Source organism: Chlorogloea sp. CCALA 695 (genome assembly GCF_003003885.1).
Lineage (GTDB): Bacteria > Cyanobacteriota > Cyanobacteriia > Cyanobacteriales > Chroococcidiopsidaceae > Aliterella.
Genome location: NZ_PVWN01000009.1, coordinates 1 through 57,671 on the forward strand (window position 1 = coordinate 1; position 57,671 = coordinate 57,671).

Below are 57,671 nucleotides of genomic sequence, written 5' to 3' on the forward strand. Positions count from 1 at the left end.
GGAGGACGGTTGCGTCCCCCAAGCCCCCTCCAAAAGGTCTCTCAATCGAGCCTTTGAGTCTTTGGCAATTCGCGGATTGTGGGTGTATATTACGATTTCTTGGGGTTAACTAAACGATTTGCAGCTTTACTTCTTTCTCTCTCTATTTGTTTGACTAAAGTAGCTGGGAGTTGGGCTTTTTTGGCGATCGCTTTATCAAAGTTTTCTAGTGATGCTCTTAGCATTGATTGGTCATTTTCTTTTTTGCTGTATTCTGCCTGAATTTGCGCTTTTAAGTAAAATAATTCGGGGTTGTTGGCTGTCCCTTCTATTGCCCGATTTACCGCTTTTAAAGCTTCGTTATACTGCTCTAAGTCCCGGTAGCCAATAGCTAAACCGCGATCAGCTAAATATTTGGGTGCGGCAAATTTTTCTAATCGCTCAATTGCTTGTTCGGGGTTTGAAAAAGGCAAGTTGACTGCTAATAGTAAATCCATGTAACCGCGCATCAAATTAGTTTCTGGATCGTTAGCCCCAACTGATTGCGCTTTATCTAAGTGTTCGTATACTAATCGCAATTTGGATAAAGCTTCGGGAGTGCCTCTAACTGTACCATCACGAGCCAAAACAGAAGCACCTTGTAAAAAATAACCTACCGCCGCGTACAAGTTTCCCCGCAAAGGATCGGTATTTATTAGTTGTTTAGCCGTTTCTAAGGTTTTGTTGCCGTATAAACTAAAAGATGTCAAGTCTTTATCTACGCTGTAAGCTAAAGATGCTTGCATGGCATGGGCTAAAGGTTCGTTTGCTTCGGTAACTTGAGCTTGTTTGAGATAACCTTGGGCTGCTTTGTAATTACCATCTTGAAATATAGCTTTAAAAGCTGCTTCGGTTTGATCGCCTATGGGATGGGGGTTTGTCGTCCGAAAAGGATCGGCGGCTTTACTGGGGCTAGTTGCTATTAGTGTTAATAAGATAGTAGTAGCGATCGCTTTTAGCGCTGCGCTTTGCGCAATCGCGCCCCAAAATCGATAGTTTCTCATAGTTTAAAAATTACACCTAAATTGCTAAGGATTTATAGATAGCAAGACCTTTGACGATAAATATAGTTGGAGGTTGCCCGAAAGTTGCCGTTGTTATCCACAATTGATTAGTAGCTAGTTTGTTATCCCATGCTTTATCTCAAAAATTTGACCTATCACCCCCCAGCTAGTTCTATAGCTATTCTAAAAGGTATTAACTTGGAACTTGCCCCAAAACAGTTAGGGCTAATTGTCGGGGCTAGTGGTTCGGGGAAAAGTACCTTACTAGAAATTTTAGCGGGGCTAGTTGAAACAACTTCCGGTAATATTTCTTGGCGCGAACAAGAACTAATATCCGAGCAATTACAACAGTTGGCTGGTTTGGTTTTTCAATTTCCCGAACGCCATTTTTGCGGTAGCACAATTTTAGAAGAACTGCGCTTAGGTCATCCAGAATTAGGCTCAGAACGAGTCAAGCAGGCTTTACTTGAAGTTGGTCTAGAGCAATTATCTATTCATACCTCGCCCCAGGCTTTGAGTGGCGGTCAACAGCGCCGTTTGGCTTTGGCTGTACAATTAATCCGCCAGCCCCCGTTATTGCTGTTAGATGAGCCGACAGCAGGCTTAGATTGGTCAATGCGTCGGCAATTGGTCGCTCTGCTGGAAAAGCTAAAACAAGATTGGACGTTATTAATTGTCACTCACGATCCTGGAGATTTACTTGCCATTAGCGATCGCACTTGGAACTTAAATCGCGGTGAATTATCTACTCATTCACCCGTTGCCGAAAATCAAAATGTCTAATTTATTACCAGAAATGACCGATTTATGGCTCAAAACTATCAATTGGCAACCAAACGATTTACAAAAATCCCAGTTTCAACAGGTTTACGAACAAGTAATTAAAGGCAATAGTCAATTTAATTTGACGCGCATTACTGAACCAATAGAGTTTTGGGAAAAGCATTTGTGGGACTCATTACAACCCATTGTCCCGTTGCTGTCGCTAGCAAAGCCCCAAATAATCGATATTGGTACAGGTGCAGGGTTTCCCGGCTTGCCAATGGCGATCGCCTTGCCCGATTCTACCGTTACTTTGGTTGATTCTACGCGCAAAAAAATTGCTTTTCTCGATACACTGCTGGCAGAACTAAGTATTCCCAATGCTTTAACATTAACTTCACGAGCGGAAACTTTGGCTAAACTTCCCCAATACAGCAACGCTTATGATGTGGCGACTGTTCGCGCTGTAGGTTCGGCGGCTATTTGTGCAGAATATGCTTTACCTTTAATCAAACCTGGGGGAATAGCGGTACTTTATCGCGGAAATTGGACAGAAGTAGAGCAAGAAGCTTTGATAAGTGCGATTTCTCCAATGAATGGCAAAATTGATTCTATCGATAGTTTCACAACTCCCCTTAGTCATAGCGTCCGTCACTGCATTTATTTAAAAAAGCTGATAACTTCTACCCCAAACCAAGCTCGCGTTTGAGCAAATCAATAGATTTTGTCCCCACAAAGTTTTCGCAACAAATTAACTGGGGAGGACGAATAATGTCTTCTCTAACAGCTTGAACGGCGGATTTGAGCGTAGCAAAACTAGGGCGATCGCAAATAATCGCCTGAGCGCTTTTGACAATGGCATTTAGCTTGTAAGCGTCTCCTATTTGGGCAGTAAGTACCAGTAGTTCGCTTCCGCGTAAACTATGAATAATTACTTCAGCCGATCTTAGCAAGCCCGAACTAATGCTAACAACGCCTATACAGCTATCTTTAGTTAGTTTTTTGAGGAGTTTGATTTCTTGTTCGTAGTTGTAAATATCAATGGGAATAATGCGGACAGATTTAAGCGCTGCTATTTCTTCGGTTTGACCGATAAAATACCTAGTAGTCACAACCGTTCCCGCAATTTGCTCCATGTTCTTTAGGTCTTCTAAAGATACTAGCTGTACGGGGATACCTAAAGATTGTTCTAATTCCTCAACAATTAATTTTCCTGCGCCAATGTCATCTTCTGGCACTGTAACTATAACTTGAGCAATTGAGCGCAATCGCCAATCGATTTCGGCAGAAAACAGCTCTCGTGCTTGGTTGAGAGAGCAACCTTGCTGTAGCAATTGATCTAAAGATTGTTGGACGATTTTATCAGCTTGGGGATATTGCTCAAGTAAAGGAATTAAAGCCGGGTTACGCCGAATAGTTTGAGCGCGGACATAAATACCTGAACCTGCAACACTTTCGACTAATCCATCTTCTTCAAGATGGCGATACACCTTGCTGATAGTATTGCGGTGCAAGCCCGTTTGCGTTGCTAAAGCTCTTGTGCTTGGTAAGCGATGACCAGGGGAAAATTGCCTTGAGGCGATCGCATAGCGAATTTGATTCAACAATTGAGTTGAAGAAGGAATTTCGCTATCGGGCTGAATGTGGAATTGAACCATGTTTTGATAAACGTACGAACTAATTGCGCGATCGGTGTAAATTGGTGTGGGACAAAAAATTATCGCTACTTTGGTTAATGTTCCTCACCGAAACTTGGGGATTTCTGCTAATGTTGCTTATCTTATCGCGCGCTCGCTCTTCTCCTGAAAGTTCATTATCTATTTCGGGGGCGGAACATAGTTTTTACGCACCGCGCAGGCTAGTTATAATAAGGTGGCTGCGATAGATGCTTGACAACAGGTCAAAGAGTTGTTTCAACTGCATTTGTCTAACTAATTTTTGCGTTTAAATATAAGACTGGCAAATAAATATCATTTTTGCCCCACTGCCCCACGAGCTAATGTTATGAACTCTAAATCAAAATCTACTCCCGCCACCGAATCAGCCTTTTCAATGGATGATTTTGCCAAAGCCCTCGAACAACAAGATTTTCAGTTTCAAAATGGGCAAACTGTTAAGGGCAAAGTGTTTCAGTATGAAAATAATGGCGCTTACGTAGATATTGGCGGCAAATCGGCGGCTTTTATTCCTAGCGAAGAAGTTTCTTTGCGTCCGGTAACAGATTTGAGCGAAATGTTGCCATTGCAAGAAGAATTAGAGTTTGTAATTATCAAAGAGCAAGACGCAGACGGTCAAGTTACCGTTTCTCGCCGCCAATTAGAAGTTCAGCAAATTTGGAACCGTCTTGCAGAGATGCAAGAAAATAGCCAAACTATGCAAGTGCGAGTAACAGGGGTAAATAAGGGCGGCGTAACGGTAGATGTGCAGGGAGTCCGGGGCTTTATTCCGCGCTCGCACCTTTTGGAACGAGAGAATTTAGACCAATTAAAAGGTCAGACTTTGAGTGCTAGTTTTTTAGAAGTCGATCTGAGCAACAATAAACTGGTACTTTCTAATCGTTTGGCAACTCGTTCAGCTAGTTTTAGCCAATTAGAGATTGGTCAATTGGTAGAAGGAAAAATTACTGGAATCAAGCCTTTTGGTATGTTTGTCGATTTAGAAGGTGTAAGCGGTTTACTGCACATCAAACAAATTAGCCAAAAATTCATTGAGTCTTTATCACCATTGTTTCAACCAGGACAAATACTTAAGGCTGTAATTATTGATTTAGATGAAGCCAAAGGACGAATTTCTTTATCTACCAGAGTGTTAGAAAAGTACCCTGGTGAGATGGTTGAAAACATGGCTGAAGTAATGGCAAATGCGGAAGAACGTGCAAGTAAAGCTAATAAGACTGTAGAAGAATAGTTTGTTTGAGATCCATACAATAGGCGATCGTTATGTTTATGCTAAACAATTGGAATTTCACAAATGAAAGCAAGAGTTTTTACCTGTAATAGAGAAGCATGGCCCTATCACGATGTTCAAGAGGATATAGACAAAGCGAAAAATCAACTTTCTGAAGGTATAGTTTTTAGAGACTCTTGGAGTTGCGGAACAATAAAACAAATTAAGGTTGGCGATCAAGCCTATTTCTACAGGGTAGGCAACAATCCTCGTGGATTCTTTGCTTATGGGCGTGTTGTAGCTGCCGAAATTAAACATCAGTCAAGGCTAAATACATCTGGTCTTCAAGATTTAAGTGAGGCTTATACTGATGTCTACGATGACTTAAGGATCACTTTTGAGTGGTATTCAGTTGTTGATTACGACAAAACATTAACACCTAGAGCGCTCAAAAATACGGGGAAATTTGAAGAATGTAATTTTCTTTATAAACAGTCTGGAGGAAGCTTTAGCGAAAAATATATTGAACTATTAAATAGTTACTGGGAACAGCACACATTAAAGATGGTAAAGCAAGGTCACGGCGCTTATACTGACCCTCCTAATCTTTAATTTAAACTTTGATTGTGTAATAAATACTAAAGTTAACCAGTCATTCAAGAGATGCTATGAGAAATTATTTATTGGATTCTTACCTTAGTTGTCTCCTCTACGCTTACTTGTGTAGAAATATTATATTTTCTAATGAAACTTCTCATGCCTATCAAAGTTGGGTGGGTACTGAAAATGACATTTACGACGAAGTTTTTGCTGACGTTCTATTAGAGTAGTGAAAATATCAGAATAATTTGCAATTAGAAATTATCACTTAGCAGCAGCTAAACGAGATAGGGTTATATAGATGCGATTACGAATATAAATGACAGCTTCTCCTAAAGTCGATCGGTGGTTAAAACTGGGCTTACCCTTCCCTATAGTTGTGTTTAATGGCTGGCTTTTGCTGCAAGTTATTCAATACTTTCAACCACTGGTGACTATTTTTGTCTTGGCGGCGGTGCTGGCGTTTGTACTAAACTATCCCGTGCAGTTTCTTCAGCAACGGGAAATTAAGCGTACTTATGCCGTTGTATTAGTTTTTCTAGTTAGTGTAGCCCTTTTGGTTGCTCTGAGTATTACTTTAATCCCAATTCTTTTAGAGCAATTTAACGAAAGCTTGCTACTATTACCGAAATGGATTGAGTCGGGGACTCAAGAATTAAAAAGTCTCAACAATTGGGCAGCAGCGCGGAATTTACCAATCAATTTTAATCAACTAGCAACTCAACTAACCGATCGCTTGCCAGAGGAACTGCAATCAGTGGCAGAAAACTTTGTAAGTTTGGCAATAGGTGCGGTTGATAGCGTTTCTGAGGTGGTGCTAACTATAGTTTTGGCTTTTTACCTATTATTAGACGGAGCAAGGATTTGGGCTTACTTATTTAAGTGGTTGCCGCCGCAAGTTGCGATCGCTATCCAACAATCTCTCCAGCAAAACTTTCAAAACTACTTTGTCGCCCAAATAGCTTTAGCGTGTTTAGTTGGGGTAGCAATGACTTCAACGTTTTTAGTCTTAAAAGTTCCCTTTGGGTTAGTTTTTGGATTAGCGATCGCCGTACTAACTTTAATTCCCTTTGGTGATGTGTTGGGTTTTAGCTTAGTTAGTCTGCTTGTAGCTTCTCATGACTTTTGGTTAGGCGTAAAAACTATAGTGGTAGCGGTAATCGTCGATCAAACTATCGATCAAGCGATCGCGCCTCGGCTACTGGGAAGTTTTACAGGTTTAAGTCCAGTGGGAATTGTCGCGGCTTTGGCGGTAGGAACAAAAGTAGCGGGATTACTAGGATTACTAATTGCTGTCCCTATAGCTAGTTGTTTAAAAGACGTTTTAGATAACTGGCAATCTTTCACGGATAATAGCCCTACAAACCAGTTAGCTGCTTCCCCAACTGAACACTAAGGTAGTCTGTAGAGACGTTGCATTGCAACGTCTCTTGCATTTGTTTTACAATTATTCTCCGGTAATTGATAGATTATCAACCCAAACTCTAGGACAAACGCCGCCAGGAGTTAGTTCTGCTTCCTTTTCAATATAAATAATTGATTGAAACAGTTCTAAAATGTCTCCAGCTACCGTTGCCGATTCAATACTCGTTAGCTTACCGTTATTTACAATCCAGCCATCAAAAGGCAAAGAGAAAGAGCCTTGTAGGGCTTTTACTCCCGCATGAAGGGCTTGCAAGTTGTCGATAAATATGACATTATCGGCGCTATCTAAGCTATATTCTTGCCCTTGGGTCGCGGCGGAAAAAACGTGGTAAAAGTGAGGACTAACCGATACTTTTGCGCCGATATTAGCGTGTCCGGTAGGTTGAGCATTTAGGCGTTTTGCTGTACCTGCGCTGTGAATAAAGTTGCTTAACACGCCGTCAGTAATTATTGGCAATCTGCGTGTGGGCGTACCTTCACCATCAAAGGTTTCTGTCGCTACATTATCAGGATGCAAAGCATCATCAGCAAAGGAAAGCAAAGGCGAGGCGATTTGCTTTCCTAAAGATTCGGGAGTTGAAAGGCTTTGCTTGTCGAGAATGTTTTGAGCGTTAAAAAGGTTAGAAAATGCCCCTATTAAGCTCAAAAAAGCATTGGGTGAGAAAACTACTCGATATTTGCCTGTTTTAACTTTCTCGTAGTCTAAATGGCTAATTGTTTTTTCTGTAGCTTCTTTTAAGCAAGCAGAAATGTCAAGTTTAGGCAGACTGCGACTAATGCGAAAAGCTCCCGCACTGCGAGTTTTTTTGCCTTCTTGCTCGGTTTTGGTGTAAAGATAAATGGAGGTATAAGAACGAGCTTCATTACGAACAGCCCCCGCACTATTGAGATAAAATCGATTAATATCTCGTTGGGCAAGAGAATTATAAGGTACTCCAGCAATCGCACTATGAGCCGATAATAGTTTACTTTCAGCCTTAACTAGGGTTTCAATCAGTTCTGATACAGGCACTTGTGTGGCAGTTTCTTGAGTTTGGTCACCAAGAGGCGTAGTTGCTTCGGGGCTAAAATCGGGGATGTTGTCTTTAACTCCAAAAAAGCTGGCTTCGTAAGCAGTTTTTAAAGCTAATTCTAGTCCTTTAGGGTCTACATCGGTCGTGCTGGTCACTCCCATTGTATTGTCAGCATTCCAAACCCTGACCATTACACTAGAACGGTTTGAGGCTTTAACTTGCTTTGGTTCTCCAGTATCTACTTGCACGCTGGTTTCATCCACCGAAGAACCGTAAATATCAAATTTGTCTATACCTAGCTTTTCGGCACTTGTTTGAGCATAATTTGCAATCTCGGCAATTTTTGTCATGGTATATCCTTTGAAATTGTTAGTTTTCCTAGGTAACTAATGATGAATAATCCTGTATTCCTGTGCAGAAAATCTAAAATTAATCAATTTATCTAAGTGGAGTCATGCGGATTCGAACCGCAGACCCCCTCCATGCCATGGAGGTGCTCTACCAACTGAGCTATAACCCCTTGTAGTCCTTTGCTATTATCTCTCAATAATTGTCTAGTTGTCAAGGCTTTTAATAAAAATTCTTAGGCTATTAATTAATATTCATTAAATAATTAAGGCAGTTGTGCATCAGAAAATAAACTACCAGCATTGCGGCTGCCGAAAAGGCAACTAAAGTTCCGGCTAACATCAAAGAAAATTCCCGCTTCTGTACTGCCGCATCCATGAGGTGCAGCGACCAAGCCACCAGCGCCACATCAAAAACTAATATAGAAACGAGCATATATTAAGAAAATTAAACTTATTAATCTAGCTTAACATAAGTACAATAAGTCAGCAGCGATGGGGATTTTGTCAAGCTGCCCGAACAAGACAAGAGCGATCGCGCAGATAATTTTTAATCTGAGCAACGCTAAGATGACCGTAATGGAGTAATGAGGCAAGTAGCGCCGCTTCTGCTTTGCCTTCAGTAAGCGCTTGATAGATATGTTCGCAATTTCCCGCACCACCAGAAGCGATCACAGGAATTTGTACCGAAGATGCGACTTGGCGTGTTAATTCTAAGTCATACCCGGCTTGCGTACCATCAGCATCCATACTTGTAACTAATAGCTCACCAGCGCCACGTTGTTCGAGTTCTTTTGCCCAAAGTAAAGCATCTAACCCTGTGTTTTCTCGTCCGCCGCGCACGTATACATCCCAGCCAGGATTTGCCGGATCTTGTCTGCGTCTAGCATCAATAGCGACAACAATACACTGATTGCCAAAGCGATCGCTGGCGCGGTTAATTAAGTCTGGTTGGCGCACGGCGGCGGAATTGATACTAACTTTATCTGCCCCCGCCCTTAACAAATTTTTAATATGTTCTAATGATTGAATACCACCACCAACAGTTAAGGGGATAAAAACCTGTTCCGCAGTCCTGTAAACGACATCAATAATTGTGTCTCGTCCTTCATGAGTTGCCGTAATATCCAAAAATACCAATTCATCCGCCCCAGCTTCGTTGTAAACTTTCGCAAGTTCCACCGGATCACCAGCATCGATGAGATTGACAAAATTAACTCCTTTAACTACTCGTCCGGCGTTGACATCTAAGCAAGGTAAAATTCTTTTGGCAAGCATAAGATTAAAGACTCTAATTATATTTACTAAGCAAAATTTTTTATTGCACCCTAATCAAGCTAAAAAAGGCTCATAGCTGGCAATATGGCAATTATTTCTTCAAAACAAGATCCAAACGAACCCCATAAAAAGCGCTCTGAATTTGTAAAACGCGATCGCCCTGTATCCCAACCCTTACTTAAACCCGAAGTTACCGCCGACGAAAAAGGCAAGCAAGAAGACACCATTCGCCCTCATCGCTTTGCTGATTATATTGGACAAAAAGAGCTAAAAGAAGTTCTCGACATTGCCATTAAAGCCGCTATTGGGAGAAACGAAACCTTAGATCACTTACTACTATACGGCCCTCCAGGATTGGGAAAAACTACCATGTCGCTGATTTTAGCTTCAGAGATGGGGGTAGACTGCAAAATTACCAGTGCGCCAGCTTTAGAACGTCCGCGAGATATTGTTGGGCTGTTAAATAGTCTAAAACCTGGCGATGTTTTATTTATTGATGAAATTCATCGGTTATCGCGGATGACAGAAGAGATACTTTATCCAGCAATGGAGGACTTTCGCTTAGATATAACTATTGGTAAAGGTTCTAGTGCCAAAACTCGCTCTTTACCATTACCAAAATATACGTTAGTAGGGGCAACCACAAGGATAGGGGCGCTATCTTCACCGTTGCGCGATCGCTTTGGTTTAATTCAACGCCTGCGTTTCTACGCCCATGACGAACTAACTTTGATTGTTTTACGCACCGCCCAACTATTGCAAACGCCCATTACCGACGATGGCGCAGAAGAAATTGCTAGGCGATCACGCGGAACTCCTCGAATTGCCAACAGATTGTTAAAAAGGGTGCGAGACTACGCCCAAGTCAAAAACGCTGGAATAATCAATCAAACTATAGCCGCCGAAGCTTTAGAGCTATTCCAGGTCGATCCCTGCGGCTTAGATTGGACAGATAGACAGATGTTAAGCGTGATGATCGAACAGTTTAATGGTGGCCCAGTAGGTTTAGAGACAATGGCTGCTGCAACAGGGGAAGATACGCAGACAATAGAGGAAGTGTATGAGCCGTATTTAATGCAAATTGGCTACTTAAATCGTACTCCTCGCGGACGAATTGCTTCCGCCGCCGCTTACAAACACTTAGGTTTTACTCCTCCAAATCAACAGTTATCGTTACTATGATGCGTTTAATTTCGATTGTTTTACTTTGTGTATCTCTATTATTTGGCAATTGCGATCGCGCATTGGCGCAAACCAAACCTACCCCAGAACAACTGCAACAGCTAGACACTTTAGCGCAAAAAGCAATTAAGTCTACCAATGCTGGAGATTTTGCCACCGCCGAAACTTATTGGACAGAAATTATCGAGCAATTTCCCGATAATCCCGCCGCCATCAGCAATCGGGGAAACGCGCGCATTAGTCAAAATAAATTAACTGATGCGGTTTCTGATTTTGATAAAGCAATCGAACTTGCACCTACGGCTACAGACCCCTATCTCAATCGCGGTACAGCTTTGGAAGGTTTGGGAAAGTGGGATGAAGCGATCTCCGATTACAACAAAATTTTATCACTCGATCCTAAAGACGCAATGGCGTATAACAATCGCGGTAATGCCCAAGCTGGTTTAGGAAATTGGGATAAAGCGATCGCCGATTACCGTACTGCTGCCGATTTAGCGCCCAATTTTGCCTTTGCAAGAGCCAATTATGCGATCGCTCTGTATCAAGATGGTCAAACCAGTGAAGCTATCCGTAACATGAGAAATATAGTCCGCAAATACCCTAATTTCGCTGATATGCGTGCAGCTTTAACCGCCGCTTATTGGGAACAAGGAAACCAAGGCGAAGCCGAAAGTAACTGGGTTGCGGCGGTTGGACTAGACAAGCGTTACAAAGATTTAGACTGGGTAGTTAAAGTACGCCGTTGGCCCTCAAAAATGGTTGCAGCTTTAGAAAAGTTTCAGAAGTTACAGTAATAATAACTGTGAAATCTCGGCGGGTGTAAGTTCTTGAATGTTATCAAAAACAATTGCCGCACCCGCCGTTATTAGAGTTTTGGTATAGTCGCTACGGCGTTGTTCTATGGTTTGGACGTGAGGTGGGAGAATGCCTACACCAATCCATTGTCTCTGAGGAAAAAGACTCCGCGCTTTTTCTACTGTATACATATCGCCTACAGTGTCGCCAGCATATACTACAGGCAACATTTTATCTAAGTTATGTTTTTGCTCTAATTGCTCTACGGCGGCAAAAAGTCCGGTAGGATCGGGCTTACCAGGGGCATCTTCCATCGCAATTAGTAAGGGAGACTGCAAACCCAAGCGTTTTGACAACACATAGTTCGCAGAGGCGCGAGTTGCACCGCTAAAAAAGCCCCAAGGAATGCCAGCATTAGTTAATTGTTCTAAATAGTCTGGTTGTAGCAATAAGGGTTCATTGCAGATATAACCAGTCCAATTATTATCATCTTCCCCTCGGTAGCGAGATTGAAAAAAAGTGACAATTTCTTGGTAGTCTGTCTCAATCGGGTTTCCTAAAGCGCGAAAATAACGGGAAATTAATTCTTGAGAAGCTTCCCAATCGTTATTCCAAACTCCTGCGGATTTCAGGGTATCGATATCTAATTCTGTAGGACGATAAACCCCACCCGTAAAACGTTCTACCGTGTCCGCCAAAGCCCGACGATAAGAATTTCCGACATCGCGGACAACCCCATCAATATCAAAAATTGCGATCACACTTGTCAAAATATTTACACCTTACGGGGCAGAGAAATTGATATTGAGTTACAATAAGTGATCGCACGGTTTTAAGCAAGTCCAGTACAAACAAGTGGAGGTAAGATTTGACCAAGTTTATATTAAAAGTTCTATGGTTGGATGAAAACGTAGCCCTAGCAGTAGATCAAATTGTTGGAAAAGGCACTAGCCCGTTAACTCGTTACTTTTTTTGGCCGCGCAATGATGCGTGGGAAGAACTAAAAAGCGAAATGGAAGCAAAACACTGGATAGCCGAACAAGATCGAGTCTCCGTACTCAATCAAGCTACCGAAGTAATCAATTACTGGCAAGAAGAAGGTAGAAAGCGACCCATTGCTGAAGCCCAATTAAAATTTCCTGAAATTGCTTTTACAGGTAGCGCCTAATAGCTACTTTTAAGAAATTACTGGTTACCAGAATTGATCCAACCTAAATAACAACAGCCAAAACCGCCCATCCACAACCTTCAAAAGTGTAGTTTGGGCGGTTTTTGAATTAAAAAACTCCTCTATCTATAGCTGGTTAAAGGAGTAAAGAGTTTTAAATAAAGCGTTACCAATTGCGGGTGCAAATATAATTTCGACTGATTTCAAAACAGGTAGAGACGTTGCACTGCAACGTCTCTACAATCAGCAACTATTTAAACCATTCCACCCGCCGCTTGAAACCGGGCGCGGGCGCGTTTGAAGGCTTGATTTGCTTGAATTTGCTCTTGGCGATTAGCATTAGCTAGTTGATTCAACTTAGCTTCAGCTTGAGTATAGGCAGTACGGGCAGTTTCTAAATTAATAGTATCGCCACGTTCCGCACCATTTACTAAAATAGTGACTTCATTATTTTCAACTTCGGCAAAACCGCCCATTAAAGCGATCGCAACCCATTCTTTATTTGAAGACGGACGAACCCGCATTACGGCCGTATCTAAGGCAGTTAATAGCGGCGCGTGTCCGGTCAAAATACCTACTTGACCAGTGGTACTAGGCAGGATTACTTCTTCAGCCGTAGCATCCCAGACGGTCTTATCTGGAGCAACTACACGAACAGTTAATGTCATAGGAAATAGGTGATTGTAAGTGAGACAAAAAAAGGGAGCTAAGGAAGAATATTTCTCCCTTATCTATTGCCTTTAGCCTTTGAGTTTTTCAGCTTTAGTGATCGCTTCGTCGATGCCGCCAACCATGTAAAATGCTTGCTCTGGCAGGTCATCTAGTTGACCGGATAGAATCATCTCAAAGCCTTTAATCGTGTCTTCTAGCTTCACGTACTTGCCCGGAGAACCTGTAAATACTTCAGCGACAAAGAAAGGCTGCGATAAAAAGCGTTCAATGCGGCGCGCTCTACCTACGGTTAGGCGATCGTCTTCAGACAATTCATCTAAGCCCAAAATTGCAATAATGTCTTGCAATTCCTTATAACGCTGTAAAGTTGATTGAACTTTCCGCGCCAAGTTGTAGTGCTTTTCACCAACTACACTAGCTTGCAACATATTAGACGTAGAATCTAGAGGATCTACGGCGGGGTAGATACCTTTAGAAGCCAAACCGCGAGAAAGTGCTGTTGTGCCGTCTAAGTGAGCAAAAGTAGTCGCTGGTGCGGGGTCTGTGAAGTCGTCGGCGGGAACGTATACTGCTTGAATTGAAGTAATCGAACCTTCTTTAGTAGAAGTAATCCGCTCTTGCAAGTCACCCATATCTTTAGCCAAAGTTGGCTGGTATCCTACCGCCGAAGGCATACGACCGAGTAGCGCCGATACTTCTGAACCTGCTTGTACGAACCGGAAGATATTATCAATAAACAGCAATACGTCTTGCTTGTTTACATCGCGGAAGTATTCAGCCATAGTTAAACCAGTCAAACCAACCCGCATTCTTGCTCCGGGTGGCTCATTCATCTGACCGTAAACTAGGGCAATTTTTGACTCGCCGATGTTTTTCTCATTAATAACGCCGGACTCTTTCATCTCGTTGTAGAGGTCATTTCCTTCGCGGGTGCGTTCGCCCACGCCAGCAAATACTGATACACCACCATGATTGATAGCGATGTTGTTGATTAATTCCATCATGATGACGGTTTTACCAACACCCGCACCGCCAAATAGACCAATTTTGCCACCGCGACGATAGGGCGCTAACAAGTCTAATACCTTAATTCCGGTTTCAAATACCGAAGGCTTTGTTTCTAAATCAGTAAACTTTGGTGCTGGACGGTGAATGGGAAAAGTAGCTTCATTATTGACTGGACCCATATTGTCTACAGGTTCGCCCAAGACATTGAAGATTCGTCCTAAAGTAGCTGCACCCACAGGTACAGTAATAGCCGCTCCGGTGTCTGTTACTTCCATACCGCGAACTAAGCCATCGGTGGTACTCATAGAAACCGCCCGGACTTGGGTATCGCCTAGTAACTGCTGTACTTCGCAGGTGACAGAAACCTCTTGCCCAGCTTCGTTTTTGCCTTTAATAGTTAAGGCGTTATAAATCTGTGGCATTTGACCGTTGGGAAACTTTACATCCACAACGGGGCCGATGATTTGGGTAATGTAGCCGATATTTGCTTTTTCTGCTGTAGTGACCATGCTTTCGCCTATATTATTAATTTAGCTGTTTCGGCGTTGAAAAATTAAAATTGCCATTGTTCAGATTATCACCCAAAGGGTAACGATTCTAATAGTTATTATCGCCTTGCATCGATATTTTTTTGCTCAGGATCTAACTAATGCCTCTTACCACAAAACGAACAGCAAGGTATACTCCAAAATAAGATATATAAGCCTTATTTGAAATTTCCAGAGAAACGGGTCTATGACATCTTATGCTACCTCGTCAGCCAAGGCTGAAATGAGCGAACTTAGGCGATTAAAAACTATCATGCCGCCAGAATTGCAAAGCTGGGTGAGCGTTGAAGGCACAACTGAAGTAAATCCTCCGCTAATCCGTTCTGAAGAAGTTGGTAGCGACCAAGTAGAAATTCAAATTGACTTGGTGAAGTGGGATGCTTTGGCAATGGATCAGCGCAATTTGCTATTTTGGCACGAAGTATCCCGCGTTCAAAACGATACTATCCCTAAAGATGGTTGGGAAATGGCAGCGTTAGCCATTGGTTTAGGGGGTGCGGTGGGCGAATTATGGGTACAAGATATATTGCTGCTGATATTGGCGCTTTCCTTGTGCGGAGTCTCCGGCTATCGCTTGTACGTGAAAAATAACGGCGAGAAGCAGCTAAAAGTAATGACTGATGCTGATGAAAAAGCGATCGCACTTGCTACTCGTTTTGGTTATACTCTCCCCAATGCCTACAAAAGCCTTGGTAGTGCTTTAAAAACTCTTGTCGATCAAACTTCTAGTAAAAGCCAACGCACTAAGTATGAGCGACGTTTGCAGGCGTTGAAACGCAGTGCTAATAAAGCTAAAGCCAAAGTCCAATCTGCCCAGGTAGAGGAAATCTAGAATAGTAAGAGGTAGGAGAACTGTTAAGCTAGTCAAATCTGATCCGGTAATTAAAGCTACATTTTCTCCTCCTCGTCGATTAATTATAAATACCTGATGGTTCTCGGCAACTTGGTCTAATAACTGAAAAAATCCTTTTCTAGCATCCGTTGGAGAAGTAATTTTCTAGGAAAACATAGCTAACGTACAGAAATATGTTCGTTTATTTTACTTCTACTGGTTAGAGAGTGTGATCGCGCGAGTCAAAGCTGCTGTAACATTTTATGAGTCTGAGGTACAACCCGGACTTGCTTAATCCACTTCTTCATTAATGCTTGCCAAGTCAACACTTGCTCAGGAGTTGGCGCAAACATCGTACCCACTTCTAAAGGTGTTACTGGTTGCAAATATATAATTATTTCCGGGCTAACTGCTGCAACTAAATTTGCCGCTCTTTCTAATTCCGCCACATCTGTTTGACTAGAAATAATTATCTTGACAAATACCTCTATTTGTGAATTGTAACAAGACTGCAAAAACTGCGCGTGTGCTTGCCAATGACTTTCGCCGCTTACACTAGGTAGCTTTAAATCCATCCCTACCGAATCCAAGTAAGGCAAGATTGTTAGTAATTGTTCGGGGCGATGTCCGCCAGTTTCTAGATAAATTGGTAAATTAGTAAGACTTCGCACTTCTGGAAGAAACTCTTTTAAAAACGGTGCGTGTAACAAGGGTTCGCCCCCAGTCAAACTAATACTATCGTGCAATAGCGGGACATTCTGCCGTTCAACAAACTTTAGCAAAGTAGTTAGTTCTACAGGATTAGAATAAACTTCAAAATCGCGCAGCCCAGGATGTACTTCGATGCGATACTCCGCAGGAGTTACCCAAGTATGGGCGCTATCGCAGTAATTGCAGCGCAAATCGCAAATTGCAAACCGAATAAATATTTGACGAGTACCAACATTGAGTCCTTCCCCTTGAATAGCGGAAAAAACTTCGATAAGTCTGGCAGTTTTGTTACTCATTTAGAATAGAAATAAATCTTACAAAAACTTTTATAGTGTTACCTCTCAACCATAGCTTGGAGTTTAGTACCATTGACCGCGAACAAGTTTTAGCATGGTTAGCCGATAACGTTCCCCCTAAGCGCATCAAGCATATTTTGGGCGTGGAACAAATGGCTGTGGACTTAGCAACTCATTATCAAATAAACTTAGAAAAAGCTGCCATAGCTGGCTTAATGCACGACTTGGCTAAATACTTTAAGCCGCAAAAGCTTTTAGAAATGGCTCAAATAGCCGGAGTAGAAATCGACCCTATAAGCGCTGCTAATCCTCACTTATTACACGCAGATGTTAGCGCGATTGTGGCTAGAGATACCTTTAAAGTAACTGATACAGAGGTGTTGGATGCGATCGCAAATCATACTTTAGGTAGACCAGGCATGAACGAACTTAGTTGTATTGTGTTTTTAGCAGATACCTTAGAACCAGGTCGCGGTAACACTCCAGAATTAGAGCATTTGCGAAAGATTTGTTACCAAAGCTTAGATAAAGCGCTTTTCCAAACCTGCGATTATTCGCTTAAATTTCTACTCGAAACTCATTGCCTAATCCATCCCCGCACCATTGCTACTCGGAACTGGTTTTTGCAAAAAGCCCAAAAAAAGCAACTGGCTACACCGCCAAAAACTGCATAAACGCCTAATTTTTGTTAGGATGCAGGGAAAACTTTTCATTGTTTTAACTTAGAAACCATCAGCCTTTGAGGTTTAATGACAGATCATTCCCAAGCTAATTTACAATCCCAGTCTACACTCGTTGCTACAAACACCCGCCCTGTTGCCCAACATCCCGAAGAAAGTCGAGAATTAGCGATGATATCTGCCGCCGCCGCCGCAGATCGCAAAGCGGCAGATATGGTAGTGTTAGGAGTTGCCGAAGTCTCTTTTTTAGCTGATTATTTTGTTTTAGTTACAGGCTATTCTAAGGCGCAAGTAAGAGCAATCTCCCAATCTATAGAAGACGAAGTAGAAGAACAATTGCACCGCCTCCCCATCCGCACCGAAGGACAAGCAGAAGGAAGTTGGGTATTGAAAGACTACGGCGATGTCATGGTGCATATCATGATGCCCAAAGAAAGAGAATACTACAACCTAGAAGCATTTTGGGGTCATGCGCGCCGAGTTGATTTGCCAGATACTATTGACAATCCTCCTAGGGAGTTAGAAGAATGATTGAGGCTTCGACTTATGTTTGTCCTGTACCTACCGAACAGCAGCCGTTGAATGAATACGAAGAATTGAAAGCAGCAGGTTTTTTTAAAACTTGTACCTTAAATTGGCAGCAATATATTAACAAACTTGTGTGGATTTGGGGAATATCCTGGTTAATAGCTGGCCCTGTGGCTGCTGCTAGTTTTGCTCCCCACAAATACATAATTCAATTTATCCTGTGTGGCAGTGCCGGGGCAAGCGTAGGCGTATTGCTAGTATTGGTGCGGATGTATTTGGGATGGTCGTATATAAAAAGTCGCCTGACTACTGCTACAATTTTTTATGAAGAATCGGGCTGGTACGATGGGCAAACTTGGACGAAACCCGCAGAAGTGCTATCGCGGGACTTATTAATTGCTAACTACCAAATCAAACCAATTTTGCAAAGACTACAGCAAAGTTTTATCAGTTTGGTCTTAGGATTACTTGCGGGGACGGTAGTTTGGAATTTTTTATAAATATTTAGCTGTAATGACGCTGGTAAATGGTACATTTTACCCATGACAAGGGGAAAAAGAACACAAGCTGCGGAACTTGAAGTCAGGTTACTGCGTGAAGGGATTATTGAATCAAAGCATCAAGTCCAAGCGGTTGTCTGCGATGACCGAGGACGGGTTTTGTCGGTGGCAGGAAACTCAGAAACGGCTACCTTTGCACGCTCGGCGCTCAAACCATTTCAGGCTTTAAGCGTCACGGCTACAGGCACTTTAGACCGCTACGAATTGAGCGATCGCGATTTAGCAATTATTTGTAGTTCCCACCAGGGTACAATCGAGCAGGTACGCCAAGTATTTAATATCTTGTGGCGCTCAGATATTGAAGCTTCACTCCTCCAATGTCCGATACCCGAAGGTAAAAGCAGCCGCTTACAATATAATTGCTCTGGCAAACACGCCGGAATGCTGGCAGTATGTCAACAACGGCATTGGCCCTTAAATACTTACTTACAGCACAATCACCCCGTACAACAACTAATTTTTGGTAAAGTTGCCGAGTTGCTAAGAATGCCCGCCGCCGAGTTTATTCATGCTCATGATGATTGTGGTGCGCCAACTTATTTGTTGCAGTTGGGACAAATGGCATCTTTGTACGCGCAATTAGCTTCGGGGCAAAATTTAGATATGGAGCGGATTGTTCGCGCTATGACCCATCACCCCACAATGATAGCGGGAGAAGGAGAATTTGATACTGAACTCATGCGTTTGACTGAGGGAGAACTGGTGAGCAAAGCTGGGGCCGAGGGGGTGCAGTGTATCGGTAGAACTGGCGAAGGGATGGGAATTGCAATTAAGGTCATGGATGGGGCCAAACGGGCTAAGTATGCCGTTGCAATTCATGTATTACAACAAATGGGCTGGATAGATCCTAGCGTGGGAGAAATTTTAACAGAAAGCTTTATGACTCTGGGCAAATTCAAGCGTTTAGAAGTAATTGGCGAATTATCTATTCTTTAGTTGCCAAAATCAAAAATAGTGTTATATTGATAAAGGCGACGCGGGATAGAGCAGCCTGGTAGCTCGTCGGGCTCATAACCCGAAGGTCAGTGGTTCAAATCCACTTCCCGCCATTAAGATAAATAAGCCCTGGAACTATAAATTAGTTGCAGGGCTTATTTAGTAATATCGATCTATGCAAAAAAATAAACTTTATCCCTGGCAAAATATCGGGATTTTGCTCGTAATATGGCTATTGGGCGCAGTGGTAGACTTGGTATGGCTAAAATGCGATCGCTCAATCCCTCCTTGGGATCAGGCAGATTACTTAACCGGAACCTTAAATTATCACCAAGCTTTACAGCAAGCTCAATGGTTCAACCGCCAGTGGTGGGAAAGTTTGTGGCGGCTTTCCAGTCAAATTCCCCCCTTTACTTACATGGCGGCTGCAATTATTCAACAAATTGCTGGTACAGGACAAGACCAAGCTATTTTCGTCAACGTGTTGTTTAACGGTATCCTCATCGGTGCGGTGTATGGGTTGGGGGTTGAATTATTTTCCATCGAAGTTGGTTTGTGGGCAGCGCTGTTGTGTCAATTGTTTCCAGCTTTTTATCAACTGCGGTTAGATTTTTTACTTGAGTTCCCCCTGACGGCGGCGGTAATGTTGAGTTTTTGGTGTTTGACAGTTTGGCGTAGTGAAAAGACGCAAAAAGTAAAAAGTTGGTTATGGGCGATCGCTTTTGGCATTAGTTTGGGTTTGGCGTTCATGGTGAAACAGACCACGGTGTTTTTTATGCCGATCCCGATAATTTGGGTAGGAGTAACAATAATTAAGCGTCGCCTTTGGGGTAAGTTATTGCAGCTAGTAACATCTTTAGGAGTGATGCTATTAGTTTGCGGCGCGTGGTATCGAGCAAATTGGCTATTTGTACTGACTACTGGCAAACGAGCAACTATCGATAGTGCGATCGCTGAAAATGATCCGGCGTTAAATACAATTGGCGCATGGACTTATTACTGGCAAGTTTTGCCTATTCAAGTTTCGTGGTTATTGTTGATTGTGCCAATAGTCGGTTTGCTGCTGTATAAGCGATCGCTATTTACAGAAAAACAAAAAGATAGTTTTGGGTGGTTAGCGGTTTTTTGGATAGGCGCTTATTTTCTTTCTTCGGTAAATATAAATAAAGACAGTCGCTATGCCTTGCCTTATTTGCCCGTAGTAGCGTTATTTTTAGCCTACGGCTTGACTTGCTTTCGCGGGCGCTGGCAAAAGTATATTCACACTGGTACGGTAGGTTTGGCAGTGCTGTTGATGATTTTTAATTTGTTTCCGGTGGGTGGTGTAGCGGAAACTTTGACAAAGGTAGTAAGTCCTTACGGGCAGCATTACGCTGATTTGACAACTTCATTGCCGCATCGTCAGGTAATTGCCGAGATTATTCAACAAGAGCCTTATTTACGATCTACCGTGGGAGTATTACCTTCTACTTCCGAAATCAATCAACATAATTTTAACTATTTTGGTGCTTTAGAGAATTTCCAAGTCTACGCTCGTCAAATAGGTATGCTCAAAAAGCAAGTTAGGCAAGATGCGCGTAGTTTTGATTGGTTCTTAACCAAAACTGGCGCTCAAGGCACGGTTCCTGAAGCTCAAGCTCTGATAGTCAAAGCAGTGGAGGATTCATCATATTTTCAAATCCACAAAACTTGGCTCTTACCCGATGCTACTAATTTGCAGCTTTATCATCGCCGCTTACCCGCAGTCAAAGTAGAACCTATAAAGGCAAAAATGGATAGAGTTGAGTTGCAAGTTAATATACCCAATAGTTCGCCGCCGGGGGTTCCTATACCTGTAACTTATCAGTGGAGCGGTGACTGGAGACAGTTGCAATCGGGGTTAGTATTGCTAAGTTGGCATCAAATAAATCAGACTCAAACAAGCTGGTTGCACGATCACGCCATTGGCATGGGTGCTTTGTATAGTGGTATTGCCAATAACAAGTATTTTCAAGTCACAGAAACTAGCGCCATGCTACCGCCCAAAAATACACCCCCAGGAATTTATACTGTAAATGCAACTTATATAAACCAGAAAACAGGCGAAAATTATCCTTTTTCTCCTCCAGTAACTTTAGAAATCAACCCCAGTAGCACCCCATCGCCAGCACCCGAATTAGATTTAATTACTCAATTACAGGTTTTAGCAGCTACTTTACCCCAAGGTACGACAGCCCTCGAACATCTATTTGCCGAGGTTGGGCGAATCAATCAGTACGATCCCACTCAAGATTACTTACAGCAAACGATATTAGCTATGCAATATCGCTTAAAATTATCGCAGAAAGATCCGCATTGGGCTTATGCTTTAGCTTTAGCAACAGCCTTGAAAAAAGATGTCAATGGAGCAATTGCAGCTTTCGAGCAAGTAACACAGCTAGACTCTCAAAATCCCTACGCTTACGCCTATCTTGCTTTTGTGCGTCTCTACAACTTTCAACCTCATTTGGCGGAAAATGCTGTACTTAAAGCAATTTCTCTTAATCCCAAATTACCAGAACTTCATGCCCTCCATAGCATTGCGGCGCTGATGCAGGGGAAACTGATTTCTGCCTGGGACTATTTTCAACAGTACAAAGCTAATAGTTTAATTAAGGTAACGCATTAAAATACATTCTAATTGAGGAATGCCAAAAGGCTTGCTGAGATAGTCATTTGCCCCCGCTTTTAAACACAAAACGCGATCGCCTACCATTGCCATTGCCGTTACCATCACCACAGCTACTTGTTGCAAATCTGGATATTGACGCAAACGACTAACTAAATCTAACCCTGAAACATTGTCGCGCAGTTGGACATCTAATAAAATTAAATGGGGTTGAAAGTTTCGGACGCGCTCTAAAAATTTAGTGGTTTCTGCGGTGTACTCAATTTCGTAGCCAATAGCTTCTAAATAATCTTGCAACAACATGGCTGTGCATTCGTCGTCTTCAATAATCAAAATCCGTTTAGGTGCTTGGACTAGAGGTTGTTCGCTAAATAGACCGCTTACAAATAAGTTAGAATCTGTAACATTACTAGGTAAAAATAAAGTAAATTGACTACCCTTACCTAAAGTTGACTGTACGGTTACATCTCCGCCGTGCAACTGGGCTAACTTGCGTGTCAATGCCAAACCTAAGCCCGTCCCTTCGTACTGACGATTTAAGCGGCTATCAAGTTGTTTAAAGGGTTGAAACAAAAACTTGATTTGGGACTCATCAATACCAATTCCTGTATCTGTGACGGTAAAAGCTATGCCTGCTCGTACTTTTTGCACTTGCAACGATACCGTACCAACCGATGTAAATTTAACGGCATTAGAAAGCAAATTTAGCAACATTTGTTTGAGCCGCCGCTCGTCACCAAGGCAAGAAGATATTTGTGGATCTATTTGATAGATTAGTTGTAGTTTTTTCTCTCCAGCGCGATCGCGAATTAAAGACAAACAAGCCTCACTTAACTCTTTCACATCTATTGGTAAAGGCGTTAATTCTTCCCTCCCTGCCTCTATTTTGGATAAATCAAGAATGTCATTAATTAACGCTAAAAGGTGTTCGCCACTGCTATGAATGCAGTCTATATATTCTTTTTGTTTAGGATTGACTTCTCCAAATATTTCTTGCTGTAATAACTGCGACAATCCCAAAATAGCATTGAGAGGTGTTCGCAATTCGTGACTCATGGTTGCCAAAAACTCGCTTTTTGCTCGACTACCTGCCACGGCGGCTTCTTTGCTTTCTAGCAAGGCGTTTTCTATTTGTTTGCGATCAGTAATGTCTCGGACAATGCTAATAACTTCTTCATTTCCACTTGCTACAATCCGGGCTTCGTAGTCGCGCATTTTGCCTCTACTTAGCAATTGATACTCAATGGCTTGCGCCTCCCCTGTAGTAAGAGTTTTCTCTATAGCGAACATAGTTTTTTGAGCTATTTCTGTAGGCATTACTGCCTGGATTTTTTCACCTAAAAATTCACTCGGCTTGGCGTACAAATCAATGTCTTTGGAGGCTTTAAAATCTAAAACTGTACCATCAATGCTAAACCTAAATATTAAATCGGGAATTACATCTAATAAAGCGCGGTTTTTTGCTTCACTTTTTCCTAATGCTTCTACTGCTGATGTTTGTTCTGTAATGTTGTTGAGCGTACCGGAGGTACCCATAAATTTACCCTCAATATCAATTACAGAGTGGGCATAAATTTCTACCCGACAGTAACCACCATCAATTGTTAAATAACGAAGTTCGCAACAGCAATTGTTTTGTTGGAGTTCAATTAACGAGGTAAATAAATTTAAAGCTAATTTGCGATCGTCAGGATGAACGTAGTTTAAAAAGTTTTTGCCGATACTCTCTTCAACACTAAAACCCGTAATGTCTGTCCAAGCCGGATTTAAAAATGTCCAGCAACCTGTTACGTCTGCGTTAAAAATTACTTCTTTGAGGTTATCAACTAAGGAGCGATAACTTTGTTCGCTTTGATGTAACGCGTCCATTGTCCGTCGGCGAACAATTACATTGCCAATACTAGCCGCCGCCGTATCTAATATTGATTGTTCGTTTACTGTCCAATGTCTTTGACTATGACAGTCATCAAAACCAATAAATCCCCATAATTCATTGGCAATTAAAATCGGCACTAATAATACAGAGACAATATTATGTGCTGCTAATATTTCTTGCTGATGAATGGGAAAATTTGGAGCTAGGTTATTAATAGGCTGACCACTTGCTAAAGTCTCGTACCATTGAGGAAACAAACTGGCGTGAGGTAAGTTTTTAGTTTCAATGTGATTAATTTGCGATTCTACGGAAAACTGACACCACTCAAAACTTCGGCTAATTGAGAGTTGCTTAGAGTTAACCTGATTACAACTTTCAAAAATATATACTCGGTCGATACCGCAAGTTTTACCCAAGCTAGCAAGAGCCTGATTAATTGCTGTCGTAAAATCTGTAATGGTGAGTAAATGATTAGTAGCGGCGGCCACCCCGGCTATTAAGCGATCGCAATTTCTCTGGGTTACTTCGGTACGTTTGCGATCGCCTATATCTCTTTGAACTGCTACATAACATAATAGTTTACCTGTACTATCACGCACGGCAAAAGCTGATAAATCTATATCTACCATCATGCCATTTTTTGCAATACTACACGCTTGACCTTGGTAGGTGTCATATTTTTTTAGTGACTCCATTACCAGCGCAAACTCTACTTCCCCTAAATGAATTGTGGGTTTTTTATCCTTAAGTTCTTGGTCACTGTAACCTAGAAGCAAGCGATGAGCCGCATTTTGTTCTAAGTAATAACCTTGAGGATCGACTATCGCAATTCCATCGTTATCATTAGCAATAATTTGTTTATATAGATTGAGCTTTTCTTCTATTTGCTGTTGGAAAGCAATATCTGGGATTGTCACTTGCTATACCTTTAACTTTTTTAAATAAAGACTGTGCTAAAAGTTGATATGTTTGCTTGTTTCGCTACTATTTTTGCCTGTGATTGAGATTATTTATCTCAGTTTTTTTAACTCTAGAGCTAAAACTAGCTTTTTTGATTACCTTGATATTAAGTTTTTGCTATATTTTTTATTAAGCATCAGTTTTAGATAAACTTTTTGTTCCCATCTAAAAAAGAATTAAAATAAAATTCCTCGCTTATACTAATAAAGGTTTTTGTGTCAAGCTGATTATTTGTCTGCTGTGATAATATATACAGCTAAACAACTTTATCAAGCTGATTAATTTATTGCTAAGGGCTAAAAATTTTCTCAATGTACGCAAATTATTTAGATTACAAACAAAGGTTAAATGGTTTTTGTTTGAAGAATGATTAAAAACAATAGAATTTTTTATTAACATTAGGAAATAAAATTTAATTGTAAGCGTTGTAACTTTTCAAAAAATAATTAGGTAGTATGAAGTAAATTTAGGATATCTAAACAAGTTTTTAAAACAGCAGTCAAAAAAATATGAATAATCAAAATTTAAGAATTGTCTCCTTGCTCCCCAGTGCTACAGAGATTGTAGCGGCATTGGGACTAAATTCGGCAATTGTTGGGCGTAGTCACGAGTGCGACTATCCTCCAGAAATTCAAAATCTGCCAGTGTGTACCCAGGCACGTTTAGACTCAAAAAAGCCTAGTGGAAAAATTCACGATGATGTTACTGGTATTGTGGAATCTGCTTTAAGCATTTATCAAATAAAAATTGATACTTTACAACACTTACAACCAACTCACATAATAACTCAAGATCAGTGCGATGTCTGTGCTGTTAGTCTCGCTGAAGTAGAAAAAGCGGTAGCAAACTTAGGAGATACGCACCCCAAAATTATTTCTTTGCAACCAAATGTAATTACCGATCTTTGGTCAGATATTGAGCGGGTAGCAGAAGAATTAGGAGTTGAATCTAAGCGCTTAGTAGAAGACATGGAAGCACGAGTAAAAATTTGCGCCCAAAAAACTCAACAACTCTCGATTATGGAACGTCCAAGCGTTGCTTGTATCGAGTGGACAGATCCTTTAATGATTGCAGCAAATTGGATTCCCGAATTAATAACTTTTGCGGGTGGACAATGTTTATTTAGCGTTGCTGGTAAAAATGCGCCTCAAGTAACGTGGGAAACTTTAGTTGCTACAAATCCTGATGTAATTATATTTATGCCTTGTGGGTTCGATTTAGCGCGGACTCGCACCGAAGCAATGGTATTAACCAATCGTCCTGAATGGCAAAATCTCCAAGCGGTAAAGAGTGGGAGAGTGTACATCACTGATGGTAATTCTTACTTCAACCGTCCGGGCCCTAGATTGGTCGATTCCGTAGAAATTTTGGCAGAGATTTTACACCCAGAAATTTTTGACTATGGGTACAAAATGCAGGCGTGGGATGTGATGTAGAGGCGTTGTATTTCTCTGTATATATTCCTAAAATTCTCAACTAAAAAGTCCTCTCTAGATTTAGAGAGGACGGTAACAGGTATCTAACTTATGATTGAGCGCTAATTAGAACCATTTGTAGCCGGAGCGGTACTATTTTCTGTAGTCGTACCTTGCATATCTGAACTGCTAGAAGTATCACTTTTTGACGGTGCTGTTTCTGTTGTAGTCGTACTTTGCATATCTGAACTGCTAGAAGTAGTGCTTTTTGGCGGTGCTGTTTCTGTTGTAGTCGTACTTTGTGTATTTGAACTGCTAGAAGTATCGCTTTTTGGCGGTGCTGTTTCTGTTGCGGGTACTTGTTTTGCTGCGGGGGATGGCTGTGTAGCGGGAGGAACAGTAATATTAATATTTTGTGCTGGAGCCGCCGCAGAGGGTTTAGGTGCGGGAGAAGCTTGCTGCTGAGGAACAGGAACTAAAACTTCTGTATTTTTTTCGATAATTTTGGTTTCTGTTCTAATTTCAGGAGAGGGGCTAGGCTCGGCTCTATTGGGTACAGGAAGTACTACCGGAGTAACAGTATTGACATCATTACTTTGATTTGCAAACCATACTGCACCCGCCGTTATAGCCGCCAAAGATGCCAACAAAATACCAATTAATAAACCCCGTCCGGCATTTTCATTATCACGGGCAACTAACGCATCTTCTTGGTAGCTTTCAGCCACTTGACCGTTTACAAAACCATCTTTATAGGCGTTAGAGCCATTTACAGTTTCAGTAGTTTTAGTCACATCAACGCGACCGTCAGTGGTGTTGTGTATTTCTTTACTTACTTCCTTACCGTAGTTTTGGGGTTCGTTTGGGTTAGACATAATATTGATAAAACTCTCTTTAGTAGTTAAAATTGGCGGATTATTAGCAACTTATAAAAATACTTAGGTAGTATTTTTATGTCTTATTTATTACTTAAGCTGTAGTTGTTATTAGAATAGCTTTGGCGATCGCCCAATCGGCTCTATCTACAGATGTGATTAGATCGTCTATCTAAGGGCTGATTACGATCGCAAATAATTAATACTGCATCCCTAATTTTTGAGTGGTAAGTGGTAGTTTCTTGTCAATCTAGGGAATCCTATAGATAGAGAAAATACTAATTAGCCTTATATGACTACTGCTATCGAGTTTGGTTGTTTGGTGCGATCGCGCAACTCACTTTTAGGAATTGGCAAAGTTACGGAAATAACTCCCGATCATGCTGTTGTTGAGTATTTTTGCTCTATGAAGCAACGTATCCACAAAACCCTACCTTTAGACTCGCTGCAAAGGGTTAGGCTGCCAAAACAGACGCGCTGCTATCTTTATGTGGAAGACAAAGAAACCTGGACGATTGGCAGAGTTTACGCGGAGGACAACTATGAGTATCAAATTGATTTGCCCGATCGCCAGACGATAGTAGCAATAGAACAAGAAATTTATGTACGTTGCGATCGCCCGATTACAGATCCCATTGAAATATTGGCAATGAAGGGACACGAAACGCCTTATTTTCACGCCAAGCGATCGCGTTTTGTTCAATGTTTGCTACAACAACGGGCGGTTAGTCGCGGAATGACAGGACTTATCTCGGCAAATATTGCCCTTTATCCCCATCAAGTAGAAGTTGTCCGGCGGGTACTTGAAGACCCCATTGGGCGCTACTTGTTGGCGGACGAGGTGGGACTAGGAAAGACGATTGAAGCGGGAGCTATATTGCGGCAATACCTGCTAGATGAGCCTCGCAAACAAGTATTAATCGTAGTTCCTCAATATCTTTTAGCACAATGGCAGCAGGAGTTAGAAAGTAAGTTTTATCTCTCTAACTTTACCAAGCGGGTACAGTTAGTTGCGGTAGAAGATTGGATGCAAATTAGCCGTAAAGATATTGGCTTTCTAATTTTGGATGAAGCACACCACATTGCTGCAATGGCTTCATCTTCAAGTAAGGTACAAAATCAGTGTTTCGAGACTTACAAACAACTTGCTCATAAGAGCGATCGCTTGTTGCTACTATCTGCAACGCCTGTTTTAAATCACGAGCAAGATTTTTTAACAATGCTGCATCTGCTCGATCCTACTACTTACAAACTTGAGGACTTAGCAGGCTTTAGCGCGAAAGTGCTGAAGCGTCAGGAAATTGGTAGAGTGTTGCTGGCTTTTAAACCCGGTGCAAAAGCATTTGTTTTGAAGACAAATCTTAGTAAACTGCAAAGTCTTTTTCCAGATGACACTTACTTGCTAAATCTTCTGGATCAGTTGCAGCAACAAGAATCTACTACCGAAATTGATAAAATGGTGCAGGTAATTCGCAATCATATTAGCGATACCTACAGGCTGCATCGCCGGATGCTCAGAAATCGCCGCGCAACTGTAGAAGATGTAATTTTTGACCGCAATGCTATACCTAAAACCGAAGATGACTTAGATGAGCGTTCCAATGCCATTCACGAACTATTAGAGGAGTGGCGAACGGTTGCACCAAGCGGACAATATACGCGGATTTTCTTACTATTATTTCGCGCCGCCGGGACTTGGTTGGGAGTTTTAAAAGCAGTGGTTACAACCCGTTTAAAGGGCGTATCTAATGCAGATTTAGTTAAAGAATTTGGCAACGAAGATGTGCGCCTTTTGGTTGAAACTCCTAAGTTTTCGGGAGAGGAGGAGATTTTGCAAGCTTTACTGAAGATTTTACAACAACCATCAGAAGACGGCGATCGCCTAGAATTATTGCAAACTATTTTGCTTTACCACCTCTCGGAAGTTCTCAAACTCCAGTCTTACAAAGGAGATATTGTTAAATTACTAGAGCAAGTGCAAAAAAGAATTGATAGACCAATAAATGGCGACTTCTTACCGAAAATAATTGTATTTACAAGCTTTGTGCAGACTTGCGCGGAACTTAATCGCTACTTAGTGCAGACTTTTGGGGAAAGTGCGATCGCAATTCATCAATATGGCACATCAAGAGAACAAGCCGAAGATAATATCAACCGATTCAAAAACAATCCTAGTTGTTTTATCTTAATTAGCGATTTTTCTGGAGAAGAAGGACGCAATTTACAATTTGCTGATGGATTAATTCATTTTGACTTACCTTGGTCGCCCAATCGCCTAGAACAAAGATTAGGCAGAATTGACCGGATTGGGGGCAAAGTAGCGATCAATTCTTGGTTACTAGCGGGGGTAGATTTGCCCGATAGTCCTCATCAGGCTTGGTATGAGTTGCTAAAAGCCGGATTTGGCATATTTACTCAATCCGTTGCCAGCTTACAGTTTTATGTTGATGAAAAGTTACCAGAATTAGAAAATATCCTTTTTAATTCTGGCGCTACAGGGTTAATAGAGGCGAGCGCTCAAATTCAAACGGAGATTGAAACTGAACAAGTAAAAATTAGCGAACAAAATGTTTTAGATGATATTGATGCAAACGATGAAAATGCGCTTTCCTATTTCCAAGAATTAGAAACCTACGATGATCGCCATCAAGAATTGCAAAAAGCTACAGAAAGCTGGCTGTGTAGTGCTTTACAGTTTCTCCGAGTCGATAACCCCGATTTAGCAGGAGTTTGTCAATACCAGCCAAGCGATCGCACTTTAGTACCCGCTAACGTGCTAGTTGAACGCTTTTCTACTCAGGCGAAAAAACCTGGAACTTACAATCGCAGGGTAGCAAACAAACATTCTGGAATCGATCTTTACCGCATTGGCGAAGGATTTACAGAAAAATTAGCGTCTTATATGTATTGGGATGATCGCGGACAAGCCTTTGCAATGTGGCGACACGACAAAGCATGGGATGCGGGAGAAGGTACAGAATGGCTGGGATTTCGCTTTGATTATACGGTGGAAGCCAATTTAACTTTTGCTAAAGATTCCGCTCTCAATAAGTTAGAGATTAAAACACTTAGACGACGCGCCGATGCGTTGTTTCCACCCAAATTAGAGACAGTTTTTGTCAACGCGCGGATGGAGATTGTTGAAGATACAGGCTTATTAAATATCCTGCAACGTCCTTACTATGGCAAAGACAGCGATTACCGCGACTACAACTTGGCGAAAGACCGTTTATCAATTATTGATGAATTTATCGATCCGGGTAAATGGTCTAACTTCTGCCAACTGGCGCGGAAAACTTCAGAAAAATTGTTACGCGATCGCACGAGTTTCGGCGAACTATGCCAACAAAGAGCCAAAGTTGCAACTTTAAAACTAGACAACCGCCTCAACCAGCTTCAATTGCGCCTTGACCGAGTATCGGAAGCAACTGCTAAGTCTTCTTTACTAGCGGAGGAACTTACTAACGAAACCAATATTAGCCAAGCCTTGGTTGAAGGAATATATCGCCCTCGTCTCAAACTTGACTCAGTGGGATTCATGATAATTTCTGGGCGATCGCCTGTCGGGGAAAATGGAGCGATCGGCTAATGGTTAACTCCTTTCAAGCACTCCAAAACTTTATTCAAACTGGGGATACATCTTTCTCTAACTTTGAAGCTTGTCATCAACGCTTAATCGATGCTGTTAAGGCTGAGGGAAGAAAGCGATCGCCTGTAGATATTGCCTGTTTAGTTCGTCACGCCCTCCGACGCGAAGATGAATTACAAAAAGGAGAAGCTTTTATTAAAGTACCTCGAACTTTTCCTTATCCTGACCGAGAAACCTGGCAACAAAGCGGCATCAAAATTGTGGGTGAAGGCTCGGACTACTATCTAATTAGCGCCCGTCCTTGGCTACCTGACTGGCTCAATTGTGCTGACGAATCCCCAGAATCCGCCGCCTTTAAAGAGACTTTACGGCGCAACTACGACCCCGTACCGGGCGATCCATTTCTCAAGTTAGTTGGCTTGCAAAATTATCGGAGTGCGGCGCAACGCGAGGCTATTCGCGCGGTTTTGACTGCGCCCAAAAATTCGACATTGGTAGTCAACCTTCCTACAGGTTCGGGGAAAAGCCTTTGCGCTCAACTACCTGCTTTGATGCAAAGTCGCAATGCTGGAGTCAGTGTTGTAGTTGTTCCGACAACCGCTTTAGCCCTCGATCAAGAACGAGCTTTAGAACCTTATATTCGGCATCCAACGGCTTATTATGGCGATGACTCAGAGCGCGGGATTGCGCGAAGAAAAGAGATGAAAGCTCGGATACGCCAGGGGACTCAACGGATTATTTTTACTTCTCCTGAAAGTCTCATTGATTCTCTTGCTCCTGCTCTTTATGATGCCGCTAAACAGGGACTATTGCGTTATTTTGTCATTGATGAAGCTCATATGGTCGAACAGTGGGGAGATGGATTTCGCCCAGCTTTTCAACAATTACCGGGGTTACGCACCGATTTGTTGCGTTTGTCATCTTTCAATACTTTATTACTTACTGCAACTTTGACGGCATCTTGTTTAGATACTTTAGAAACATTATTTGGGCAACCTGATGGTTTTAAAGTTATATCCGCCGTCCAATTGCGCCCAGAACCCGCTTATTGGTTTGCTTGGTGTGACGACGAAGAAATAAGGATGCAAAGGCTAGTAGAGGCTGTGTATCACCTACCTCGCCCGTTAATTATTTACGCCAGTACGCGGGAAGCTGTCGCCCGATGGCGCAGTGAATTATCGGCGGCGGGATTTCGGCGCTATGCAACGATGACGGGCAAATCTACCACGAAAGAGCGATCGCAATTAATTCAAGATTGGCGCGATCGCAAAATTGACATTGTAGTTGCAACTTCTGCTTTTGGTTTAGGTGTAGATCAAGCCGATGTTCGTGCTGTTATTCATGTTTGCATTCCCGAAACTATCGATCGTTTCTATCAAGAAGTGGGTAGAGGAGGGCGTGACGGTAATGCCGCAGTTTCTTTGACACTACATACTAAGGAAGATCGCATAATTGCTGCCTCTCTCAACAAAAAATCAACTATTACCATCGAGCGGGGTTTGCAGAGATGGGAAAGTATGTTTTATCGAAAAAAGCTTGCTGAGAATGGCAAATTTATTATTCCAACAAATACCTCTCCGTCTCAAATGCCGGGAGATATTGATATGGATGGCGAAGAAAATCAAAAATGGAACATTCGCACCCTAACGTTAATGAATCGGGCAGATTTAATTAAGCTTGATTGGAAAAATCCGCCATTGAGAAATAATTTTGATTCTCAAGAGAGTTATTTTCAAGCACTTGAAGAACATCGTAACTTTCGAGTTATTAGCGTTACAAACGAACATCACTTACTAAAAGATACTTGGGAAACTCAAGTTGCGCCAGTGCGTTCAAACCGTCAGTTTTGGAGTAATCGCAATTTAAAATTGATGTTAGAAGCATTAAAAACAAATCCCCAACGTTGCCTTTCAGAAATCTTTGCTCACGCTTATTCAATTCCTAGTCGAGAAGCCCCATTTTTGAGAAAATCAATTAATGTTTCTCGTGCTTGCGGTGGATGCAATTTTTGCAGAAGGCGTAAAATTAAAGCTTTTTCAGGAATTATGCCTGTACCCATTCCTGTTTGGCAAAATCCTTGTTTTTATATAGGAGAACAGCTTAAAAGTTTACTTAAAGAAAGCAATTTGATCTTAATTTTCTATGATGTGCTTGAACAAAATAAATGGGAGCAACAGCGCAATAATTTATTTAGATGGTTAGTTATTCAAGGTATTAGTAATGTTGTGTCTAAAAATTTAAAAAATATTTTTACTCAAGAAGAAAACTCTTTTATTTTTTGGTTTGATATCGATAACTATCAACATATAAAAATGCCTTGTCTGCCAACTTTAATTGTTTATTCTCAAGGAGATAATTTGTCTTATAGTCCTCTAAATCATAATCAAGCACCATGTATTATTTTACTTCCCATTGATACACCAGATCCAACTAGAAGCGATCGCAGGTTAATAGACATATTTCCCGGTCGTAGTTTTCGTTTTGAATCATTTTGTAAACAGGTGGGAATATGAGCGTATTAAAAACATCTTTAGCAAATCCTAGCAGAATGCAGGGAATATTTAGATATTTGCTTTATGCTAAAGAGCAAAGAGAAAAAAGAGAAGTTTTAGAACAAATCATTTCTCCTAACAAGTTAGTTGAACATATAAACGATCCGCGTCCTATGTTCCGAGCGGCGCTTAATGAAAGTTTAAAGTGTCGCCTGTTAATAGAAGACGATTCTTACATTACTATTAATCCTGATTTACCTGAAAAAGCTAAAAGTATTGAATCTGGTAATCAGCAATTACCTAATACATTTGCTAATTTGTTTTTCACTTCAGGTAACAAAGATGAAGAAGATTTTGGTTATGATTGCGCTTGGTATTTAGCACAAGACATATATGATACGCCTGGGACATGGGAAGACGTACAAAAAAAAGTTCATCAACAAAAAGCTGGCGAGTTTTTAAGGCTATCTAACAATAGTATTTTCGGTCACTTAGGAGATTGGATGTGTTATCTGGGTTTAGCTTGGAGTCATTCATTAGGAGGCAAAGTATTAGTTCCAGATCCTACAGTTTATATTCGACGTAATCTCAAATCGTTATTTAGTAAACACACTGACGACAAAATTTTGCTTAATGAATTTATAAATAGATTAGCAGTGAAATGTCCTTTATTTGAAACAGGCAAGTTTAGAGAAGCTGTAGAAGAAATTATCGGTCAGCGTCAAGCTAATTATTTGTCAACATCTACAGCTTTTGCTTTATTTCGTTTGCAAGATGAAGGTTATATTCAGCTAATTAGAGAATCCGATGCAGATTTGACGATTTTACCAAAAGCTAATGCTCAAGTTGATGATGACGGACGAGTTTCTCATATTATTTATTGTGATAAATCATGACATTTCAAAACTTTGTTTGCTGGGATTTCGAGCAAGTTCAGCGTGTAATGAATGTGGAAGCAACCCAACCTCCAGATTATATATTTCTAGCTACTCATCACCCAGTTGCTATGAAAAAAAGTGAGCTTATTAAGGGTGGTACAGAGCTTTTTTATAATGAGCAGGATTTTTTAAAAGATTTTTTAGCAACCCCAGACTTTGCTTTTGTACCAGTCTTAGGTACTTCAGGTACAGGAAAATCGCACCTAATTCGGTGGTTAGCAGCAAATATAAAATCGACAGATAAACGCCAAGTTTTATTAATTCCTAAAATTGGTACTAACTTAAAAGACATCATTGAGATGATTCTTAGTCTCGAAGGGACAGAAAGCGAAAAATTTGCTGATTACCGCCAACGAATAAAACGAGCTACAAGCACGTTGACGGAGTTGCAAGCGCGGGAACAACTATTAAACCAACTAGCGATCGCCGTAGGAATAAATAACCAGCGCGATCGCTCTAAACTCATGGAGGTACAAGAATATTTAATTGAGGAACTTGGTTCTCTATTATACGATCCGTTCTTCCGCAAACATTGGCTGAAAGATAATGGTATTATTCATCGCTTAATTGTGCATACCCTCGGACAACACAACAAGCTTGAAATTGTAGAAGAAAGACGACAATTTTCTCTCAGTGATTTACCTTTAAGTATTTCAGACTTGCATAAAGCTGGTGAAAAATCCAGCGATTTTTATGCGACTTTAATTAATGATGATGATGTACAAAAAGCAACAATAGAATGGTTAAACCACCATCTTGATGAAGCTATTACCCAAGTATTAAGTCTTGGTAGAGAAGACTTACAAAGGCTAATGCGCGAAGTCCGCGAAACTTTAGGAGAACAAGACATTGAACTTGTATTATTAATTGAAGATTTTGCTAAATTGCAGGGTATAGATAGAGAGGTATTAGAAGCAGTTTTAGCACGACCTCAACAACCAGGAAGCAAGCCTTTATGTGCAATTAGAACTGCTTTAGCTTGCACAACAGGGTATTTTGACAATCTGATTGATACAGTACAGCAAAGAGTTACTTTCAGTGTCAACTTAGATGTGGGTACAGTTGGCGACAAATCTTTAGTTACGCAAGTAGATATACAACAGTTTGTAGGTCGATATCTTAATGTAATTCGTGCAGAAAATAATAAACTTATTAATTGGGCAAATAGTTTAAATGAAGAGCCAGAAAATCTAACTGAACTACCAAATTTTTGCAACGAATGCGAACATCGTCCAGCTTGTCATGCTGGTTTTGGTGAAACTAATGGAGTAGGGTTTTATCCATTTACACCCAAAGCCTTAAAACAAATGCTGCATCAAGTTAATCCCGGAGATTTTAATCCACGAATTTTAATTAAAGATGTTCTCAAATATACTCTAGAAAATTCAATTGATGAAATTAAACAAGGGCGTTTTCCTACTGTTTCCTTACAAGAACATTTCGGTCATAAGAGAATTAAAGCTATAGTTCAAGACAATATTAGAGCCAAAGATTCTTTAAATTATGCTCGTCGTGAAGTGTTAATTGATTTGTGGACTGACAGTGATACATTAGTTGATTTACCTGCTGAAGTTCACACAGCTTTTAATATTCCACCTTTGGGAGTGAGTATAGAAAAAGTAGAACCAGTTCAGCCGATTGAACCAGAACCATCATTACCAGTAGAAAACTTAATTCATGATAAATTAGCAAACCAACTAGCCATTCTTGATAAATGGAATAATCAAGAAATTTTGCCTCAAGATGTTGAAAAACCTATTCGTGAGTTTATTTATCCTGCGATTATTGAACGAATTGAATGGGATACAGAAATGTTGCTGGAAGGAAGTTTTACAGGTAAAGGTGGTAAATTATTTCAGCAAAGAAACGTAATTGCTCATAACCCAAGAATTACGAGAAGGGACAATCTTGGAGCAATTGTTTTATTGCTTCCTATTAACCCCGATAATGAAAAAGAATTTCGAGAAACTACGATCGCATTTCAAGGCATTTTGCAATACAATTACCACAAAAATTGGAAGTTTCCTGATGGCGATCGCTATTTTCGCGCCTACGCTAGTCAATTAGAGCGCTGGAGTCAGTATATTATTGAGGAAATTCGCCGCCGTCCTAGAGAAAGTAGTCAAGTTTGGAATCCCGTACCCGCTACGGTGGAGTTATTAGCGATCGCAGCGCGGATGTCGGGACACTCTACCAGTTTTCCCGAAAATATAATTAATGCTTTGTTTTTAGAAATAGAAGACAAAGACGAAGAAAATCGAACTAAAGCCTGGAAAGATTTATTCAAGTTTCTGAAAAGCAAACGTCAGGAATTACTAGAAATTGTCAAGAGTAGAATTGCTTGTACCAAAGGTAGTAACAGCACCTTTCAAGTTATCGATGCTGTTCAAATTCTTGCGCCACTAAAAGATATTTGCCAAGATTGGCAACTTAAATCAGAGATTCCTAACGATTTAAACACCGAATATCAGGTAATTCAAAAAACCCGGCAGAAAGTAGATGAATTATTGCTAACAGCAATTGAAGAAGAATGCGATCGCCAATTTGAAATCTACAAATCTTTGGTAGAAGAATTTGGCGAAGAAGTTAAAAAGAAAGACGTAGTTGATATTATCAAGCAGGCAAAAGAAAAGGCAAGAGAAGCGGGAGTTTTTGGCGAAAAAAGTGCGGAAAATTTAACTTTTGTAATAGAGCAATTTCAAAAAACTCGCTTTGGCGGTTATACCGATGCAATGAAGCGCGTACAAACTGAAATTGAGAAGCCAGAACCCCAACCTACTAAATTGTTACAACATTTAAGTGAAAACAATCAAAAAGCTATGAATGATGCTTCAGAGTTTCTAAAAGAAACTAATAATTTTTTAGATAAATCTATAGATAAGGCACAAAATGAAATCGAACTACTTAAATTAACGGAAGGTGCAACTGTAGAATTTCATCTAACAGCTATTGAAAGTAGTTTATCTCAGTTACAAAGTTTGCTTACAGAGATTAAAGGATAAATACTATGCTTACTGATAGAGCAAAACAATTGATTGAACTTATCGAAGAGAAAAATAAACTTTACAAGTATGCAAATCAACTTGATAGTTTTAAAACCAGACAACAGCAAATTGAAAAAGCAGTATCAGATATACTTCCTTTTGCAAATACATTAAGAGTATTTCGTCAGAAAAATATCGTTGATTGCGATCTTGTACAAAAAGTTGAGAAATTTTTGTATTCTGTCAATTTGATATTAGAAAAATTTAAAGAATCTCCAGAATGGATCGTTGATTCTCAAAATTTTGACGGAAATATTTTAGAGAGAAGTATCAGAGGCATAACAAAAGAACTAAATGAGCAGCTAATCCAAGCTTGGGAAAATTATCTAGCTGAAAAAATGCCTAGCACTAATCAAGAAATGCTCAATGTTTTAGTAAAAATTGAAGCATTTAGACCAAATGTACAAAGGATTCGAGATTTAAACGCTCAAATTCAACGCCAAAAACTCCCACAAAACTATGAAGAATTTGAGCATATAGAGCGATTAATCGACCAATTACGAGAACATTGGCTTACCCTAAGTTCTGATGATTTTCCAGAAACCGTATTACATTTTCTCAAAGCTACGGTTGATTTTGGAGCGCCGCTTAATCTCCTAACTACAGAAGTTCGTGATTGGCTTGATTGTCACGGGATATCTGACAGTTTACGAATTCGCTTGACTTAGTAAATTTCGATTTGTGGTGCTGTGGTTAAATTGCCATTCATCGCAAACAACCAAGTAAAAACTCGCTACCGACAAAGGACAAGTTTTTACTTAATTTAATTTATTAGTGCGATCGCTAAATTATTTAAGGCAGTTTCCCAGCCAATTATATATATATAGGAATTGGTAAAATAACGACAAGCCGCTCTTAACGTATCTTCCTATGATGCTTGTACGCTAGTGGATGCGATCGCAAGTTAAAGCCGACGAGCGAGAAAAACTTGCGACGGTGCTAGATAATTGATGCGAGGAATTTAGAAGTGAGGATTCCTGAAGATTTAATCATCCCCGACGCTAAAATCACTCAGTATCTTTTGGTGCTGAAAGCACGGAATGACAAATCGAAGTTCTTAGCCCAGGCTGGATTTACTCACGAAAATCCAGAGGTTTTAAAATTAGCCATCGAGACACAAGCATTGGTAACAGAAGCGATCAAAGAGAAAAGTAACTAATATGGCACTTTTTACCATGTTCAAGGAGAATTAATCGGTGTAAATGGGGTGAGTTTGTCAGTTGTTACAGTTTGGTTACAAAGACAAACTAGATGGTAAATTTCAGTTTGTGATTTTCAAATCTAATTAGGAGTAGTAACATGACCGTAGAGCTATATCAAGAGGTTGCATTAACTCGTGACTTACCAGAGCATAGGCTGAAAGCTGGAGATATTGCCATGCTGGTTGATGTTGTTCCTCATCCAAGGGATGGTGAAGAAGGCTGTGTGTTGGAAGTTTTTAATGCTATTGGTGAATCTTTTACAACGATCACTGTACCAATCTCGGCGGTAGAGGCTCTGCGCTCTGATGAAATTTTATCCGTTCGCCCTTTGATAAAAGCATTGTAACTATGAACTACCGAAACTACATCACGATCGAACCCAATAAACGCGGTGGTAAGCCTTGTGTGCGTGGCTTACGAATTACAGTTTACGAAGTGCTTGAGTACCTAGCTTCCGAGATGACTGAAGCAGAAATTCTTGATGATTTTCCCGATCTGACGCGAGAAGATTTAAAAGCCTGTATAGCTTATGCTGCTGACCGCGAGCGTCGGTTTATGACTGCTCCATTATCCGCATGAAATTGCTTTTTGGTGAAAATTTGTCGCCCAAGTTGCCGAATCCTTTGAACGATCTTTTCCCAAATTCGCTTCACGTTCGAGATATGGACATGAAAGCAACGATCGACCCAATAGTTTGGGATTATGCAAAAGACAATAATTTGATGATTGTCTCGAAAGATGCGGATATGCACGACCTAAGCTTAGTATTCGGGAATCCACCGAAAGTTATTTGGCTTCGCCTTGGCAATTGTTCGACATTGCAAATTGAAAATTTGTTGCGTCGAGATTTTAACGCGATCGCCTTATTTTATGAAGATGAGAATTTATCGCTGCTTGCTTTATCGTAATGCACCAATGGCTTTAGACATTTTTCCAAGGTTTTTACAAATAGAGAAAATATCACAGCGATCGCTGCATAACAAAGCCAACTACCCAGAGTCGATTGTTTATGATGCAAGGTTATCTGCGGCGGGTGATGGACAAAGCCACCGAAAAGGACAAATTTTGAGGGGGGTAAATAATCAAGACTTTGCTAAATCATTTAAAGCTGTTTCCGGCCCAACTATAGATATATAAGGATTTGTAAAGTAACGATTTGCTGCTCTTAAAGTATCTTCTGTTGTCACTTCGGAAACTTGTTGTTGAAACTTAGTATCAAACTCAATTCCCAAGCCAATAATTTCGTACCAGCCATACACCTGAGCAATTTGAGCGTTGGTTTGTTTCCCTAAAGCGTACTGTCCTAAGAGCTTGTTTTTAGCGGTTTGCAGGGCTTCATTACTAAGTTCGGCGCTACACAATAAATCAATTTCTGTTTGCAATCCTTCGCGCGCGATCGCAGTATTTTCGGGAGCCGTACCCATATAAACTACAAACTGAGCTACATCTTGCCTTGTAGGATAAAATGCCGAAACATCGTAAGCTAATCCTCGCTTTTCTCGCAGTTCTACAAATAACCGACTAGAAAGCCCGTTACCCAAATAAGTAGAAAGTAGCTTTAGCGCCGTATAATCAGCCTCTCGCACCGCCGGAGCAAGATAACCAAGCATAACGATAGATTGCTGGGTTTGCTTGGCTGTCATCGTGGGATAAGGCTGAGAGACAAGATCGGGAAAATTGAGCGTCGGTAAAGGAGTTGTAGGTTTTTGCCAATCGCCAAAAACTTCTTCAATCATGGCGATCGCATCTTTTTCACTCACGCGACCAGCTAGACTAATTACAACATTATCTGGGCGAAAATGGGTTTGATGAAACTCTTGCAAATCTTCTTGACGCAGATTAGTTACCGTTTCTTGCGTCCCCAAAGCTGACATGGCGTAAGGGTGGTTTTGGTACATTGCTTGACGCAGCTTGTCAAAAGCAATCGTAAATGGTTGCTCTTGCTGGGAACGAATACCTTGCAAAGTCAAACGCTGCTCAAGTTCTACTTCCATTTCTGGGAAAGTAGGAAACCTTAATATTTGCCCCGCTAGTTCTAACATTGATGGCATATCTGCGGTTACAGTTTTCAGGCTGAGGACGAAATAATCTCCCGCCGCATCGGTACTTAAACTTGCTCCTAATGATTCTACGCGATCGCCTATTTCAAAGGAGGAAAGTTTTTCTGTTCCTTTGGTAATCACATTCGATAATAAATGTGCAAGTCCTGCTTGGGTTGACGCTTCCCAACTACTACCCGCGCGAATAAATAGCCGCGCTGCAATAATATCGGCTACGGGGTTTTCTGCTACCAGTATTGTGATGCCATTACTTAAAACTGTGCGTTGAATTGCTTGATTTTGTAATTGTTGAGTCGTCACGCCTGCAATTCCTTCTGTTGATGATTATTTTTAACCTAACAAGGTTTGAGTACAGTTACCGCATACTGAGAAGGCGATAAATATTGACGAGCCAATAATTGCAGTTCTTCACTCTGAAACGATCGCACTTCTTGAGGGTAACTTAAAGCAAGTTCCGGCGAGGCGATCGTGCTGTAATAGCCGTAAAGTCCGGCAATTTGGCTTGGTGTTTCGGTGTAAAAAGTATAATCGTTACACATTAGCCGTTTGCAGCGATCAAGTTCTGATGAACAAATGGGCATAGTTTGCAATTCTTCTAAACAAGTACGAATCAAAAACTCGACTCGCTCTAATTGGTGCGGATCTAACCAAGCTGTAATCGTAAATAAACTTGACTCCTTTTGTAAGGAAAAGTCACAATTAATCCCTTGTACAAGTTGCCGTTCTTCTCTTAATTCTTTCACCAAACGGCAAGACCTGCCACCCGCTAACACAACCGAAAGCAAATCTAAACCGTAAGCATGGCGAAACTTATCGATGCCTGGCCCTATCCATGCCATCATCAACCGCGCCTGTTCTAAATTGGGCAATTTAATTTCTTGACGGCGCACTCCTGCTAGTAAGTATTCTCCTAACTTCACTTTTGGGCGATCGCACGGGGGAATAATTGGCTGATATTTGCGCTCAAAAGTATTACTAACCATCTCTACCGCCCGATCTTGTTCAATTTCTCCTACAATTACCACCGTCATATTTTCCGGTTGATAGTAAGTACGGTGAAACGATTGCATTGCGGCGACCGAATGCTGGAGTAAGTTGTTAGTTGTACCTAAAACCGAACGCCCGTAAGGATGAAATTGGTAAACGCTTTCACTAAGAGCTTGAAAACCAATCCAGTCTGGATCGTCGTAGCAGGAGCGGATTTCTTCTAATACTACATCTCGTTCTTTGTCAAACTCATCTTCAGGAATTACGGCGTTTAAAAGTAAATCGGCTAGGTAAGGTAATGTATCTGCTAAATAAGCTGTAGCGGTCGTTAAAAAGTAATGGGCGTAATCGTGACTTGTTGCAGCGTTTGTCATCCCGCCATTATTTTCTATTACTCGGTCAAATTCTCCCGGACGAATTGTAGAAGTGCCTTTAAAAATCATGTGTTCGAGAAAGTGCGCCATTCCATACCAGTTTTCTGGTTCTCGGACTGCGCCAGCATTTACCCATACGTCTGCTACAACTACCGACGTAGTGCTTAGGTATTGGTGAATAACGGTTAATCCGCTATCTAGTTTAAGAAAATTAGCTGTGGGGAGGGGAGCCGTTAGCAGTTGCAATTAACAGTTTTAACTAGAATTTAATCTTATTATAATAACGTTTATAGGCGCATTCATTGAATTTTAAGATTAAAGAAAAGAGGTAATAGTGTTACCTCTTTTCTATGTAATTATGTCAAGGCTGCAACAGAGACTTTTCCGGCAATATTTAGGGCGATCGCCGTCAGAGCTTTGGCGGACGCTGATTCAGGTTCGGCAATGACAATCGGGATACCGCGATCACCACCTACACGCAGAGCAATTTCTAAAGGTATGCAGCCTAGCAACGGTACGCCCATTTCTTTAGCGGTTTTTTCACCACCACCAGAGCCAAAAATGTCATACTGCTTATCCGGCATATCGGGGGGGATAAAATAACTCATGTTTTCTACCATTCCCAATACTGGAACGTGCATTTGCTCGAACATTTTTAGCCCTTTACGGGAGTCTAGCAGCGCCACTGTCTGGGGTGTAGTGACAATTACGGCTCCCGCCATAGGTACAGCTTGAACTAGCGTCAATTGCGCGTCACCCGTGCCTGGAGGCATATCAACAATTAGGTAATCTAATTCTCCCCACTGCACTTGATAAAGAAACTGACGAATTACACCATTTAACATTGGGCCGCGCCAAACCACAGGCTGATCGCGGTCAATTAAAAAGCCCATCGAAACAAGCTTAACGCCGTGATTAAAAGCTGGTTCTAGTACGTCTTGTTTGCCGTTGTTTTGTACCAGTATTTTCGCGTCTGCAAGTCCTAACATAGTTGGCGCGTTAGGCCCGTAAATATCAGCATCTAGTAAGCCAACTTTTGCCCCAGTTTGAGCCAATGCTACCGCAATATTTACAGCTACAGTGCTTTTGCCTACGCCACCTTTACCGCTAGAAATTGCCACAATATTTTTTACTCCAGCAATTCCCGTGCGATCGGGTAAGCCTTTTTGCTGAGGAGTCTCGGCGGTTACCTCTATCAAAACCTCGGTTACGCCGGGTAATTTTTTAACGGCTTTGGTGCAGTCTTCAACAATAAATTCTCGCAACGGACAAGCGGGGGTTGTGAGTACCAAAGTAAAGCTGACTTTGCCGTTGTCAATTACGACGTTACGAATCATATTCAGTTCTACCAGGCTTTTTTGCAGTTCTGGATCTTGAACTGGTCGCAATACTTCTAATACAGAACTAGAGTTAAGGGTTTCAATCATAGTGTTTTAAAAAACAAAGCATACAGCAAGGATTGTACTTCTTCCTGCATCTTAGCTTTCTAAGCCGAGGCAATTCCTGGGGCTAATTAAAACTCAAAACTATTTTTTGGGTTTTTGGCAACTCTAGGCAACCCATCGGCGGCTTTTTCGGCGGCGGCAGCCAATGCTGCGGCTACCTTGGCGGCGTAAGGACGGGAAAAAGACCAAATCAACGGCGATAACCAGCCATTAAGCGTTACTGAGTAAGAAATACAGTTACCGCAGACTGTAGACTCTACTCGATAAGTTACTCTTTCTTCTATCCCAGGAATTGCAATTACTCTGACACTTAGCAATTCTCCAGGTCTAACCATCTCCACAAAAATTCTTACAGGAATGGGACCTAAGCGCGTTACTGCTTGATAAATTAAGCCCGGTTTTGGTACTACCCCACAAGGAACATTGGTGCTTGATAAGACTGGATGCCAGGAAACATCTGCCAAATTTACCACTGTTCGCCACAATTCATCTACCGAGGCGGAACTAATAACTTGATAGGTTCGTGCTAAAGAACACCGAAACCAGCGCTGTTTGCGGTGGATAAATTTGGACAAACATTTGTGCATTTTTCTAAATGTCCTTTCTAAGCACTTTTTATACAATTTTGGCATTGCAACCCAAACCTTAGTTTAGTTTTTCACATAGTTGCAATTTGTTTCTATACCATTATTATCGCCCTTGAAAATTTTGTTTAAGTTACGTAATATGCGATCGCTCGTTAAGCCTGATTTAAGCGAAAATAGTTGCAGCGTTTGTCTCGCTCCCAAAATAGCGAAATTAATTAGCATATTTGTTAGTACAACCTGATAAATATAGTAAAACTTAACTTTTCTTTAAATTTAGTAAATTATGACCACTACCTCAATCCATACACCCACTGCCTTACCCCCAGAAAATGCCAAAGATCAAGTCAGACAAATGATGCAAGGTTTGCAAGATGAAATTTGTCAAGCTTTAGAACAGGTTGATGGAGTAGGTAAATTTCGTCAAGATGCTTGGGAACGGGAAGAGGGCGGTGGTGGGCGATCGCGGGTAATGCGCGATGGCGATGTATTTGAACAAGGTGGGGTAGGTTTTTCCGAAGTTTGGGGAACCCATTTACCCCCGTCAATTTTAGCCCAGCGTCCCGACGCAGAAGGGCATAGATGGTTTGCAACGGGTACATCAATGGTTTTACATCCCCGTAATCCTTACGTGCCTACCGTACACCTAAACTATCGTTATTTTGAAGCTGGCCCGGTTTGGTGGTTTGGTGGTGGCATCGATTTAACTCCTTACTACCCTTTTGCAGAAGATGTTAAGCAGTTTCATTTAACCATGAAGCAAGCCGCCGATGCCCATAACCCTGAATACTACCCAGTATTTAAGAAGTGGTGCGATGAATATTTTTACTTAAAGCATCGCAACGAAACTCGCGGCGTAGGTGGACTCTTTTTTGATTATCAAGACGGACAAGGCGAATTATATCGCGGTACAGACCCAGAGGGCCCAGCAGGCAAGTATAACCAGCAAATTGGCAAACCAGATCCGCGCAGTTGGGAAGACTTATTTAGCTTTGCGCGAGATTGTGGGAAAGCATTTTTACCTGCTTACTTGCCAATTGTCGAAAAACGTAGAGGAATGGAATATAGCGATCGCCAGCGTAATTTTCAATTGTATCGTCGCGGACGTTATGTAGAATTTAATTTAGTTTACGACCGGGGAACAATTTTCGGCTTGCAAACCAATGGGCGCACTGAATCGATTTTGATGTCTTTACCGCCTCTAGTACGTTGGGAATACGGCTATCAGCCAGAACCCAATACTCCCGAATCGGAACTATACGAAACCTATTTAAAGCCCCAAGACTGGGCTAATTGGACTCAAGAGTAATTCCCAATTACCAATTCCCAATTCCCAATTACCAATTCCCATGAACGCTCTATCTATTCCTACCTGGATTATTCATGTTTCTAGCGTTATCGAGTGGATTAGCGCTATTTGGTTAATTTGGCTTTATGGCGAAACGACCAAAAACCGCTCTTGGTTTGCTTTATCCTTCGCCATGCTACCAGCTTTGATCAGCGCCATGTGTGCTTGTACTTGGCACTTTTTTGATAACTCACCTTCCTTAGAATGGTTGGTGATACTCCAAGCAGCGATGACGCTAGTTGGCAATTGTACGCTTTTAGCGGCGGGGTGGTGGATTTGGAAAACAAGTAAATTAAAACCAGAAACAAATTCCAAATTACAGCCAAATTCTTCTAAACTAGACGCATGATTTCTAAAGAAACTCTGTTTGCTTTATCTTTGTTTCCTTACTTAGGTTTCTTGTGGTTTCTCAGCCGTACTAAGCTAATGCCACGTTTGGCACTGATGGGCTTTTACGGAACTTTAGTTTTTGTTGCTGTTACTATCCCTGCCGGAATTTACGCTCAAGTGCATTATGGTAAATCTTTAGCTAATGTTGATTGGCTGCATGGTTCGGCGGAGTCATTTTTAACAGTATCTAATATCATACTGGTATTGGGTTTTAGACAAGCTTTGATGGCGGCTAAAAGCTCGCAATGACATCAAAATGTAGAGACGTTGCAATGCAACGTCTGTTAATCTATACGGTAACTGGTAGGCGATCGCGGTTATGTATTTCCTCAAAGTTAATTATTGGTCCTTTGGGAACAATTCTTGTCGGGTTAACATTGGGATGACTTCTGTAATAATGCCGTTTGATATGGTCTAGATTACAGGTTTCTTTGATTCCTGGCTGCTGGTACAAGTCTTTAAGGTAATTCCAGAGGTTAGGATAATCAACAATGCGGCGCAAGTTACATTTAAAATGGACGTAATAAACCGCGTCGAAGCGCAACAAAGTAGTAAACATAAACCAATCAGCTTCGGTAATGCGATCGCAAGCTAAATATCTTTGCTTGGCTAAAACACTTTCCCAGCGATCAAGATTGGCAAATAATTCAGTTACGGCTTCATCGTAAGCGGATTGAGTCGTCGCAAAACCTGCTTTATAAACGCCGTTATTTATTGGTTGATAGATAGCATCGGCTATTTCATCAATGGCGCTTTGCAATTTTTCCGGATAAAAATCAACATCATTTTTTGCATAAGCCTCAAACTGCGTGTCAAACATTTTGACAATTTCACGAGACTCGTTATTGACAATCGCGTTTGTTTGTGTATCCCACAACACGGGAACTGTTACCCGTCCGCTATAGTTAGGGTCGGCTTTTAAATAAAGTTCCCACAAATAGCGGGTATTGTTGACAGTATCGGGAATACAACCGGGTTCTGTATCTGAGAATTCCCAACTATTTTGGTCAATTTCTGCCGCTACCACCGATAGACCAATTACATCTTCTAAGCCCTTTAAGCGGCGCATAATGGCGGTACGATGCGCCCAAGGACAGGCCCAAGAGATGTAGAGATGGTAGCGCCCCGGTTCGGCTTTAAAACCGCTACTACCATCAGCCGTAATGCGATCGCGGAAAGTAGTAGAAGGGCGAACAAATTTGCCTTGCTCGTCTTCTTGATCTCTTTGAGCAATCCATTTCCCGTCCTTAAGTACACCCAAACCCATAATTGTTTCCTCTACAAGTGTTTACTTAAAGTTAAATTTAATTATGGCTTAGGCTGCATCATTCTTAAGTGCTAGGGATCATTGGGCGCTGAGGATTTGGGGAACTTTGAAAAAGTCTCCTTCTTGGTCTGGCGCATTAGTTAGCATAGCTTCTCTTTCGCCATAGGGTTGTAAGTCATCACTGCGCGTCACATTACTAACGTCAATGGCGCGGGTTGTTGGTTGAACATCAGTAACATCAAGTTCGCTCAGTTGAGCAAAATAATCTAAAATACTGCCCAACTGGGTAGTAAATTGTGCTTCTTCTTCGGGGGATAGTTCTAAGCGGGCTAGTAATGCAACTTTGTGGACTTGTTCGCGGTCGATCATAAGTTAGTTAATGGGAGGAAATATTGTAAAACCGAAGTTAGAGCTAGAAATAAACATCTATATTCGAGCGTCCGGTAGTTTTGAGCCAGTTTTGGGCTTCTAGGTAGTTATTAGGAGCCATGCGAATTGCTCTTACCCAGTATTGAGCAGCTTTATCAAACAACTGTTCGGCTGCGTCAGCATCTCCAATAGCTTTGGCTTGTTCACCTTGATAGTGGTAGATTACGGCAATGTTATTCAAAGCTTGAGGTAAGCGGGGATTAGATTCTATCGCTAGTTCGTATTGAGTTAAAGCTCTTTGATGTTCGCCATTACTAGCATAAATTAGCCCCATATTGTAGAGAATATAGCTGCGATCATTCGTATCTTCCTCTAATTCCAAAGCTTCGTTGTAATTGTCTAGAGCTTCCGCGTATTCTCCATCAGCTTGCGCCGACATTCCATCGCGGTAATAAACAAAGGCTTCTTTGGCTTTTTTGTTGGTAGGCAAGATTTTTAAGATAATATCTGCCATTACAGTAAAAGACTTGTCGATAAAATTATCGTTACGTTGAGTTCTTGGCATAGTCGTTTTTATTAATGTTTTTGCTAACGGCTGGGTTATAAGTAATTTTGTGATTGTTTACCACCTATATCTAAGGTAGTATGTCTGCGGTCGATTGTTGTACCCCAAAATGCGATCGCCCTTTAGTTGAAATGCAAATTCGCTTGTTTCACCCCCAAGACACTGATCAAGTAGCCCAGTTATTTCATCAAACCGTGCATGAAATCAACCGCCGCGATTATTCTAGCAATCAATGTTTAGCTTGGTCGCCAAAGGATATTTATTTTCGAGACTGGGAAAAAGTTTGCTCTAATCGCTATACTTTTGTTGCCGAAATTAAGGATGCGATCGTTGGTTTTGCCGAATTAGAAGCCAATGGTCATATTGATGGCTTTTATTGCCATAAAGACTATCAGCGTTGTGGTGTTGGTAGTAAAATCTATCAAGCGATTGAGGATAAGGCGGTAGAACTGGGTTTGCAGCGTTTATTTACTGAAGCAAGTATTACGGCAAAGCCATTTTTTCAGCATTTAGGGTTTGTAATCATTACTGAGCAGCAAGTTAGTTGTCGAGGAGAAACTTTTACAAACTACGCAATGGAAAAGTTTTTGAATCTATAAGATAGTTAGTGTTGTCTTATGCTAGTAACTTCCGATACAGTTATCTCAAAAGGTTTGATTCTCCATGGCATTTGAATTAGAAAAAACTTCAATCGTGTTAAATCGTTTCCTTGTAAGGAATTTAGCCGAGGGCGATCAAAACATTTCTGAATACAATTGTAGATTCACCCAAAATCCTGAGCATGGAAAAGAACATCAAGCAATCGCCAGTATTTGCTACAAACTTGGCATACCTGCAATCAGGCTTGGCAATAAAATTATTACTAAAGAGTTAGTAGATTCAGCCCGTTTGCAAGGTGACGGGTGGGAAGTAAAGTTTACTTGTAAAAGAACATTAGATTGTACCAATCCTGCTGAACGTCAAGGAATAGAACAGTTAGAAAGAAAAATACTAGAACAGAACTTAAAGAAGCAATGGGATAAAACTGCGATCAAAAAAGCGTCTGAAGGCGGATTAATTTGGTGGGTTACTGGAGAAGCAGGGAAAGAAAAATGTGGCATGGGTTGGGAAGTTCATAAAGGAAGAAGAATAGATGTCAGCGTTGATGCTGATAGTAATCTCTATCTAGAAATCGATCTACACCATCGTTTTTATACTCCTTGGACACTCCATGAGTGGCAAGACAAATACCCAGATATTCCAATTAGTTATGTTCGCAATACATATAAAGATAAGAATAATAATTATATTACTTGGCAATATGAAGATGTCTCCGAACAAACGCCAGAACAAATATTGATCGAGGGTTTAGGCATTACCCTAGCTGCTTATCATCGTCAGATTGGTGCTAGTGATGCAGAAATCGAAAACTCCCGCGTAGTCTACGTTAAAAAAGCTAATGATTGGAAAGCTCAACTTACTACTCACTTATCTCGTCGGCTTTCGCCAAGTTTGACTATGGAGATGTTGGCAAATATCGCAGAGAAATCTGACACTGAAGAAAAGAAAAATGTTCAAGGAGTATTTGATTATATTAAAAAGTCTTTAGATATTCGCTTGAAAGAATCGGAGAAAACTGCACAGCTAATCATTGAGAAGATTTACAAGATACCTACACCTATACAGGCATCAATTGTAACTGGATATATCCTACCCAAAGGAAAAATCTTTGCTAAAAATGGAGAAGTGGATAAGACTGGCAAAATTCTTTATAAAGGTTGCATTAAAGTAGGAGAAACCAAGTTCGGTTGTTTAAATCTCTTTAGTAATATTCATAAATATCCTGATGAAGTTGAAAAGTGCTTGAAAGAAGTTGCAAAAAAGAGCGGTGCAAAGATAGAAATTGACTCTTATAAAACTTCTCGACAGATGCCTGAAGGTGAATTAGATCGGCAAATTTTCTGGCAAGAGTGGGCAAATGACGTAAAGACAATTTTAGTAGTTGCTCCTTGGTTACCGAATGCTCGTAAGAGAAAAATTAGAGTTGAGGCACTGCAAGCTGGAATTGCTACCCAATTTATACTGCCTTTACCAAAAGCTGATGCTTATAAAGCGATGAATGTAGTTTTAGGTTTGCTATGTAAAGCAGGATGGCAAACAGTACGGTTGGAACCATTAGACCATCCCGAAGCTGCCGACTTGATTATTGGTTTTGACACAGGAACAAACCGTCAGCTTTACTACGGAACTTCAGCTTTTGCTGTACTTGCAGATGGGCAGAGTTTGGGGTGGGAACTACCTGATGTGCAGCGAGGCGAGAGTATATCGGGGCAAGCAGTCTGGCAAACAGTATCTAAGCTGATTATGCGTTTTCACAAAATCTGCGATCACTATCCCAAAAGATTACTATTAATGCGAGATGGATTAGTTCAGGAAGGAGAATTTAAACAAACTATTAAGGCGTTGCAAGAGAAAAACATTGCAGTTGATTTAGTTAGTGTCCGCAAAAGTGGCACAGGCAGAATGGGGCGTGAAGTTTTTGAAGGGCAAAGAAAAATATATCGGGATGCTACTGTTGGTAGCGTTGTATTTTTGCCAAAAGAGAATTCTTTTCTGATTGTGACAAGCCAACCAATTAATCAAAGTATTGGTAGTGTCAGACCTCTACGAGTTGTACATGAGTACGGTGATACTTCACTGGAGATATTAGCTTTACAAACTTATCATTTAACTCAGTTACATCCTGCTAGTGGCTTCCGCTCTTGCCGACTGCCTTGGGTACTGCATTTAGCTGATAGAAGTAGTAAAGAATTTCAGCGCATTGGTCAGATTAGTATTCTCCAAAATCTCAATCGAGAAAAGCTAATTGCTGTCTAGATATGTGTAATTAGGAGTAAAGAGAGATAACAAATCATTGGAGGGGACTAAAAAGTAATATTTTAGTAACAAGCGAAAGGTACCTATGCCGCTCAATTTAACCGTTAGGCAGCTTTATATCTTAATTGGGACGGCAATTACAAAGTTGTTAGTCAGTATTTGAGTATATAAACTAAGAACACCCTTCAACGTATTCGACTTCTGGTAATTTTCCGGCTCTAAAGCGAAGGACTCGTTTTCCATCAGTTTCAAATACCAGTCGATAAGAGCGATCGCTTTTATCTTTAGGTACAAACGTCAAATAGTGTCCGCCACTGTCTCCTGTGTATTTATGAGCGCTGACTTTTATTTGTCCTGGATACAGTGCTTTAATTCGGGCTTCGGTATCACCAATTTTTGCGCCGCTTAGAGTAGTAACGGAACTTTTATCATATACGTCTACTCTAGCAATGCGCCCATCTGTCACCATCAATCCCAGACCTTTAGGTGCGCCTTGAGGCTGGACGTAATAGCAACTAGACTCTACTTTACCAACTAGCTTAATACCTGCGGCTTTGCTTGCCTCTGCAACGGTCATTCCCACTCGAATTGAGCCAATGCCATTAATCGCAAGTTTAGACTGATTTATAATTTTTGTTTGGGCGTTAGTTGCACCAATCGCTACTACAGCAACGACTAAGGGACTAATTAAATAAGTTAAAAATTTTATTTTCATATTAAGTAACTATTTATTTTAAATTGACTAATCACAGCGCCCAATTGTTGCCAAGCACAAAAAAAGGGATGACAAAATGTCATCCCTTTTTAATTTAATCAATCTTAATTACAGAGTTGGTACAAACTTCTGCTTTTCTGGTACGTCTGTATACTCAGCTACAATTTGTCGTAATTCTTCACCGTCGATGGTTTCTTTTTCAATCAACAAATCAACTAAGCGATCGCATACAGTGCGATTTTCTCTAATTATCTGCTTGGCGTGTTCGTAGCACGCACCAACGATAAGCCGTACTTGCTCGTCTACACGGGAAGATATAGCTTCCGAGCATTCCGAGCGCGACATCAAATCGCGCCCTAAAAATACCTCGCTACTCTGGCTATCCAACGACAATGGCCCTAAGTCAGACATACCAAACTTAGTTACCATTTGTCTTGCCATTCCGCTTAACTGTTGCAAGTCGCCGCCTGCACCTGTCGTAATTTCCGAAGGGCCAAATACTTCGTATTCTGCCGCTCTACCGCCCAATGCGCCAGTAATTCTAGCCTTCAGTTGCCCTCTAGATATCAATCCCTGTTCTTCATCAGGGGTAAACCAGGTCAATCCTTGAGCTTGTCCGCGTGGAATTAGCGTAACTTTCTGGACTGCATCGTGGTCTTTAACCAAAGTCCCAATTAAGGCGTGTCCAATTTCGTGATAAGCAATTAAGCGCTTGCTCTTGCTATCAACTAAAGGCGTACCTTCCATTCCTGCTACTACCCGATCTACCGCATCGTCAATTTCTGCTAGGGTAATCGCATCTTTGCGCCGTCTAGCGGTCAAAATTGCCGCCTCGTTGAGCAAGTTAGCTAAATCTGCTCCCGTAAAGCCTGGAGTCCGCCGCGCGATCGCTTCTAAGGATACCGAAGCTGCAAGTTTTTTGTTGCGCGAGTGGACATTTAGTATTTCTACTCGTCCTTTGAGATCCGGCGCATCTACCGTTACTTGGCGGTCAAAACGACCCGGACGCAATAACGCCGAATCAAGTACGTCTGGGCGGTTGGTAGCAGCAATAATAATAATGCCTGTATTGCCCTCGAAACCGTCCATTTCTGTGAGTAACTGGTTTAGAGTTTGTTCTCTTTCATCGTTACCGCCGCCAATTCCTGCACCCCGTTGTCTACCTACTGCGTCAATTTCATCGATGAATATTAAGCAAGGAGCGCTTTCTTTGGCTTTTTTAAACAAGTCGCGGACGCGAGAAGCTCCCACACCAACGAACATTTCGACAAATTCCGAACCAGAGATACTAAAAAATGGTACTCCAGCTTCTCCTGCGATCGCTTTTGCAAGTAAAGTTTTACCTGTTCCTGGAGGTCCAATTAGCAATACGCCCTTGGGAATTTTTGCCCCTACCGCCGTAAACCTTTCTGGCTGCTTCAAGAAAGTAACTACTTCCTCTAATTCTTCTTTAGCTTCATCAATTCCGGCTACATCATCAAACTTGATTCCAGTTTTAGCTTCGCTTTGAAAACGGGCTTTTGATTTGCCAAAATTCATTGCTTGACCAGGCCCACCGGGAATATTGCTAGAGCGTCTAAATAAGAAAAATAAACCGCTAATTAACAATATCGGGAAAACCAAATTTCCTAGCAAACCCCAAATTGCGCCATCATTCCGCATCGGGTGAGAGTCTAAGTTGACATTGGCTGCTCGTAACTTAGCAATCAATTCTGGTGCATTGTAAGGTAAGTCTACCCGCAAGCGTTGAATGCGATCGTCTAAGTCTGGATCTACAGCTTCAACTATGGCTGTTCTACCACCTTCGTACAAGTCTACAGTTTTGACTCGTCCTGAATCTATATATTCTAAAAACCGCCCGTAGGTCATGCGGGTACTAGCGGTATTTTTAGTTGTATCCACCGGAGCCGTTGCAAAAGCTCCTTGCCAAAAGAAAAATCCAATGACTAAAGGTGGCAAAGTCCACAGTACCAGTGATTTCCAAGAAAATTTCATCAATTAGCTGCCTCTATTTTTGTAAAAATCGCAAATTATCTTTACTCTAATTTATTACTGTAGCCCTTACGGGATTAAGCTTTTAGATGTAACTGCTTACCAAACAAGTTTTAGGGATCTAGCCGCAAGCTAAGTAATCGATATTTGTGTTGAATCTTAATTAAATTTAACTTAATTTTAAGTCTTCTCACCACCTAGCTCCTAGAGATCAAACTAAAGAGGTTAATTGTCTCCTTTTCTAGGTCTTTCGATCTACCTGTCTATGGTTATTATGGGAAGATACGTTAAGAAATGTAAAGACTTATGAAAAATAAAGTTATTGTAGTTGTGGGCGCAACGGGTGGTATAGGTTCTGCTTTGACCCGCAAAGCCGCTAATGCTGAAGCGCGTTTAGTATTGGTAGCACGAGACAAGGACAAATTGGCAACTTTAGCCGAGGAGCTATCAGGAGAAGTTGTTATTATTCCTACAGATATTACTAAACCAGAGCAAGTAGATGCACTATTTAAGCAAGTAATTGTCGAGTTTGGGCAAATAGATGCTTTAGTTAATGCGGCGGGAGCAGGGGTAATGAAGCCTTACAGCAACGTAGAATCAGCCGATTTGGATGCCATGTTAGACGTGAACCTAAAGGGCAGTTTCTACACCTGTCAAAGGGCGGCGGAGTTGATGCAGGAGCGCAAATCAGGACATATTTGTAATGTAGTAGGAATTTTAGGCAAGCACTCAATGCCAATGGCTTCTGCTTATTGTGCTTCAAAATACGCTGTAGTGGGCTTCAGTAAGTGCATGGCAGAAGAATTAAAGCGTTTTGGGGTAAAGTTCACGCTATTCTACTTTGGTGGGGTAGATTCGCCTTTTTGGGATAATGTCAGTTTGAAGGTAGACCGAAAAAAAATGCTAAGTACCGAAACGGCTGCCTCAGCTATTTTGTATGCTCTAGCCGCCGATCCTCAAGCTGTACCAATGGAAATAAATATTCAGCCAGAAAGTCATTTATTTTTTTAGTAAAGCAAAGTCAATACTAGAGAGTGACCTGCAAGTTGATGTAGATCGGGCAAAATTTACTTAAAGTGAGCTTAAAAGCTGGATTTTGACAGATTTATGAAAATTGACCGCGTTCACTTCTATGTAGAAAATGCCCAAGCTTCCCGCGACTGGTTTATTAACCAGTTGGGGTTTCAATCGGTAGCTAGTAGTGAAGATTGGCACACCTGCACGGAAGTAGTAAACAACGGCGCTGTTTGTTTTGTTCTGTCTTCACCGCTAAATATTACAAGTCCTGTAGCTAAGTTTTTAAACCAGCATCCCCCAGGAGTTGCGGATATTGCTTTTAGTGTTGATGATGTGGAAAATGCGATCGCCCTTGCAAGTTTTGGTGGCGCAAAAGTCCTAGAAAACGTGCAAATAGACACAGCAAACGGGAGCAAGTGGGCGAAAATTTCTGCTTGGGGTAGTTTGACTCATACTCTGGTTGAAAAAGTTGAAAAAAAATCGATTTTCTCCCCTTCTAGCTTTACTGGCATCGATCATGTTGTGCTAAACGTTGAAGCAGGAGAATTAGATCCGGCGGTGGCTTGGTATCAAGATACTTTAGGATTTCAGGCTAAACAAGCGTTCAAAATTCAAACAGAGCGCTCGGCTTTACACAGTCAAGTTATGGTTTCTCCTAATAATCAAGTCCAGTTTCCCATTAATCAACCTGCTTCCCCTAATTCCCAAATTCAAGAATTTTTAGATGCCAATAAAGGCGCGGGAATCCAACATATTGCTCTTGAAACCGCAAATATTATCAGCGCGATCGCCCAGTTTAGGCGCTGTGGGGTTGCTTTTCTCCCTGTACCTCCCAGCTACTACACGCAACTCCAACAACGCCCAGGACTGCCGCTAAGGGTTGCTGAACTAGCAGAAATTGCCGAACACGAAATCTTGGTTGATTGGCAACCGACAGTTCCCCAAGCGATACTCTTGCAGACTTTCACCCAACCAATTTTTAGCCAACCTACTTTTTTCCTAGAAATTATCGAGCGCCGCCAGCAAGCGCGGGGTTTTGGGGAAGGCAATTTTCGGGCTTTGTTTGAAGCTATCGAACGCGAACAACTTAAAAGGGGTAGTTTGCAAGATTTTTAATCAATCCGATTAGGAATTTAAAACTCACTCCGGTACAATTTTGCCCAGCTTGAGATAACGTATAAATAAAGTTTATCTTTTGTGTCTAAATGTTAAGAATAATTACGGACTTTGATGGGCCAATTACTGATGTTTCCGAGCGCTATTACCAGGTTTACAAATATTGTTTAGAAACTAGCAAGCACCCCGAACAGTCTGTAAAGCCGCTAGACAAGGCAGAATTTTGGCAATTGAAGCGATCGCGCGTTCTTGAAAACCAAATTGGCATTATTTCTGGGCTAGATGAAACCCAAGCAAAAACCTTTGCTCAATTGCGTCGCCAAACCGTACATACTCCTGATTATTTTAGCTACGATAGCCTCGCTCCCGGTGCTGTGGCAGCTCTTGAAAAAGTCCAAGCGGCGGGGATAGATTTGGCGGTAATGACTATGCGCCGGGTCAAAGAATTAGATTATGCTTTTAACCGCTACGATTTGGGCAGATTTTTTCCAAAAAATCGCTGCTACTGCCTCAAAAATGATTATGTCAAAACCTGCGATATTGATGATAAGGCTTTACTAATGGAACGAGCCTTAGTAGAACTCCCTTCAGTAGCAGATACTTGGATGATCGGAGATACAGAGGCAGACATCATAGCAGCTAAAAACCACAATGTCAAAGTAATGGCGGTTTTATGCGGTATCCGCGATCGCGAACAACTCCAACTCTACAAACCCGACTTAATTGTGGAAACTTTAAGCGAGGCTGTAGAGATTTTAATTGCCAAATCTTTGTCTCAAGTAGCTTAACTAGCGCAAAAAGCTACTAACTAGCCAGAGAACAACAAACGTTACCACCGTAGAGAATTGCTCTGCTTGGATATTAATTTGGTTTAGGGGAGAAATTAGCAAGTTAGCCAGTAACCCGCCCACTACTAGCCCAACAATTAATCCGGCTCCTGTTATTAGGATGGCGCGGCTAAAGTTTTGTTCTTTGCGCCGAATAAAGTAAATACTTAGGCATACGCCCACCATTAGCACTACTTGCAATAGTTGAGCGCCGACTGTTGGATAAACAACGCTCAATCCGCTCAAACTTAGAAATAAACCCCCAGGCAATAATATATCTTTGGGGCTAGGGCGATCGCGCAATTTTTCCAGCCACGAGGGCGATTGCATTTTAGGGCTTTGGTTTTGCTTTTGGGGTGGTTGAGAAAGACGCTCGGCAAATTTGATACCTTCTGGCACTTTGATTTTACCTTCTTGGCGCATCCGCAAACGCTCCATCAATATTGCATCGTAAGCTTCCTCTACCATATTCAAATGCTGTGAGTCGCCATTGTACTGCGTTGCAAGGCGATTGCGAGCTTCTTGAATTTGATCGAAGGTAGCGTCTTGTTTTAACCCAAGTTTTTCGTAGTGATTAGGCTCGCTCATGTAACTTTATCGCCTCAGCATCGATCGGAGCATCTGGTAAACAAAAATAAATTTAGACTAACGTGTTAGTTAAAGTCGTTGCCACTGGTAACTAATCTTTTTGGGTAATGGCAACGGTCAAGATCGCAACGTGCAGCCTGTCTTCTATATTGGACTTTAGCATATGCTAACAGCTACGTGCAGCTATAGTTTTACCTAAATATATTGTTGTTTTAGTTCCAAGGAAAAACAGTGAGGATTTAGGATATAATTTTCGATCTGGCAACATCAGCGTTCAAAAGTAAAGGCTATAAATTGCGAAGCTCTGCGTGCTTGTGGCTCTATCGCGCTTAAAGAACGTTAACAACTGTTGGTTTTGTTAAGTTATGAGTTAATAATTAGTAAGAATACAATAACTTGAAAAAAAGTTGCATCTGCTTGTCAATCCTCTCTTTTAGTTGTACAAAGTAATGGCTATGGCTCTTGCCAAAATTCTGATAGTTGATGACGATCCGGCAATTCGTAATTTAATCCAACGCTTTTTGAGCAAGCAGAAATACCAAGTAGAATCGGCGGAAGATGGTAAAACGGCTCTAGCAATCTTCGAGCAATTTAACCCTGACTTGGTAATTTTGGATGTGAATTTGCCTGATGTGACTGGTTACAACCTTTGTGAGGAGATGCAAAAACGCACGAAGGTTTTTGTGCTGATGCTCACAAGTCGCGCCGACGAAGCCGATAAAATTCGCGGGTTTGCTCAAGGAGCAGATGACTACTTAACTAAACCTTTTGGCTTAGGCGAATTGGAAGTTAGAGTTGGAGCAATTTTAAAGCGCCAACGCACAGTTACAGCCCCAGAGAAACAGCGTTTGAGCTTTGAAAAACTGGTAATAGACCCAGAG

General features: G+C 41.2%; 55 protein-coding genes, 2 tRNA genes and 1 pseudogene (1 of these 58 running past the window's edge). 35 read left to right on the plus strand and 23 right to left on the minus strand.

Translation table 11 applies throughout. The features are described from left to right. Positions 1-89: 89 nt before the first annotated feature. The gene (locus C7B70_RS06835) at positions 90-1,022 is read right to left on the minus strand and encodes a Sll0314/Alr1548 family TPR repeat-containing protein (protein WP_106368318.1); all 933 of its coding nucleotides are present in this window, start codon (positions 1,020-1,022) and stop codon (positions 90-92) included. A 129-nt stretch (positions 1,023-1,151) separates the two neighbouring features. Here C7B70_RS06835 and C7B70_RS06840 point away from each other — a divergent pair, with 129 nt between their 5' ends. Further along, complete coding sequence (locus tag C7B70_RS06840; protein ID WP_106368319.1) at positions 1,152-1,805, plus strand: ABC transporter ATP-binding protein; 654 nt, start codon at positions 1,152-1,154, stop codon at positions 1,803-1,805. After that, entirely contained in the window at positions 1,798-2,493 is a 696-nt protein-coding gene (gene rsmG, locus C7B70_RS06845; RefSeq protein ID WP_106368320.1) for a 16S rRNA (guanine(527)-N(7))-methyltransferase RsmG, read from the plus strand. Before C7B70_RS06840 ends, rsmG begins: the two co-directional genes overlap by 8 nt. On the opposite strand, the gene C7B70_RS06850 is transcribed toward rsmG, so the two are convergent. Beyond that, a complete protein-coding gene (locus tag C7B70_RS06850) occupies positions 2,468-3,442 on the minus strand; it encodes a GntR family transcriptional regulator (RefSeq protein WP_106368321.1) in 975 nt (324 codons plus the stop codon). The two genes, rsmG and C7B70_RS06850, sit on opposite strands and share 26 nt — an antisense overlap. A gap of 346 nt (positions 3,443-3,788) precedes the next feature. On the opposite strand from C7B70_RS06850, the gene C7B70_RS06855 reads away from it, so the two are divergent. From C7B70_RS06855 to C7B70_RS06865, 3 genes are all read left to right on the plus strand, one after another. Beyond that, complete coding sequence (locus tag C7B70_RS06855; RefSeq protein WP_106368322.1) at positions 3,789-4,691, plus strand: S1 RNA-binding domain-containing protein; 903 nt, start codon at positions 3,789-3,791, stop codon at positions 4,689-4,691. A gap of 63 nt (positions 4,692-4,754) precedes the next feature. After that, the gene (locus C7B70_RS06860) at positions 4,755-5,282 is read left to right on the plus strand and encodes an EVE domain-containing protein (protein ID WP_106368323.1); all 528 of its coding nucleotides are present in this window, start codon (positions 4,755-4,757) and stop codon (positions 5,280-5,282) included. Positions 5,283-5,589: 307 nt separating this feature from the next. Beyond that, on the plus strand, positions 5,590-6,666 hold the full coding sequence (locus C7B70_RS06865) for an AI-2E family transporter (RefSeq protein ID WP_106368324.1): 1,077 nt from the start codon (positions 5,590-5,592) through the stop codon (positions 6,664-6,666). Between the two features lie 51 nt (positions 6,667-6,717). Here the strand turns inward: C7B70_RS06865 and C7B70_RS06870 are convergent, their stop codons facing one another. From C7B70_RS06870 to hisF, 4 genes are all read right to left on the minus strand, one after another. Next, a complete protein-coding gene (locus tag C7B70_RS06870; RefSeq protein WP_106368325.1) occupies positions 6,718-8,058 on the minus strand; it encodes a TldD/PmbA family protein in 1,341 nt (446 codons plus the stop codon). Positions 8,059-8,155: 97 nt separating this feature from the next. Continuing rightward, positions 8,156-8,228: transfer RNA gene (locus tag C7B70_RS06875), tRNA-Ala, on the minus strand. 71 nt (positions 8,229-8,299) lie between these two features. Beyond that, on the minus strand, positions 8,300-8,491 hold the full coding sequence (locus C7B70_RS06880) for a hypothetical protein (RefSeq protein ID WP_106368326.1): 192 nt from the start codon (positions 8,489-8,491) through the stop codon (positions 8,300-8,302). 71 nt (positions 8,492-8,562) lie between these two features. Then, on the minus strand, positions 8,563-9,333 hold the full coding sequence (gene hisF / locus C7B70_RS06885; protein WP_106368327.1) for an imidazole glycerol phosphate synthase subunit HisF: 771 nt from the start codon (positions 9,331-9,333) through the stop codon (positions 8,563-8,565). An 84-nt stretch (positions 9,334-9,417) separates the two neighbouring features. Here hisF and ruvB point away from each other — a divergent pair, with 84 nt between their 5' ends. Then, positions 9,418-10,515 (plus strand): Holliday junction branch migration DNA helicase RuvB, encoded by a 1,098-nt coding sequence (ruvB, locus tag C7B70_RS06890; protein ID WP_106368328.1) that lies wholly within the window; start codon positions 9,418-9,420, stop codon positions 10,513-10,515. Further along, entirely contained in the window at positions 10,515-11,312 is a 798-nt protein-coding gene (locus C7B70_RS06895) for a tetratricopeptide repeat protein (protein WP_199192112.1), read from the plus strand. The genes ruvB and C7B70_RS06895 overlap by 1 nt, the downstream gene beginning before the upstream one ends. On the opposite strand, the gene C7B70_RS06900 is transcribed toward C7B70_RS06895, so the two are convergent. Next, complete coding sequence (locus tag C7B70_RS06900) at positions 11,304-12,074, minus strand: TIGR01548 family HAD-type hydrolase (protein ID WP_339376667.1); 771 nt, start codon at positions 12,072-12,074, stop codon at positions 11,304-11,306. The two genes, C7B70_RS06895 and C7B70_RS06900, sit on opposite strands and share 9 nt — an antisense overlap. Positions 12,075-12,181: 107 nt before the next feature. On the opposite strand from C7B70_RS06900, the gene C7B70_RS06905 reads away from it, so the two are divergent. Next, a complete protein-coding gene (locus C7B70_RS06905) occupies positions 12,182-12,481 on the plus strand; it encodes a 30S ribosomal protein PSRP-3 (RefSeq protein ID WP_106368331.1) in 300 nt (99 codons plus the stop codon). Positions 12,482-12,735: 254 nt separating this feature from the next. Here the strand turns inward: C7B70_RS06905 and atpC are convergent, their stop codons facing one another. Continuing rightward, positions 12,736-13,149 carry an ATP synthase F1 subunit epsilon gene (gene atpC, locus C7B70_RS06910; protein ID WP_106368332.1) on the minus strand — a complete coding sequence of 138 codons (414 nt, stop codon included), beginning with the start codon at positions 13,147-13,149 and terminating at the stop codon, positions 12,736-12,738. Positions 13,150-13,221: 72 nt separating this feature from the next. Then, positions 13,222-14,670, minus strand: a complete 1,449-nt coding sequence (gene atpD / locus C7B70_RS06915) for a F0F1 ATP synthase subunit beta (RefSeq protein WP_106368333.1) — start codon at positions 14,668-14,670, stop codon at positions 13,222-13,224. Positions 14,671-14,896: 226 nt separating this feature from the next. On the opposite strand from atpD, the gene C7B70_RS06920 reads away from it, so the two are divergent. After that, positions 14,897-15,541, plus strand: coding sequence for a DUF3318 domain-containing protein (locus C7B70_RS06920; RefSeq protein ID WP_106368334.1), 645 nt, complete (start codon positions 14,897-14,899; stop codon positions 15,539-15,541). A 33-nt stretch (positions 15,542-15,574) separates the two neighbouring features. Here the strand turns inward: C7B70_RS06920 and C7B70_RS28280 are convergent. Continuing rightward, positions 15,575-15,703 (minus strand): annotated as a pseudogene (locus tag C7B70_RS28280) (type II toxin-antitoxin system Phd/YefM family antitoxin); the annotation flags it as partial. Between the two features lie 80 nt (positions 15,704-15,783). Continuing rightward, positions 15,784-16,548: a 7-carboxy-7-deazaguanine synthase QueE gene (locus tag C7B70_RS06930; protein WP_106368335.1), complete on the minus strand. Its 765-nt coding sequence runs from the start codon at positions 16,546-16,548 to the stop codon at positions 15,784-15,786. A gap of 35 nt (positions 16,549-16,583) precedes the next feature. On the opposite strand from C7B70_RS06930, the gene yqeK reads away from it, so the two are divergent. The 6 genes from yqeK (at position 16,584) to C7B70_RS06960 (ending at position 21,899) form a co-directional block, all read left to right on the plus strand. Continuing rightward, positions 16,584-17,222 (plus strand): bis(5'-nucleosyl)-tetraphosphatase (symmetrical) YqeK, encoded by a 639-nt coding sequence (gene yqeK / locus C7B70_RS06935; protein ID WP_106368336.1) that lies wholly within the window; start codon positions 16,584-16,586, stop codon positions 17,220-17,222. A gap of 75 nt (positions 17,223-17,297) precedes the next feature. After that, positions 17,298-17,759, plus strand: coding sequence for a ribosome silencing factor (gene rsfS / locus C7B70_RS06940; RefSeq protein ID WP_106368337.1), 462 nt, complete (start codon positions 17,298-17,300; stop codon positions 17,757-17,759). Then, positions 17,759-18,256, plus strand: coding sequence for a CGLD27 family protein (locus tag C7B70_RS06945; protein WP_369831832.1), 498 nt, complete (start codon positions 17,759-17,761; stop codon positions 18,254-18,256). Before rsfS ends, C7B70_RS06945 begins: the two co-directional genes overlap by 1 nt. Before the next feature lie 42 nt (positions 18,257-18,298). Further along, positions 18,299-19,252 carry an asparaginase gene (locus C7B70_RS06950; RefSeq protein WP_106368339.1) on the plus strand — a complete coding sequence of 318 codons (954 nt, stop codon included), beginning with the start codon at positions 18,299-18,301 and terminating at the stop codon, positions 19,250-19,252. A 39-nt stretch (positions 19,253-19,291) separates the two neighbouring features. Next, positions 19,292-19,365: transfer RNA gene (locus tag C7B70_RS06955), tRNA-Met, on the plus strand. A gap of 62 nt (positions 19,366-19,427) precedes the next feature. Further along, a complete protein-coding gene (locus C7B70_RS06960; protein ID WP_106368340.1) occupies positions 19,428-21,899 on the plus strand; it encodes a glycosyltransferase family 39 protein in 2,472 nt (823 codons plus the stop codon). Here the strand turns inward: C7B70_RS06960 and C7B70_RS06965 are convergent. Continuing rightward, entirely contained in the window at positions 21,879-24,692 is a 2,814-nt protein-coding gene (locus tag C7B70_RS06965; RefSeq protein WP_106368341.1) for a PAS domain S-box protein, read from the minus strand. The two genes, C7B70_RS06960 and C7B70_RS06965, sit on opposite strands and share 21 nt — an antisense overlap. Before the next feature lie 552 nt (positions 24,693-25,244). Between C7B70_RS06965 and C7B70_RS06970 the strand changes: the two genes are divergently transcribed. Continuing rightward, on the plus strand, positions 25,245-26,171 hold the full coding sequence (locus tag C7B70_RS06970) for a cobalamin-binding protein (protein ID WP_106368342.1): 927 nt from the start codon (positions 25,245-25,247) through the stop codon (positions 26,169-26,171). Between the two features lie 101 nt (positions 26,172-26,272). Here the strand turns inward: C7B70_RS06970 and C7B70_RS06975 are convergent, their stop codons facing one another. After that, positions 26,273-27,025, minus strand: a complete 753-nt coding sequence (locus tag C7B70_RS06975) for a hypothetical protein (RefSeq protein ID WP_106368343.1) — start codon at positions 27,023-27,025, stop codon at positions 26,273-26,275. Positions 27,026-27,317: 292 nt separating this feature from the next. On the opposite strand from C7B70_RS06975, the gene dpdE reads away from it, so the two are divergent. From dpdE to C7B70_RS25870, 10 genes are all read left to right on the plus strand, one after another. Continuing rightward, on the plus strand, positions 27,318-30,614 hold the full coding sequence (gene dpdE, locus C7B70_RS06980) for a protein DpdE (protein ID WP_106368344.1): 3,297 nt from the start codon (positions 27,318-27,320) through the stop codon (positions 30,612-30,614). Beyond that, positions 30,614-33,127 (plus strand): protein DpdF, encoded by a 2,514-nt coding sequence (gene dpdF, locus C7B70_RS06985; RefSeq protein ID WP_106368345.1) that lies wholly within the window; start codon positions 30,614-30,616, stop codon positions 33,125-33,127. Before dpdE ends, dpdF begins: the two co-directional genes overlap by 1 nt. Then, the gene (gene dpdG, locus C7B70_RS06990) at positions 33,124-34,002 is read left to right on the plus strand and encodes a protein DpdG (protein ID WP_106368346.1); all 879 of its coding nucleotides are present in this window, start codon (positions 33,124-33,126) and stop codon (positions 34,000-34,002) included. Before dpdF ends, dpdG begins: the two co-directional genes overlap by 4 nt. After that, a complete protein-coding gene (gene dpdH / locus C7B70_RS06995; protein ID WP_106368347.1) occupies positions 33,999-37,046 on the plus strand; it encodes a protein DpdH in 3,048 nt (1,015 codons plus the stop codon). Before dpdG ends, dpdH begins: the two co-directional genes overlap by 4 nt. 5 nt (positions 37,047-37,051) lie before the next feature. Further along, positions 37,052-37,756, plus strand: coding sequence for a hypothetical protein (locus C7B70_RS07000; RefSeq protein WP_106368348.1), 705 nt, complete (start codon positions 37,052-37,054; stop codon positions 37,754-37,756). Positions 37,757-38,055: 299 nt separating this feature from the next. Next, entirely contained in the window at positions 38,056-38,247 is a 192-nt protein-coding gene (locus tag C7B70_RS27595) for a DUF6883 domain-containing protein (RefSeq protein WP_233220844.1), read from the plus strand. Positions 38,248-38,387: 140 nt separating this feature from the next. Continuing rightward, positions 38,388-38,636 carry a DUF4926 domain-containing protein gene (locus tag C7B70_RS07010; protein WP_106368349.1) on the plus strand — a complete coding sequence of 83 codons (249 nt, stop codon included), beginning with the start codon at positions 38,388-38,390 and terminating at the stop codon, positions 38,634-38,636. A gap of 2 nt (positions 38,637-38,638) precedes the next feature. Next, the gene (locus tag C7B70_RS07015; RefSeq protein ID WP_106368350.1) at positions 38,639-38,869 is read left to right on the plus strand and encodes a DUF433 domain-containing protein; all 231 of its coding nucleotides are present in this window, start codon (positions 38,639-38,641) and stop codon (positions 38,867-38,869) included. Then, positions 38,866-39,198: a DUF5615 family PIN-like protein gene (locus tag C7B70_RS07020; protein ID WP_106368351.1), complete on the plus strand. Its 333-nt coding sequence runs from the start codon at positions 38,866-38,868 to the stop codon at positions 39,196-39,198. The genes C7B70_RS07015 and C7B70_RS07020 overlap by 4 nt, the downstream gene beginning before the upstream one ends. Before the next feature lie 7 nt (positions 39,199-39,205). Further along, entirely contained in the window at positions 39,206-39,427 is a 222-nt protein-coding gene (locus C7B70_RS25870) for a hypothetical protein (RefSeq protein ID WP_146134015.1), read from the plus strand. Here C7B70_RS25870 and C7B70_RS07025 read toward each other — a convergent pair. The 4 genes from C7B70_RS07025 to C7B70_RS07040 all read right to left on the minus strand — a co-directional run bounded on the left by C7B70_RS07025 (position 39,373) and on the right by C7B70_RS07040 (position 43,743). Beyond that, positions 39,373-40,650 carry a pitrilysin family protein gene (locus C7B70_RS07025; protein ID WP_106368352.1) on the minus strand — a complete coding sequence of 426 codons (1,278 nt, stop codon included), beginning with the start codon at positions 40,648-40,650 and terminating at the stop codon, positions 39,373-39,375. The two genes, C7B70_RS25870 and C7B70_RS07025, sit on opposite strands and share 55 nt — an antisense overlap. Positions 40,651-40,685: 35 nt before the next feature. After that, entirely contained in the window at positions 40,686-41,957 is a 1,272-nt protein-coding gene (locus tag C7B70_RS07030; RefSeq protein ID WP_106368353.1) for a pitrilysin family protein, read from the minus strand. 110 nt (positions 41,958-42,067) lie between these two features. After that, positions 42,068-43,138 carry an Mrp/NBP35 family ATP-binding protein gene (locus C7B70_RS07035; RefSeq protein ID WP_106368354.1) on the minus strand — a complete coding sequence of 357 codons (1,071 nt, stop codon included), beginning with the start codon at positions 43,136-43,138 and terminating at the stop codon, positions 42,068-42,070. Positions 43,139-43,224: 86 nt separating this feature from the next. Next, positions 43,225-43,743 carry a polyketide cyclase / dehydrase and lipid transport gene (locus C7B70_RS07040; protein ID WP_106368437.1) on the minus strand — a complete coding sequence of 173 codons (519 nt, stop codon included), beginning with the start codon at positions 43,741-43,743 and terminating at the stop codon, positions 43,225-43,227. A gap of 283 nt (positions 43,744-44,026) precedes the next feature. On the opposite strand from C7B70_RS07040, the gene hemF reads away from it, so the two are divergent. The 3 genes from hemF to C7B70_RS07055 are packed head-to-tail and all read left to right on the plus strand — an operon-like array spanning position 44,027 to position 45,727. Further along, positions 44,027-45,049, plus strand: coding sequence for an oxygen-dependent coproporphyrinogen oxidase (hemF, locus tag C7B70_RS07045; protein ID WP_106368355.1), 1,023 nt, complete (start codon positions 44,027-44,029; stop codon positions 45,047-45,049). 40 nt (positions 45,050-45,089) lie between these two features. Further along, positions 45,090-45,437 carry a DUF2499 domain-containing protein gene (locus C7B70_RS07050; protein ID WP_106368356.1) on the plus strand — a complete coding sequence of 116 codons (348 nt, stop codon included), beginning with the start codon at positions 45,090-45,092 and terminating at the stop codon, positions 45,435-45,437. After that, a complete protein-coding gene (locus C7B70_RS07055) occupies positions 45,437-45,727 on the plus strand; it encodes a DUF3593 domain-containing protein (protein ID WP_233220849.1) in 291 nt (96 codons plus the stop codon). Before C7B70_RS07050 ends, C7B70_RS07055 begins: the two co-directional genes overlap by 1 nt. A gap of 40 nt (positions 45,728-45,767) precedes the next feature. On the opposite strand, the gene C7B70_RS07060 is transcribed toward C7B70_RS07055, so the two are convergent. From C7B70_RS07060 to C7B70_RS07070, 3 genes are all read right to left on the minus strand, one after another. Next, positions 45,768-46,745 (minus strand): glutathione S-transferase family protein, encoded by a 978-nt coding sequence (locus C7B70_RS07060; protein WP_106368358.1) that lies wholly within the window; start codon positions 46,743-46,745, stop codon positions 45,768-45,770. A 78-nt stretch (positions 46,746-46,823) separates the two neighbouring features. After that, positions 46,824-47,114, minus strand: a complete 291-nt coding sequence (gatC, locus tag C7B70_RS07065; RefSeq protein WP_106368359.1) for an Asp-tRNA(Asn)/Glu-tRNA(Gln) amidotransferase subunit GatC — start codon at positions 47,112-47,114, stop codon at positions 46,824-46,826. Positions 47,115-47,157: 43 nt separating this feature from the next. Next, positions 47,158-47,679, minus strand: a complete 522-nt coding sequence (locus C7B70_RS07070; protein ID WP_106368360.1) for a photosystem I assembly protein Ycf3 — start codon at positions 47,677-47,679, stop codon at positions 47,158-47,160. Positions 47,680-47,759: 80 nt separating this feature from the next. Here C7B70_RS07070 and C7B70_RS07075 point away from each other — a divergent pair, with 80 nt between their 5' ends. Together C7B70_RS07075 and C7B70_RS07080 are read left to right on the plus strand one after the other, a co-directional pair. Next, complete coding sequence (locus tag C7B70_RS07075; protein WP_233220845.1) at positions 47,760-48,278, plus strand: GNAT family N-acetyltransferase; 519 nt, start codon at positions 47,760-47,762, stop codon at positions 48,276-48,278. 64 nt (positions 48,279-48,342) lie between these two features. Continuing rightward, entirely contained in the window at positions 48,343-50,535 is a 2,193-nt protein-coding gene (locus C7B70_RS07080; RefSeq protein ID WP_106368361.1) for an argonaute PAZ domain-containing protein, read from the plus strand. A 172-nt stretch (positions 50,536-50,707) separates the two neighbouring features. Here the strand turns inward: C7B70_RS07080 and C7B70_RS07085 are convergent, their stop codons facing one another. Both C7B70_RS07085 and ftsH2 read right to left on the minus strand, forming a co-directional pair. Continuing rightward, on the minus strand, positions 50,708-51,250 hold the full coding sequence (locus C7B70_RS07085; RefSeq protein ID WP_106368362.1) for a hypothetical protein: 543 nt from the start codon (positions 51,248-51,250) through the stop codon (positions 50,708-50,710). 108 nt (positions 51,251-51,358) lie between these two features. Further along, on the minus strand, positions 51,359-53,245 hold the full coding sequence (gene ftsH2, locus C7B70_RS07090) for an ATP-dependent zinc metalloprotease FtsH2 (protein WP_106368363.1): 1,887 nt from the start codon (positions 53,243-53,245) through the stop codon (positions 51,359-51,361). A 303-nt stretch (positions 53,246-53,548) separates the two neighbouring features. Between ftsH2 and C7B70_RS07095 the strand changes: the two genes are divergently transcribed. The 3 genes from C7B70_RS07095 (at position 53,549) to C7B70_RS07105 (ending at position 56,163) form a co-directional block, all read left to right on the plus strand. Further along, positions 53,549-54,253: an SDR family oxidoreductase gene (locus C7B70_RS07095; protein ID WP_106368364.1), complete on the plus strand. Its 705-nt coding sequence runs from the start codon at positions 53,549-53,551 to the stop codon at positions 54,251-54,253. 96 nt (positions 54,254-54,349) lie between these two features. Then, positions 54,350-55,375, plus strand: a complete 1,026-nt coding sequence (gene hppD, locus C7B70_RS07100; protein WP_106368365.1) for a 4-hydroxyphenylpyruvate dioxygenase — start codon at positions 54,350-54,352, stop codon at positions 55,373-55,375. A gap of 89 nt (positions 55,376-55,464) precedes the next feature. Further along, positions 55,465-56,163 (plus strand): HAD family hydrolase, encoded by a 699-nt coding sequence (locus tag C7B70_RS07105; protein WP_106368366.1) that lies wholly within the window; start codon positions 55,465-55,467, stop codon positions 56,161-56,163. Here C7B70_RS07105 and C7B70_RS07110 read toward each other — a convergent pair whose 3' ends face one another. Beyond that, entirely contained in the window at positions 56,164-56,790 is a 627-nt protein-coding gene (locus C7B70_RS07110; RefSeq protein WP_106368367.1) for a CPP1-like family protein, read from the minus strand. Positions 56,791-57,245: 455 nt separating this feature from the next. On the opposite strand from C7B70_RS07110, the gene C7B70_RS07115 reads away from it, so the two are divergent. After that, positions 57,246-57,671 carry the 5' portion of a response regulator transcription factor gene (locus C7B70_RS07115; RefSeq protein ID WP_106368368.1) on the plus strand. Its footprint extends 279 nt past the window's final position, so the window shows 426 of its 705 coding nt (coding positions 1-426); its start codon is at positions 57,246-57,248; the stop codon falls past the right edge of the window.

Coding starts and splice junctions, on each gene's coding strand:
- hppD (WP_106368365.1), top strand. CDS start 54,350: ATGAAAATTGACCGCGTTCACTTCTATGTAGAAAATGCCCAAGCTTCC.
- C7B70_RS07015 (WP_106368350.1), top strand. CDS start 38,639: ATGAACTACCGAAACTACATCACGATCGAACCCAATAAACGCGGTGGT.
- dpdG (WP_106368346.1), top strand. CDS start 33,124: ATGAGCGTATTAAAAACATCTTTAGCAAATCCTAGCAGAATGCAGGGA.
- C7B70_RS06855 (WP_106368322.1), top strand. CDS start 3,789: ATGAACTCTAAATCAAAATCTACTCCCGCCACCGAATCAGCCTTTTCA.
- C7B70_RS07040 (WP_106368437.1), bottom strand. CDS start 43,743: ATGCACAAATGTTTGTCCAAATTTATCCACCGCAAACAGCGCTGGTTT.
- C7B70_RS06950 (WP_106368339.1), top strand. CDS start 18,299: ATGACAAGGGGAAAAAGAACACAAGCTGCGGAACTTGAAGTCAGGTTA.
- C7B70_RS07020 (WP_106368351.1), top strand. CDS start 38,866: ATGAAATTGCTTTTTGGTGAAAATTTGTCGCCCAAGTTGCCGAATCCT.
- atpD (WP_106368333.1), bottom strand. CDS start 14,670: ATGGTCACTACAGCAGAAAAAGCAAATATCGGCTACATTACCCAAATC.
- C7B70_RS07105 (WP_106368366.1), top strand. CDS start 55,465: ATGTTAAGAATAATTACGGACTTTGATGGGCCAATTACTGATGTTTCC.
- dpdH (WP_106368347.1), top strand. CDS start 33,999: ATGACATTTCAAAACTTTGTTTGCTGGGATTTCGAGCAAGTTCAGCGT.
- C7B70_RS06970 (WP_106368342.1), top strand. CDS start 25,245: ATGAATAATCAAAATTTAAGAATTGTCTCCTTGCTCCCCAGTGCTACA.
- C7B70_RS07070 (WP_106368360.1), bottom strand. CDS start 47,679: ATGCCAAGAACTCAACGTAACGATAATTTTATCGACAAGTCTTTTACT.
- rsfS (WP_106368337.1), top strand. CDS start 17,298: ATGACAGATCATTCCCAAGCTAATTTACAATCCCAGTCTACACTCGTT.
- C7B70_RS06840 (WP_106368319.1), top strand. CDS start 1,152: ATGCTTTATCTCAAAAATTTGACCTATCACCCCCCAGCTAGTTCTATA.
- ftsH2 (WP_106368363.1), bottom strand. CDS start 53,245: ATGAAATTTTCTTGGAAATCACTGGTACTGTGGACTTTGCCACCTTTA.
- C7B70_RS06895 (WP_199192112.1), top strand. CDS start 10,515: ATGCGTTTAATTTCGATTGTTTTACTTTGTGTATCTCTATTATTTGGC.
- C7B70_RS07010 (WP_106368349.1), top strand. CDS start 38,388: ATGACCGTAGAGCTATATCAAGAGGTTGCATTAACTCGTGACTTACCA.
- gatC (WP_106368359.1), bottom strand. CDS start 47,114: ATGATCGACCGCGAACAAGTCCACAAAGTTGCATTACTAGCCCGCTTA.
- C7B70_RS25870 (WP_146134015.1), top strand. CDS start 39,206: ATGGCTTTAGACATTTTTCCAAGGTTTTTACAAATAGAGAAAATATCA.
- C7B70_RS07080 (WP_106368361.1), top strand. CDS start 48,343: ATGGCATTTGAATTAGAAAAAACTTCAATCGTGTTAAATCGTTTCCTT.
- hisF (WP_106368327.1), bottom strand. CDS start 9,333: ATGCTTGCCAAAAGAATTTTACCTTGCTTAGATGTCAACGCCGGACGA.
- C7B70_RS06835 (WP_106368318.1), bottom strand. CDS start 1,022: ATGAGAAACTATCGATTTTGGGGCGCGATTGCGCAAAGCGCAGCGCTA.
- C7B70_RS07110 (WP_106368367.1), bottom strand. CDS start 56,790: ATGAGCGAGCCTAATCACTACGAAAAACTTGGGTTAAAACAAGACGCT.
- C7B70_RS06865 (WP_106368324.1), top strand. CDS start 5,590: ATGACAGCTTCTCCTAAAGTCGATCGGTGGTTAAAACTGGGCTTACCC.
- dpdE (WP_106368344.1), top strand. CDS start 27,318: ATGACTACTGCTATCGAGTTTGGTTGTTTGGTGCGATCGCGCAACTCA.
- C7B70_RS07075 (WP_233220845.1), top strand. CDS start 47,760: ATGTCTGCGGTCGATTGTTGTACCCCAAAATGCGATCGCCCTTTAGTT.
- C7B70_RS06850 (WP_106368321.1), bottom strand. CDS start 3,442: ATGGTTCAATTCCACATTCAGCCCGATAGCGAAATTCCTTCTTCAACT.
- hemF (WP_106368355.1), top strand. CDS start 44,027: ATGACCACTACCTCAATCCATACACCCACTGCCTTACCCCCAGAAAAT.
- rsmG (WP_106368320.1), top strand. CDS start 1,798: ATGTCTAATTTATTACCAGAAATGACCGATTTATGGCTCAAAACTATC.
- C7B70_RS07085 (WP_106368362.1), bottom strand. CDS start 51,250: ATGAAAATAAAATTTTTAACTTATTTAATTAGTCCCTTAGTCGTTGCT.
- C7B70_RS06960 (WP_106368340.1), top strand. CDS start 19,428: ATGCAAAAAAATAAACTTTATCCCTGGCAAAATATCGGGATTTTGCTC.
- ruvB (WP_106368328.1), top strand. CDS start 9,418: ATGGCAATTATTTCTTCAAAACAAGATCCAAACGAACCCCATAAAAAG.
- C7B70_RS07060 (WP_106368358.1), bottom strand. CDS start 46,745: ATGGGTTTGGGTGTACTTAAGGACGGGAAATGGATTGCTCAAAGAGAT.
- C7B70_RS07035 (WP_106368354.1), bottom strand. CDS start 43,138: ATGATTGAAACCCTTAACTCTAGTTCTGTATTAGAAGTATTGCGACCA.
- C7B70_RS06870 (WP_106368325.1), bottom strand. CDS start 8,058: ATGACAAAAATTGCCGAGATTGCAAATTATGCTCAAACAAGTGCCGAA.
- C7B70_RS07095 (WP_106368364.1), top strand. CDS start 53,549: ATGAAAAATAAAGTTATTGTAGTTGTGGGCGCAACGGGTGGTATAGGT.
- C7B70_RS06975 (WP_106368343.1), bottom strand. CDS start 27,025: ATGTCTAACCCAAACGAACCCCAAAACTACGGTAAGGAAGTAAGTAAA.
- C7B70_RS06880 (WP_106368326.1), bottom strand. CDS start 8,491: ATGCTCGTTTCTATATTAGTTTTTGATGTGGCGCTGGTGGCTTGGTCG.
- C7B70_RS07050 (WP_106368356.1), top strand. CDS start 45,090: ATGAACGCTCTATCTATTCCTACCTGGATTATTCATGTTTCTAGCGTT.
- C7B70_RS06920 (WP_106368334.1), top strand. CDS start 14,897: ATGACATCTTATGCTACCTCGTCAGCCAAGGCTGAAATGAGCGAACTT.
- C7B70_RS06860 (WP_106368323.1), top strand. CDS start 4,755: ATGAAAGCAAGAGTTTTTACCTGTAATAGAGAAGCATGGCCCTATCAC.
- dpdF (WP_106368345.1), top strand. CDS start 30,614: ATGGTTAACTCCTTTCAAGCACTCCAAAACTTTATTCAAACTGGGGAT.
- C7B70_RS07000 (WP_106368348.1), top strand. CDS start 37,052: ATGCTTACTGATAGAGCAAAACAATTGATTGAACTTATCGAAGAGAAA.
- atpC (WP_106368332.1), bottom strand. CDS start 13,149: ATGACATTAACTGTTCGTGTAGTTGCTCCAGATAAGACCGTCTGGGAT.
- C7B70_RS06930 (WP_106368335.1), bottom strand. CDS start 16,548: ATGAGTAACAAAACTGCCAGACTTATCGAAGTTTTTTCCGCTATTCAA.